This window comes from Pseudomonas sp. AC463 (assembly GCF_979253585.1).
In genome coordinates this window covers 1-57,671 of record NZ_CEEDDZ010000031.1, presented here as the reverse complement: position 1 = coordinate 57,671, position 57,671 = coordinate 1, and the positions used below count along the sequence as shown (strand labels likewise).

Here is a 57,671-nt window from a genome sequence, read left to right as displayed (position 1 = left end):
CAGCCCGAGCGAACGCATCAAGAAGTTGCGCTGATATGCGCTGTTCGATGGCGGGACTGTTGCTGGCGCTGCCATTGAGCGCCCTGGCGGCCGAGCCGGTTGCGCAGGCAGCCGTGGCTGCCGCACCGGTGGCCAGCAGTGGCCTCGGCGGGCAACTGACCCAGCTGGTGCTGGGGTTACTGCTGGTGGTCGGGCTGATTTTCGTACTGGCCTGGCTGCTGCGCCGTGTGCAGAGCGTCGGCCCGGGCAATGGGCAGGTGATCGAAATGATCGGCTCCCGCGCCCTCGGCCCGCGTGATCGGCTGGTGCTGGTGCAAGTCGGCGAGGAACAGATTCTGCTGGGCATCACCCCTGGCCGCATCACCCCGCTGCACGTGCTCAAGACCCCGGTGAATGTCGACCAGTCCAAACCGGCCACGCCGGAATTCGCCCAGCGCCTGATGGAGTTGCTGGGCAAGGATCAGAAGGATAAGAAGTAATGCGCGTTTTATTGACGCTCATGCTGTTGCTGGCCGCGCCGTTGGCATTTGGCGCCGACCCGTTGTCGATCCCGGCGATTACGCTGGGCACCAACGCCGCAGGTGCGCAGGAGTATTCGGTCAGCCTGCAGATCCTGCTGATCATGACCGCGCTGAGTTTTATCCCGGCGTTCGTGATGCTGATGACCAGCTTCACGCGGATCATCATCGTGTTCTCGATCCTGCGCCAGGCCCTGGGCCTGCAGCAGACGCCGTCGAACCAGATCCTCACCGGCATGGCCTTGTTTCTGACGCTGTTCATCATGGCGCCGGTATTCGACAAGGTGAACCAGCAAGCCCTGCAACCCTACCTGGCGGAAAAAATGACCGCCCAGGACGCGATCGACAAGGCCCAGGGCCCGATCAAGGACTTCATGCTGTCGCAGACCCGTTCCAGCGACCTGGAGCTGTTCATGCGTCTGTCCAAACGGACCGACATCGCCACCCCGGACCAGGCGCCGCTGACCATCCTGGTGCCGGCGTTTGTCACCTCCGAGTTGAAAACCGCGTTCCAGATCGGCTTCATGATCTTTATCCCGTTCCTGATCATCGACCTGGTGGTGGCGAGCGTGCTGATGGCCATGGGTATGATGATGCTGTCGCCGCTGATCATCTCGTTGCCGTTCAAGATCATGCTGTTTGTGCTGGTGGACGGTTGGGCGCTGATTATCGGCACGTTGGCCGGCAGTTTCGGAGGGGTTTGATTTGTTAGGTGAAGCAGCATGACCCCAGAAGTCGCCGTCGACCTGTTCCGTGAAGCGCTGTGGCTGACCACTATCATGGTCGCCGTGCTGGTGGTGCCGAGCCTGTTGGTCGGCCTGCTGGTGGCGATGTTCCAGGCCGCCACGCAGATCAACGAACAGACCCTGAGCTTCCTGCCACGCCTGCTGGTGATGCTGGTCACCCTGATCGTCGCCGGCCCGTGGCTGGTGCAGACCTTCATGGAATACATCCTGCAGCTGTACGGCAGTATTCCGCAGTTGATCGGCTGACCCGATGCAGTCTTTGCTGGCATTGACCGACACCCAGATCAGCACCTGGGTGGCCTCCTTCATCCTGCCGTTGTTCCGCGTCACGGCGATGTTGATGGCCATGCCGGTGTTCGGCACCACCCTGGTCCCGCGCCGGGTGCGCCTGTATTTCGCCGTCGCCATCACCGTGGTGCTGGTGCCGGGTTTGCCGCCGATGCCGCCGGTCAATGCCCTCGACCTCAGCGCCTTGATGCTGATCGCCGAACAGATCCTGATCGGCGCCATGCTCGGTTTCTCCCTGCAACTGTTCTTCCAGGCCTTTGTGGTCGCCGGGCAAATCATCTCGATTCAGATGGGCATGGGCTTCGCGTCCATGGTCGACCCCACCAACGGCGTATCGGCGGCGGTGATCGGGCAGTTCCTGACCATGCTGGTGACCTTGCTGTTCCTGGCCATGAATGGCCATCTCGTGGCGTTCGAGGTGCTCACCGAAAGCTTCACCACTTTGCCGGTGGGCTCGGGCCTGGTGGTCAATCATTTCTGGGAGTTGGTCGGGCGCCTCGGTTGGGTACTCGGCGCCTCGCTGCTGCTGGTGCTGCCGGCAATCACCGCGCTGCTGGTGGTCAACATCGCGTTTGGCGTGATGACCCGCGCGGCGCCGCAACTGAACATTTTCTCGATTGGTTTCCCGCTCACCCTGGTGTTGGGCATGGGGATTTTCTGGGTCGGCCTGGCTGACATTCTCAATCAGTATCAACCGCTGGCGACCGACGCCTTGCAGTTCTTACGTGATCTGGCACGGGCGCGTTGAGCCATGGCCGAGAGCGAGAGTGGTCAGGACAAAACAGAAGACCCCACGGAGAAACGTAAAAAGGACTCCAGGGAAAAGGGCGAGATTGCCCGCTCCAAAGAGCTGAACACGGTCGCCACCATGATGGCCGGTGCCGGCGGGCTGCTGATCTATGGCGGCGGTTTGGCCCTGGACCTGCTGGAGCTGATGAAACACAACTTCAGCTTGCCCCGCGACGTGCTGCTCAACCCTGACTCTATGGGCCAATACCTGCTGCACTCGGGCAAGATCGCGATCCTTGCGGTGCAGCCGATTCTGATCACCTTGCTGCTGGCCGCGCTGATCGGCCCGGTCGCCCTCGGCGGCTGGCTGTTCGCCGCGGGCAGCATGGCGCCCAAATTCAGCCGCATGAACCCGGCGGCCGGGCTCAAGCGCATGTTCTCCGCCAAGGCCCTGGTGGAGCTGCTCAAGGCGCTGGCCAAGTTCATCCTGATTCTGTTCGTGGCCTTGAGCGTGTTGTCGTCCGACATCGACGACCTGCTGCGCATCGCCCATGAACCGCTGGAGTCGGCGATCATTCACAGCGTGCAGGTGGTGGGCTGGAGCGCGCTGTGGATGGCCGCCGGGCTGATCATCATTGCCGCCGTGGATGCGCCGATCCAATTGTGGGAAAGCCACAAGAAACTGCTGATGACCAAGCAGGAAGTTCGCGACGAGCACAAGGACCAGGAAGGCCGCCCTGAGGTCAAGCAGCGCATTCGCCAACTGCAGCGGGAAATGTCCCAGCGCAAGATGATGGCCTCGGTGCCCGACGCCGACGTGGTCATCACCAACCCGACGCACTACGCCGTGGCCCTCAAGTACGACCCCGACAAAGGCGGCGCGCCGATGCTGCTGGCCAAGGGCAGCGACTTTACCGCGCTCAAGATCCGCGAAATCGCCGTGGCCAACGACATCCTGCTGCTGGAGTCGCCGGAGCTGGCGCGGTCGATCTTCTACTCCACCGACCTCGACCAGGAAATCCCCGCCGGGCTGTACCTGGCCGTGGCCCAGGTGCTGGCGTATGTCTATCAGATCCGCCAATACCGCGCCGGCAAGGGCAAGCGCCCGGACCCGCTCAAAGACCTGCCGATCCCGCCGGACTTGCGCCGCGATTCCTGACGCTCTACCACTCGTCGTCAACTCCCGTCTACCTGTCAACTCTGACAGTAGCCAGCTTCCCGTTCTCGCGGTTTTATAACCGCCAGTACTGCGTGCGCGCTGTTAAAGGATGCAGAAGGAGTAGCCATGGGCGTGGTGACGGGAACGGTCAAATCTTACGATCCGCAAACCGGCGAAGGTTTGATTGTGCTGGATGGCGGCGCGGAGGAAGTGTTGGTCGACCGGCGCGGTTCGGGCGAGGTGCAGCTTTCGGTGGGTTTGAAAGTGGCGCTGCAGATGATCCATCGGCCAGCGGGTGTTTACGCGTTATGCATCAGGCAGATATAGCGATATGTGGACGGAGAACGACAATGGCAACGGGTATTGTGAAGTGGTTTAACGCGGAAAAGGGCTTTGGGTTTATCACTCAGGACGAGGGTGGTGCGGATGTGTTCGTACACTTTTCGGCTATTCAGGGGGATGGATTCAAAACGCTCGAAGAAGGCAAAAGAGTCGAGTTTGAAGTGAAGCCAGGACAAAAAGGCCCACAGGCCGAGAACGTGCGACTTACGTGAAGGCTAACTGATTGTTCCCTGGCAGCACTGGACACATACAAATCCAAATGTGGGAGGGGGTTACAGCTGATAGAGCTCGGGCGTTTGTAGCGATCCAAGTGCGAAAGCAAAAGTTGGAAGGCTTCTTGCAATACCGCCTCCAGGACGCCTCTCGGCGTCAAAACTTTGCTTCAAGGAACACGAGGAATACCGCTGGTGGAACGTTCTCAAATGCTCAGCACGGCCCGTGGCACCCTGACTGACCTCTCGCGGGGCAATCTGGGTGTGCCGTTGTTGTTGCTGGTGATGCTGGCAATGATGATGTTGCCGATGCCGCCGTTCCTGTTGGACGTGTTCTTTACCTTCAACATTGCCCTGTCGGTGGTGGTGTTGCTGGTCTGCGTGTACGCCCTGCGGCCGCTGGATTTCGCGGTGTTCCCGACGATTTTGCTGGTGGCGACCCTGCTGCGCCTGGCGCTGAACGTGGCGTCGACCCGCGTGGTGATGCTGCACGGCCAGGACGGTCACGCCGCTGCCGGTAAGGTGATCCAGGCCTTCGGTGAGGTGGTGATCGGCGGTAACTACGTGGTCGGTATCGTGGTGTTCGCGATCTTGATGATCATCAACTTCGTGGTGGTGACCAAGGGCGCCGGGCGGATTTCCGAGGTGAGCGCGCGCTTTACCCTCGACGCCATGCCCGGCAAACAAATGGCCATCGACGCCGACCTCAACGCCGGCCTGATCGACCAGAATCAGGCCAAATCCCGCCGCCTGGAAGTGGCCCAGGAAGCCGAGTTCTACGGTTCCATGGACGGTGCCAGCAAATTTGTGCGCGGTGACGCCATCGCCGGCCTGCTGATTCTGTTTATCAACCTGATCGGCGGCATGGCCGTGGGGATCTTCCAGCACGGCATGACCTTCGGCGATGCGGGCAAGGTCTACGCCTTGCTGACCATCGGTGACGGTTTAGTGGCGCAATTGCCATCACTGTTGTTATCCACAGCTGCCGCGATCATGGTGACCCGTGCGTCGGGCTCCGAAGACATGGGCAAGCAGATCAGCCGCCAGATGTTCGCATCCCCCAAGGCCCTGGCCGTGGCGGCGGGCATCATGGCGATCATGGGCATCGTGCCGGGCATGCCGCACTTCTCGTTCCTGACCATGGCCGCACTCGCCGGCGGCGGCGCCTACCTGTTCTGGAAGAAGCAGAACCAGGTCAAAGTCATCGCCCAACAAGAGATCGCCCGCCAGCAGGAACTGCTGCCATCCCCGGCCCGCGCCCAGGAAACCAAGGAGTTGGGCTGGGATGACGTGACCCCGATCGACATGATCGGCCTGGAAGTCGGCTACCGCCTGATCCCGCTGGTAGACCGCAACCAGGGTGGCCAATTGCTCGCGCGGATCAAGGGCGTGCGCAAGAAGCTGTCCCAGGATTTGGGCTTCTTGATGCCCACCGTGCATATCCGCGACAACCTCGACCTGGCCCCGAGCGCCTACCGCTTGACGCTGATGGGCGTGATCCTGGCCGAAGCCGAGATCTACCCGGACCGCGAGCTGGCGATCAACCCGGGGCAGGTATTCGGCAGCCTCAACGGCATAACCGCCAAAGATCCGGCTTTTGGCCTGGACGCGGTGTGGATCGAAATCAGCCAGCGCAGCCAGGCGCAGTCGCTGGGTTACACCGTGGTAGACGCCAGCACCGTGGTCGCCACCCACCTCAACCAGATCCTGTACAAGCACTCCCACGAGCTCATTGGCCACGAGGAAGTCCAGCAATTGATGGGCTTGCTGGCCAAAGCGTCGCCTAAACTGGCGGAAGAACTGGTGCCGGGCGTGCTATCGCTGTCGCAGTTGCTCAAGGTGTTGCAGGCGCTGCTGGCCGAACAGGTGCCGGTACGCGACATTCGCAGCATTGCCGAGGCCATCGCCAACAATGCCGCCAAGAGTCAAGATACTGCCGCCCTGGTGGCTGCGGTGCGCGTCGGATTGTCGCGCGCAATCGTCCAAAGCATTGTAGGGCTTGACTCCGAGCTGCCTGTTATCACCTTGGAACCAAGGTTGGAACAAATATTGCTCAATAGTATTCAGAAGGCAGGACAAGGCCAGGAAGAGGGCGTTCTGCTGGAGCCAAGCATGGCTGAGAAGCTGCAGCGTTCGTTGATCGACGCCGCACAGCGCCAGGAGATGCAGGGCCAACCGGTGATTCTGCTGGTGGCGGGCCCCGTCCGGGCGATGTTGTCGCGGTTTGGACGCCTGGCAGTACCGAATTTGCACGTTTTGGCTTATCAGGAAATTCCTGACAATAAGCAAGTGACTATCGTCGCGACAGTAGGGCCGAACGGCTGAGGGTAGTGGGTTATGCAAGTTAAGCGTTTTTTCGCCGCCGATATGCGTCAGGCCATGAAACTGGTCCGTGATGAGCTGGGCGCCGACGCCGCGATTATCGGTAACCGTCGTATTGCCGGCGGTGTCGAGCTGACGGCTGCCCTGGATTACACCCCTCAGGCCCTGGCCCCGCGCGTGCCGAACATGGAGCTCGAAGACGAGCTGCGCAAGACCGCGTCGCGCATCGTCTCGGCCCAGGCTGAATTGAGCATGCGTGGCGACAGCGATGCCACCACCAACCGCCAGTTGTTTGCCGGCCTGCCGCTGACCGCCGCCGAGCCGCTGGTTGAGCCTACGTTCAAAGAGCCGCCGCGTCCTGCCGCGCCAGCCCCGGCTGCCGCAGTCGACCAGCGTGTGTTCGACTCGATGCGCTTTGAACTCAACGGCCTGCGCGAGCTGCTCGAAGTACAACTCGGCTCCTTGGCCTGGACCCAGCTGCAAGGCAGCAAGCCGCAGCAGGCCAACCTGTGGCGTCGCCTGCAACGTATCGGCCTGTCCGGCCCGTTGTCCCGCGACCTGCTGGCGCTGACCACCGAAATCGAAGAACCCCGCCAGGCCTGGCGCATGTTGCTGGCGCACTTGGCGCGCATGATCGTCACCCCGGAAGTCGAGCCGCTGGAAGAGGGCGGTGTGATCGCCATGGTCGGCCCTGCCGGCATGGGCAAGACCACCACCCTGGCCAAGCTGGCGGCGCGGTATGTGCTCAAGTACGGCGCGCACAACATTGCGCTGGTGAGCATGGACAGCTACCGCATCGGCGCCCAGGAGCAGCTCAAGACCCTGGGCCGCATCCTGAATGTGTCGGTGACCCACGTAGACCCGGGCCAGTCCCTGGCCAACGCCCTCGACCCGCTGCTGCGCAAACGCGTAGTGCTGATCGACACCGCCGGCCTGCAAGCCAGTGATCCGGCGTTGCGCATGCAGCTCGAAAGCCTGGCCGGACGTGGGATCAAATCGAAAAATTACCTGGTGCTTGCAACCACCAGCCAGAAACAGGTTCTTACCGCTGCGTACCACAGTTACAAACGCTGCGGCCTGGCCGGTTGCATCCTCACCAAGCTCGATGAAACCGCGAGCCTGGGCGAGGTGCTGAGCCTGGCCATCAGTCATGAATTGCCGGTCGCCTACCTGACCGACGGCCCGCGGATCCCGGATGATCTGCATCTGCCGCGCCGTCATCAGTTGGTCAGCCGTGCAGTCAGCGTGCAAATGCAAGAAGAGCCTAGCGAGGAAGCGATGGCCGATATGTTCGCCGACCTCTACCACAACCCGGCAAAGCGGGTGGGTTGAGGGCAGGATGAACACCGTGAAATGTATCTACATCGATGGTCTGCAAGCGATTCACGCGGCCAAGCCATGTAGCCTGCGTCTAAGCAAGACAAGGTAAAGAAATAAAATGGGCAGCATGCATCCCGTACAGGTGATCGCGGTGACCGGCGGCAAAGGTGGCGTCGGGAAAACTAACGTGTCAGTGAATTTGTCCCTGGCCCTGGCAGAGCTTGGCCGTCGCGTCATGCTGCTGGATGCTGACCTGGGGCTGGCGAACGTCGACGTTCTGCTGGGACTGACGCCCAAACATACCCTCGCCGATGTGATCGAGGGCCGCTGTGAGCTGCGCGACGTGCTGCTGCAGGGCCCCGGTGGCATCCGCATCGTGCCGGCCGCTTCCGGCACCCAGAGCATGGTGCATCTGAGCCCGGCGCAGCATGCCGGCCTGATCCAGGCGTTCAGCGATATCGGCGACAACCTCGACGTGCTGGTGATCGACACCGCCGCCGGGATCGGCGAGTCCGTGGTCAGCTTCGTGCGCGCTGCGCAGGAAGTGTTGCTGGTGGTGTGCGACGAACCCACCTCGATCACCGACGCCTACGCCCTGATCAAACTGCTCAACCGTGACTACGGCATGAACCGCTTCCGCGTGCTGGCCAATATGGCCCAGAGCCCGCAGGAAGGTCGCAACCTGTTCGCCAAGTTGACCAAGGTCACGGATCGCTTTCTCGATGTCGCCTTACAATACGTCGGCGCAGTGCCCTACGACGAGTGTGTGCGCAAGGCTGTGCAAAAGCAGCGTGCAGTCTACGAAGCGTTCCCTCGTTCCAAGTGCGCTCTGGCGTTCAAGGCTATTGCCCAGAAGGTCGATACCTGGCCGTTGCCCGCCAACCCGCGGGGGCATCTGGAGTTTTTCGTCGAGCGATTGGTGCATCAGACGAGCGCAGGACCCGTGCTATGACAGCGACTGGCTACAACGCGTACAAGAAGTCTGCCCGTGACAGCCAAGGCGAATTGATCGAGCGCTACGCGCCCCTGGTCAAGCGCATCGCCTATCACTTGCTGGCACGCCTGCCCGCCAGCGTCCAGGTCGAAGACCTGATCCAGGCGGGCATGATCGGCCTGCTCGAAGTGTCGACCAAGTACGACGCGAGCAAGGGTGCGAGTTTCGAGACGTATGCGGGTATCCGCATCCGTGGCGCGATGCTCGATGAAGTGCGTAAAGGTGACTGGGCGCCGCGTTCGGTACACCGCAATACGCGCATGGTCAGTGACGCAATTCGCGCAATTGAAGCAAAAACCGGTCGCGACGCTAAAGATCACGAAGTTGCGGCCGAACTCCAATTGAGTCTCGACGATTACTACGGGATTTTGAACGATACCTTGGGCAGCCGCCTGTTCAGTTTCGACGACCTGTTGCAGGACGGCGAACACGAAGGGCTGCACGAGGACGGCGCGAGCGCTCATATGGAGCCATCGCGCGACCTGGAAGATGAACGTTTCCAGGGCGCCTTGGCCGACGCGATTGCCAATTTGCCGGAGCGTGAGCGGCTGGTGTTGGCGCTGTACTACGACGAAGAGCTGAACCTCAAGGAAATCGGTGAGGTCCTGGGGGTCAGCGAATCGCGGGTCAGCCAGTTGCATAGCCAGTGCGCAGCCCGCTTGCGGGGGCGTTTGGGAGAGTGGCGAGCGCGCTGACAGGCAGTGTTGGGGAGCACTGCAAAGCGAGGCCGCGAGGGTGATAGACCTTCGCGGCTTCAATCCGTGGTGCTCCCGGCAGTCCTTTTTGTGTAATGCCTGTTGATTGAAATGGCGCGTCCAGGTGCTGGGCGCGTTTAAGACTGCTTGGAGGTCGAATTGGACAAGAACATGAAAATCCTCATCGTTGATGACTTCTCAACGATGCGGCGGATCATAAAAAACCTGTTGCGTGACCTTGGGTTCACTAACACGGTCGAGGCGGATGACGGCATTACGGCGATTCCGATCCTCAACAGCGGGAGCATCGACTTTCTGGTAACAGACTGGAACATGCCGGGCATGACCGGTATCGACCTGCTGCGCCACGTGCGCGCTGACGAAAAGCTGCGCAGCCTGCCTGTGCTGATGGTGACCGCCGAAGCCAAGCGTGAGCAGATCATCGAAGCCGCCCAAGCTGGGGTTAACGGCTACGTGGTCAAGCCATTCACTGCATTGGCCTTGAAAGAGAAGATCGAAAAAATCTTCGAACGCATCCACGGCTAATGCCATCGCGGGGGAGCTATGGAGCATAAAGAATCATCACAGGGAGACTTCGAGTCGACCCTGAAAAAGCATGCTCACCAGTTGGTCGAAAGCCTTGAAAAAGGCCAGTTCGGCGACGCGGTGCAGTTGATCCATGAGCTCAACCAGACCCGTGACCGCGGCCTGTATCAGGAAGTGGGCAAGCTCACACGCGAGCTGCACAGTGCGATCGTCAATTTCCAGATTGATCCGCATATGCCCCAGGCCGAGGAAATCTCGCAGATCACTGATGCCACCGAACGCCTGTCCTATGTGGTCAGGCTGACTGAGGCGGCGGCCAACCGCACTATGGACCTGGTGGAAAACGCCACGCCCCTGGTCAATGGCATGGCCACTGAAGCTCAGGCCCTGAGCCACGACTGGGGCCGCTTCATGCGCCGGGAAGTGGGGGCTGAAGAGTTCCGTGAGCTGGCGCGTCGGGTTGAAGGATTTTTGTCGCGCAGCGAGCAGGAAAACCGCACGGTTTCCAGCAACCTCAACGACATTCTGCTGGCGCAGGATTACCAGGACCTCACCGGTCAGGTGATCAAGCGTGTGACCCAATTGGTCACCGAAGTGGAAAGCAACTTGCTCAAATTAGTGCTTATGGCAGGCCAGGTAGACCGCTTTGCAGGCATCGAACATGACCGCGAAGCGATCCTCTCGGAAAAAGATCCACAAAAACATCTCGCCAAGGGTGAAGGTCCGCAGATTCATGCCGATAAACGTGAAGACGTTGTGTCAGGTCAGGATGACGTAGATGACCTGTTATCCAGTTTAGGCTTCTAAGGAGCACCCACATGAGCTTCGGCGCCGATGAAGAAATCCTTCAGGATTTCCTTGTAGAGGCCGGCGAAATTTTAGAGCAACTGTCCGAACAACTGGTCGAGCTGGAAAGCCGCCCGGATGATGCGAACCTGCTCAATGCAATTTTTCGCGGTTTTCACACTGTAAAAGGGGGCGCCGGCTTCCTCCAGCTCCATGAGCTGGTGGAGTGCTGCCACATCGCCGAGAACGTGTTCGACATCCTGCGCAAGGGTGAGCGTCACGTTGATTCGGAATTGATGGACGTGATTCTCGAAGCACTCGATGCGGTCAACGGCATGTTCAGCGAAGTGCGCGAACGTGCTCCGATCACCGCCGCCACCCCGGAACTGCTGGCCGCCCTGGCGCGCTATGCAGAGCCTGCCGACCTGTCGGCGGCGCCGGTGGTTGAAGCCGCGCCGGAACCCGAGCCGCAAGCGGATGTGACGGACAGCGAGTTCGAACAGCTGCTCAATTCGCTCAACGCGGTGAAAGCCGAAGCTGAGGCGCCTGCAGCCGTTACTGCGCCCGCAGCGCCGACCAGCGAAGACATCACCGACGCCGAGTTCGAATCCCTGCTCGACCAGTTGCACGGCAAAGGCCAGTTCGCGGCCGACGCCGTGGCACCGGTCGCTGCGGCCGAGGCGCCTGCCGCCCCGGCCAGCACCGACATTACCGACGACGAATTCGAAGCGTTGCTCGACCAACTGCATGGCAAAGGCACGTTTGCGGCCGACGCTCTGCCGGAAGTCTCTGCGGCCCCTGCGCCAGCTGCCAGTGCGGCACCGGCTGGCGATGGCTTGATCTCCGATCACGAGTTCGAAGCGCTGTTGGACGATTTGCACGGCAAGGGCAAGTTCACCGAAGTGGCCCCGGCCGCCGCTGCAGCTGTTGCCACAGCGGCCCCGGTTGCCGCCAAAGCCGCCGCTCCGGCCGCCAAGCCTGCGCCAGCCCCGGCTGCCGCCCCGGCTGCCGCCCCGGCTGCCGCCCCGGCTCCAGCGCGTGCCGCTGCGGCCCCGGTTGCCGAGAAGCCTGCCAGTGAAGCCGAAACCACCGTGCGGGTCGATACCGCGCGCCTGGACGACATCATGAACATGGTCGGCGAACTGGTACTGGTGCGTAACCGCCTGGTGCGCCTGGGCCTGACCAGCGGCGACGAGGCCATGCAGAAAGCCGTGTCGAACCTCGACGTGGTGACGGCCGACCTGCAAACCGCGGTGATGAAAACGCGCATGCAGCCGATCAAGAAAGTCTTCGGCCGCTTCCCGCGCCTGGTTCGTGACCTGGCGCGCCAGCTGAAGAAAGAGATCAACCTGGAACTGGTGGGTGAAGAAACCGACCTCGACAAAAACCTTGTCGAGGCCCTGGCCGACCCGCTGGTCCACTTGGTGCGCAACGCCGTCGACCACGGCGTGGAAATTCCGGAAGAACGCGAAGCCTCGGGCAAGTCCCGTGGCGGCAAGGTGATTCTGGCGGCCGAGCAAGAAGGCGACCACATCCTGCTGTCGATCACCGATGACGGCAAGGGCATGGACCCGACCATTTTGCGCAATATCGCGGTCAAGCGTGGCGTGATGGACAAGGACGCCGCCGACCGCCTGACCGACACAGAGTGCTACAACCTGATCTTCGCTCCGGGCTTCTCGACCAAGACCGAGATTTCCGACGTGTCCGGCCGTGGCGTGGGCATGGACGTGGTGAAAACCAAGATCAGCCAGCTCAACGGCTCGATCAATATTTACTCGACCAAGGGCCAGGGCTCCAAGATCGTCATCAAGGTGCCGTTGACCTTGGCGATCATGCCGACCCTGATGGTGATGCTGGGCAACCAGGCCTTCGCCTTCCCGCTGGTCAACGTCAACGAGATCTTCCACCTCGACCTGTCGCGCACCAACGTGGTGGACGGCCAGGAAGTGGTGATCGTGCGCGACAAGGCGTTGCCACTGTTCTACCTCAAGCGTTGGCTGGTGGCCTCGGCCAAGCATGAAGAGCAGCGCGAAGGCCATGTGGTGATTCTCTCCGTGGGCACCCAGCGCATCGGCTTTGTGGTCGATCAGCTGGTGGGTCAGGAAGAAGTGGTCATCAAGCCTTTGGGCAAAATGCTGCAGGGAACCCCGGGCATGTCGGGTGCGACCATCACCGGTGACGGTCGGATCGCGCTGATTCTCGATGTTCCGAGCATGCTCAAGCGTTACGCCGCTCGGCGTATTTGATTCTGGTGGGGCAGGGCGGTAATGCCCGCCCCGCCTAACGGAGTGTTTATGGCAGTCAAGGTCCTGGTGGTGGACGATTCGGGTTTCTTCCGCCGCCGCGTCTCGGAAATTCTTTCCGCCGATCCAACGATTCAGGTGATCGGCACGGCCACAAACGGCAAAGAGGCGATTGATCAGGCGATTGCGTTGAAACCCGACGTGATCACCATGGACTACGAAATGCCGATGATGGATGGCATCACGGCAGTTCGACACATCATGCAACGCTGCCCGACCCCGGTATTGATGTTCTCCTCGCTGACCCACGAAGGCGCCCGGGTGACCCTGGATGCGCTGGACGCCGGTGCGGTGGACTTCCTGCCGAAGAATTTCGAAGACATTTCGCGCAACCCCGAGAAGGTCAAGCAACTTCTGTGCGAGAAAGTCCACAGTATTTCCCGCAGCAACCGTCGCAGCCTGTTCAGCACGCCAGCCCCTGCGCCGGCGCCTGTTGCAGCGCCAGCCCCGGCACCTGCTTCGTCGTTCGGTCGCCCGGCCCCTGCGCCGGTTGCACGGCCAGCGGCGCCGCCGGTGCGTACGCCTGCTCCTGCGGCGGCGCATGCACATTCGCCGGCGCCCAAGCGCAAGGCCTACAAGCTGGTTGCCATCGGTACCTCCACCGGCGGCCCGGTGGCCCTGCAGCGTGTGTTGACGCAACTGCCGGCCAACTTCCCGGCGCCTATCGTGTTGATCCAGCACATGCCCGCCGCGTTCACCAAGGCCTTCGCCGAGCGCCTGGACAAGCTGTGCCGCATCAGCGTCAAGGAAGCCGAAGACGGTGACATCCTGCGCCCGGGTCTGGCGCTGCTGGCCCCGGGTGGCAAGCAGATGATGGTCGACGGGCGCGGCGCGATCAAAATCCTGCCGGGCGACGAACGCCTGAATTACAAGCCGTGTGTGGACATCACCTTCGGTTCGGCAGCCAAGTCCTACGGCGACAAAGTTCTGGCGGTGGTGCTCACCGGCATGGGCGCCGACGGCCGTGAAGGCGCGCGCCTGCTCAAGCAGGGCGGCAGCGCGATCTGGGCCCAGGACGAAGCCAGTTGCGTGATCTACGGCATGCCCATGGCCATCGTCAAGGCTGACCTGGCCGACGCCGTCTACAGCCTGGACGACATCGGCAAGCACCTGGTGGAGGCCTGCCTCTGATGGATGTATTGAGCCTGATCGGCATCATCATGGCGTTTGTCGCGATCATTGGCGGCAACTACCTCGAAGGCGGCCACCTCGGCGCCCTGGCCAACGGCCCGGCGGCGCTGATCGTGATCGGCGGCACCGTGGGCGCGGCGTTGTTGCAGTCACCAATGAGTTCGTTCAAGCGTGCGATGCAGATCCTGATCTGGATCATTTTCCCGCCGCGTGTGGACTTGCCCGGCGGCATCGACCGCGTGGTCAACTGGAGCCTCACCGCGCGCAAGGAAGGCCTGCTGGGCCTGGAAGGCGTGGCCGATGCCGAGCCCGACAGCTACGCGCGCAAAGGCCTGCAATTGCTGGTCGACGGCGCCGAGCCGGAAGCGATCCGCAGCATCCTCGAGGTGGATTTCTACACCCAGGAAAGCCGTGATATCAACGCCGCCAAAGTCTACGAGAGCATGGGCGGCTACGCGCCGACCATCGGCATCATCGGTGCGGTGATGGGTCTTATCCACGTGATGGGCAACCTCGCCGACCCTTCGCAACTGGGCAGCGGGATTGCCGTGGCGTTTGTCGCGACCATCTATGGCGTGGCCAGTGCCAACCTGGTGCTGTTGCCGGTGGCCAGCAAGCTCAAGTCGATTGCCATGCGCCAGTCGCGTTACCGCGAAATGCTGCTCGAAGGCATCCTGTCGATCGCCGAGGGCGAGAACCCGCGCTCCATCGAATTGAAGCTTCAGGGCTTCATGGATTGATGGGAGGTATTTTCTATGAGCCGTCGCCGTCGCGAGCCTGAAGAGCACGTCAACCACGAACGCTGGCTGGTGTCCTACGCGGACTTCATCACCTTGCTGTTCGCGTTTTTCGTGGTGATGTACTCCATCTCGTCGATCAACGAAGGCAAGTACAAGGTCATTTCCCAGGCGCTGATCGGTGTGTTCAACGACGCCGACCGCGCGCTCAAGCCGATTCCCATTGGCGAAGAACGGCCCAAGACCGTGACCCCGGCCAAGCCGCTGGTCAACGACAGCGATGAAACTGCCGCTGGCGTGGGTGGCACCAGCGACCCGTTGAAAAGCATCGCCGACGATATCAGCGCCGCGTTCGGCGACCTGATCAGCTCCAACCAGATGACTGTGCGCGGCAATGAGTTGTGGGTCGAGATCGAGCTGAACTCCAGCCTGCTGTTCGCCAGCGCCGATGCGATGCCCAGCGACCAGGCGTTCACCATCATCGACAAGGTGGCGGCGATCCTCAAGCCGTTCGAAAACCCGATTCACGTGGAAGGCTTTACCGACAATATTCCGATCAGCACCGCGCAGTACCCGACCAACTGGGAGCTGTCGTCGGCGCGGGCGGCGAGCATCGTGCGCATGCTTGCGATGCAGGATGTGAACCCCAGTCGCCTGGCCTCGGTGGGCTACGGCGAGTTCCAGCCGGTGGCCAATAACGCCACGGCGGAAGGCCGCGCGCGTAACCGGCGGGTGGTGTTGGTGGTCTCGCGCAACCTGGATGTGCGCCGCAGCCTGACCGGCACCGGCACCGCCAATGCAACACCGGACGCGGCCTTGAAGCGGGCTGGCACACAAACTGCACCGGCCCCTGCAAAGCCGCCGGTGCGTCAGAGTGCCGTCAATTCTCCGTCGCCGGCTCAATAACCTTATGCAATGTCTCGGTCGCGCCTGTGCCTGCCGGGAGGAACCAACCGAATGAGAGTCTGGGCAGTTGCCAATCAAAAAGGTGGGGTCGGCAAGACCACCACCTCCATCGCCTTAGCCGGTTTGCTGGCCGAGGCGGGCAAGCGTGTGGTCGTGGTGGACCTGGACCCCCATGGCTCCATGACCAGCTATTTCGGCTACGACCCCGACGCGCTGGAACACAGCAACTACGACCTGTTCCTGCACAAGGGCAACGTGCCGGCCGATCTGCCGGGCCAACTGCTGCTGCCCACCAGCAACGACAATATCTCCCTGCTGCCGTCCAGCACCGCCCTCGCCACCCTTGAGCGCCAGTCGCCGGGGCAGAGCGGCCTGGGCCTGGTGATCGCCAAGACCCTGGCGCAGCTATGGCAGGACTTCGACTACGCCATCATCGACAGCCCGCCGTTACTGGGCGTGCTGATGGTCAACGCCTTGGCGGCCAGCCAGCAATTGGTGATCCCGGTGCAGACCGAGCACTTGGCGGTCAAAGGCCTGGAGCGTATGGTCAGCACCTTGGCGATGATCAACCGCTCGCGCAAACAGGCGCTGCCGTACAGCATCGTGCCGACCTTGTTCGACCGGCGCACCCAGGCCTCGCTTGGCACCTTGCGGGTATTGCGCGATGCCTACCCGCAAAGCATCTGGAATGGCTATATCCCGGTGGACACGCGCCTGCGCGATGCCAGCCGAGCGGGCCTGGCGCCGTCGCAATTCGACGGTAAAAGCCGTGGCGTGATGGCCTACCGCGCGTTGCTCAAGCACCTGCTGTCCCAGCAGCTTGTCGCGCAGGTGGCGTGATGAACCGTCCTGTCGAATTCAAGACCCGGCCGCAACTGGCACTGGAATCCTACCTGGATGCCCTGCTGCAGGACGCGACCGCAGAAGAGCTGCCGGAACCGATTCTGGTGCTTGAGCCCGCTGTAGTCGCCGAAAGCACGCTGGACGAGTTCCAGTTGGCGGTGCTGGAAGAGCAGGCCCGCGATGCGCAGGTCGCGCCGGTGGTCGAGCGCGTGCCCGTGGTGGTGCCGATCGCGCCGGTGGTGGTTGCACCGGTGGTGGTCGAGCCCGTGGTACAAGTGCACCTGCCGCCGAGCATCACGCCGCCGCCGGTGACCGGCGACGACCGCCCGACCTGGGCGGCGGAGCCGTTCGAGTGCCTGTTGTTCGACGTCGCCGGGTTGACCCTGGCGGTGCCGCTGGTGTGCCTGGGGTCGATCTATTCCCTGGAAGGCCAGGAGCTGACGCCGCTGTTCGGGCAACCGGAGTGGTTCCTCGGCATCCTGCCCAGCCAGGCCGGCAACCTCAAGGTGCTGGACACCGCGCGCTGGGTGATGCCCGACCGCTACCGCGATGATTTCCGCCAGGGTTTGCAGTACGTAATCTCGGTGCAGGGCTACGAGTGGGGGCTGGCGGTGCATCAAGTCAGCCGCTCGTTGCGCCTGGACCCGAATGAAATCAAATGGCGCAGCCACCGGGGCCAACGGCCTTGGCTGGCGGGCACCGTGATCGAACACATGTGCGCGTTGCTCGACGTCGCCGAACTGGCCGAGTTGATCGCCAGTGGTGCAGTCAAGACGTTGCCGGTGAACAAACGCAGTTGATTGAACAATAAGGGTCGCGCGGTTGTGCGGCTCGGAACAGCACACACGCCGTGTCCAACGGCATTTGAAGGGGTCAGGGGTATGAACAAGTCAGCGTCCGCACAAGGTTTGGATGATCCGATCCTGCAATGGGTTACCTTCAAACTGGACAACGAGTCCTACGGCATTAACGTGATGCGCGTGCAGGAAGTGCTGCGCTACACCGAGATCGCTCCGGTTCCGGGTGCGCCAAGCTACGTGCTGGGCATCATCAACCTGCGCGGCAACGTGGTGACGGTGATCGACACCCGCCAGCGTTTCGGCCTGGTGCCAACCGAAGTCAATGACAACACCCGTATCGTCATCATCGAAGCCGACAAGCAAGTGGTCGGGATCATGGTCGACAGCGTGGCCGAAGTGGTCTACCTGCGCCAATCGGAAGTGGAAACCGCGCCGAACGTGGGCAACGAAGAATCCGCCAAGTTCATCCAGGGCGTGTGCAACAAGAACGGCGAACTGCTGATTCTGGTTGAGCTGGACAAGATGATGAGCGAAGAAGAATGGTCGGAACTGGAGAGCATCTGATTGTTCCTTGAGGCGGCGGTAATTGTCCTGGCCCTGTTATGGGCCGGGACATTGGCATTTCTGCTGCGCTATGTGCGCCAGCAGCGCGAGTTGGTCCTGCAACAGGCCGAGCGCGATGCGCTGCGGGATCGGCGGATTCTGGAGTTGCTCAAGCGGGTTGATCATTACCAGCAGAGCGCGGTGAAGGTCGGCGATGAGGTGCATGAACTGCGCGCGATTCTGGCGCCGTTGCCCGACAAGTTGGCGCAGATTGAACAGCGTGATCCGTCGAGCCTTTCGTTTGCGCAGGCTGCCAAGCTGGTGGGCATGGGCGCGACCGTGGACGAGCTGACGCAGTCGTGTGGGTTGACTCAGGCTGAGGCGCAGTTGATGAGTAAGCTGCACAAAGGCTGACGGCTTACCCTGATCAAAATGTGGGAGGGGGCTTGCCCCCGATGGCGGTGTTTCAGTATCAGATGGACTGACTGACACACTGCTATCGGGGGCAAGCCCCCTCCCACATTTGCATCTGCATTGTCCTGGGGATTATTTTCGCGCCTGACGACCTTTTGCCTCTTGCTTGTGGTCAACATCCATCAGGAACCCTTTCCACCAGGAGTAGCCCCACCATGACCACCCCCAAAGCCCTGTTGATCCTCCACGGCAAGCAAGCCCTAAACGAGGACGTGCGCGCCGCCGTGCAGGCCCGGCGTGAGCAGGGCGGGGAGTTGGCGGTGCGGGTCACCTGGGAGGGCGGCGACGCCCAGCGCCTGGTCAACGAGGCCCTGGACGGCGGTTACACCCACATCATCGCCGGTGGCGGCGACGGCACGTTGCGTGACGTCGCCGAAGCCATGGCCCTGGCCAAGACTGACGCCAGCCTGGTGCTGATGCCCCTGGGCACCGCGAATGACTTCGCCAAGGCCGCCGGTGTGCCGCTGGAGCCAGCCCAGGCGCTGGCGCTGCTGGACGTGCCGCCACGGGCCATCGACCTCGGCGTGGTCGGCGGGCAGATCTTCCTCAACATGGCAACCGGCGGCTTCGGCAGCCAGGTCACCGCCAATACGTCCGAAGACTTGAAGAAGGTGCTGGGCGGCGCCGCGTACCTGTTCACTGGCCTGACTCGCTTCAGCGAATTGAAGGCCGCCTACGCCGAGCTGGATGGCCCGGACTTCCACTGGAAGGGCGAACTGCTCGCGCTGGGCATTGGTAACGGTCGCCAGGCGGGGGGCGGGCATGTGCTGTGCCCCGGCGCGCTGGCCGATGATGGCTTGCTGGATATCAGCATTTTGCCGGCGCCCCAGGAGGTGGTCGGCACCCTGCGTGAGCTGATGAACAACGGCTGGGGACTGGACACCATGTTCGTGCGGGCGCGCCTGCCGTGGGTCAATATCAAGGTGGCGCAAGGGCTGTATATCAACCTTGACGGCGAGCCGCTGGAGGGCGACGACCTGCACTTCGAGGCCATGCCCAAAGCCCTGCGCGTGCACCTGCCGGTGGGTTCGCCCCTAGTCGTCCAGGCTGATGATTTGCTCGCGCACGGCAAATAGCACCAGGCCGGCCACGTCGAAAATCTGCAGGCGCTTCATGATCTGCGAGCGGTGCGCTTCCACGGTCTTGATGCTAAGGCCCAGGCCGTGGGCGATTTCCCGGGTGGACTTGCCCCGCACAATCAGGCGCAGGATCTCCAACTGGCGGGCCGTGAGGTTATGGCTGCCTCCTGCGGGTGTGGTGGCACCCTGGCCGCGCACCAGCGCCTGATTGATCACCGTGTGGGCGATCGCCGGGCTCAGGTAGCGCTCGTTATTGCGCAATGCCCGCAGCGCATGTTCCAGCTCGTTGGCGGTGGTGTCCTTGAGCAGGTAGCCATGGGCGCCGGACTCCAGCGCGCACATGATCAGCTCCGGGTCGGTGTGCATCGACAGGATCAGCACGCGGCTCTTGGGGTAGGCGCGCTTGAGCTGCTGCAAGGCATCCAGCCCGCCGGTGTGCTTCATCGACAGGTCCAGCAGCACGATGTCGGGCTGCAAGGCGCTGAACTGCTCCAGCAACTGCGCGCCATCGCTGGCTTCGCCGATCACGGTGTAGCCGGGAATATCCAGGACCAGCGCGCGTACGCCGGCCCGGATCAGTGCATGGTCATCCACCAGGAGTAATGTGCAGCTCACTCGAGAACCTTAGGGGAACTGGCCCGTTCGAGGGCGCGCGGCGCCCAGGGGAAAAGCGCGTCGATCCGTGTCCCTTTGCCTGGCTGGCTGCTGACGGATAATGAACCGCCAAGCTGATCTATCCGCTCGGACATGCCGGCCATGCCCCGTTGACCTTCCAGGCCGGGGTTGATGGCAGGCGAAAAGCCCTGGCCGTCGTCGCTGATGGTCAGCGACAGGCCTTCGGGCAGGCGTTGCAGGCGGACCAGCAAATTGCGCGCCTGGGCGTGGCGTAGCATGTTGGTCACGGCTTCCTGGGTAATGCGAAAGGCGGCCACGGCGGTTTCTTCGGGGATGCCGGTCAGCCGTTGCTGGCATTCCAGGCTCCAGTGCACCGGCGTGTTTTCCAGGGTCTTGAGCAGGTGCGCGCGCAGGCTGGCTTCCAGGCCCAGACTGGCCAACTGGCGCGGGTTGAGGATGGCGGAGACGTCGCGCACCTTGGCCAGGGTTTCATTGAGGGTGTTGCACAGCACCGTGCATTGGCTTTGCAGGTCTTCCGGCAGGCGGCGCTTGAGCCATTCGCTCTGCAGCTTGGCGGCGGTGAGCAACTGGCCGATGTCGTCGTGCAGGTCGCGGCTCAGGCGGTGGCGTTCGTTTTCCTGCACTTGCAGCAAGCGGTCGGCGAGTTCCTGGGGTTGGAACTTGATGGATTTGCGCGAACGCCACTGTCGCAGGCCAAGCAGCACCAGGGTCGCCAGGTTGAGCAGCAACACCGCCAGCGGCAAGGGCTCGGCGTTGGCATAGGCCCAAAGGCTCAGCAGCAGCGAACCCAGGCACAGGGCGAGGATCAAGCGGCGTGCATGGCTGCGGAACACGGACCTGGCGAGGAGTGACTTGAGGTTGGCGTACATAGCGGATGGAGCCAATGAGGGTTCGCTGCGGAAAGACCGGTCACGGCGGCTGACAGGGCTTTGTGTGGAATGCGTGGCCGAATCGTTTTTATACATGGTGAAGTTGAGTCACTTCGAGCGGGGCATAGTACCACCCCTGTAACCGTTGGTCGCCTGACACTTTGCCGGGTGCGGTCATTATCCAGGCAAATACCCTGGGATATCTCTCAGAGTTTGAACAGTGGGAAGTTGTATAACTAAAGTTGTTTTGTATCGTTATGTCCGTTAGTGGCTATCTGCTATATGTGCCTGTCGTTTTTAGATAACTCAGGTATTGAATGCGACCTGCTGTTGGCATCAAGACGCGTGATGCGCGCGTTGCTGCGGCTTGGTACTGAAGTCCTTCTGCGGAATCTGCAGGGTGACCGTGGCGATCAACGTGGTTTGTTCCGTTTCATCCAGCGCCAGTTGGCCGGTCTTGGCGTCGATAAGCTCCAACTGCCACGCCAGCAAGGTGAGGCAATCATGCAACGCGTCCAGGGCTTGATCATGCAGTTGCAAGGGGTTTTCGGCGTTGGCGATCAGGTATTGGATATGCCGCGAGAATTCGCTGATCGCCTGCAGGGCCAGGGCGTCGGCCTTCTCGGCGAGTTTGATCAGGCTGATTTTCATGCAGTCGATCGCGTCGCTGTCATTTCGAATCAGATGCAGATGACTGAGGCACTCTTCTGACTTGAGCAGCAGTTTTTCCGCTTCATTCAAGAAATCGGGAAGTGCAAGTTGCCATTCGTTACCGTCGTTCATCATGCAAGTCTCCACAACTTAAGGTCGGGTGATGAGATGTCGCACCGGGTGAATGGCTTAAAACTAGCGCTGAAATATGACTGAAATCTGTAGCTTGCTTCCGAAATTTCAGTAGGACGTTTATTTAAATGACGGCGACGGCTGTACGTTGCCCATGCGGTCAATTGCACACTTTCACTTGCCGTGACGTGAATGTCTGGAAGACCCGTGGGCCGAGGGCTTGGGATTGCAAACAAAAGCCTGACTCCATTCATGCATTGAGAATGGCGTCACATTAATGGCTATTAGATATTGCGAATATCAGGTTGGACCCGATTGCGCATAGGGGAATCCCTTACATGGTGGAACCTTGCGTCGATTTGAATGTCGCGCAACGTCGCTGTACCGCCATATGAACAGGCCTGCGCAGTAAAGCATGATGTCAGTGTGACATCAATGAATTTACATGGCATTTTACAGGGGTCAAGGTCTGGCGCTCGCCGCCGATAACTCGCTATAGAACTGCACATACCCTTCGCGCGACTTTCCGCGCAAATCAGGAGCTTTTAATGGCCGGCATTCTCGACACGGTAGATCAACGTACGCAACTGGTCGGTGAGAATCGCCTGGAGATCCTCATGTTTCGCCTTGCCGGGCGGCAGTTGTTCGCGATCAACGTGTTCAAGGTGCAGGAAGTCCTGCAACTGCCCAAGCTGACGTTGATGCCCCAGCGCCATCCGTTTGTGTGCGGTGTGGTCAACCTGCGTGGCCAGACCCTGCCGGTGATCGACCTGTCCCAGGCTATCGGCATGCGGCCACTGGTGCCGGGCCCCAACAGTACGATCATCGTCACCGAGTACAACCGGTCGGTACAGGCCTTCCTGGTGGGCGGCGTGGACCGCATCGTCAACATGAACTGGGAAGCCATCCTGCCGCCGCCGGCCAGTGCCGGGCGCCAGCATTACCTCACTGCCATCAGCAAGGTCGACGACCAACTGGTGGAAATCATCGACGTGGAAAAAGTGCTGGCCGAGATCGTGCCGTACAACGCCAAGGTCTCGCGCGACAAACTCGACGACCCGGTGCTGGAACGCGCCCGTGGCCGTGAAGTGCTGCTGGTGGACGACTCCAACGTGGCCTTGTCGCAGCTGCGCGACACCCTGGGCCAGTTGGGCGTGAAGATGCACATCGCCAGCGACGGCCTCAAGGCGTTGAACATGCTCAAGGGCTGGGCCGACAGCGGCCAGGTGATGACCGACAAGCTGCTGATGATTTTCACCGACGCCGAAATGCCCGAGATGGACGGCTACCGCCTCACCACCGAGATCCGCAACGATCCACGCCTGCGTGGGCTCTATGTGGTGCTGCACACCTCGCTGTCGGGCAGCTTCAACGACTCGATGGTGAAGAAGGTCGGCTGCGACAACTTCCTGTCCAAATTCCAGCCCGACAAGCTGGTGGACGTGGTTCGCCAGCGACTGATGCTGGACGAAGTGCCGGCTTGACCTTAGGGTGGCATCTTTGCTCCTCAGGAATGCAGGCCCATGCTTCGTCTCAGCGCGTTGTACCGTTACCCCTTGAAGTCCGGCAAGGCCGACGCCTTGCAGCAGATCGGCCTGGATAAACTCGGGCTGCAAGGGGATCGACGCTGGATGCTGGTCGACGAGGCCAGCGGGCGGTTCCTGACGCAACGCGCCGTGGCGAAGATGAGCCAGTTGTCGGCGTTGTGGAACAGCAGCGGCGGCCTGACCCTGAGTTCGCCTGGCTACACGCCGCTGGACGTGGCCCTGCCTGGCACCGCCGCCGAGTTGCGCGGCGTGACCATATGGCGCGACACCTTGCGCGTGCCGGATGCCGGCGACGAGGCCGCGGCCTGGGTCAGCGACTTTATCGGCAAGTCGACCCGGCTGGTGCAAATTCCCCTGGAACGTGCACGCACCACCGAAGCCGGCTACGGGCGCGACGATGACCAGGTGGCCTTTGCCGACGGTTACCCGCTGCTGCTGATCGGCCAGGCCTCCCTCGACGACCTCTCGCAGCGCATCGGCCGGCCGATGGAGATGCTGCGCTTTCGCCCCAACCTGGTGATCGAAGGCAGTGCGGCGTTTGCCGAAGACGGCTGGAAGCGCCTGCGCATCGGCGATGTAGAGTTTCGCGCGGTCAAGCCGTGCTCACGTTGCATCCTCACCACTATCGACCCACAGACCGGCGAGCGCAGCGCCGACCGCGAACCCTTCGCCACCCTTGAGACGTACCGCAAGACCGAAAACGGCGCGATTTTCGGCCAGAACCTGGTCAACGATGGCTTCGGAAGCCTGGAAGTCGGCATGCCGGTGACGATTCTCGAGTAATTCCTGCGCCCATAAAAAATGCCCGTCTCGCAGGAGACGGGCATTTTTTTGTTCGGCGTAACAATCAGCCGCGGTATTCACACAGGTAAGCGGTGTCCACGGCGACCTTGAGCTGGAACTTGCTGTTGGCTGGCACGTTGAACTGGGTGCCGGCGGCGAAGGTTTCCCAGTCGTTGGCATCCGGCAGTTTGACGGTCAGGGCGCCGGACACCACGTGCATGATTTCACGCTGGGCGGTGCCGAATTCGTATTCACCCGGGGCCATCACGCCGATGGTCGCAGGGCCTTCTGCGGTGCCGAAAGCGATCGACTTGACGGTGCCGTCGAAGTACTCGTTGACTTTAAACATGGGCGAATCCTCGGAAAAAGGGTCTGGAAAGGTCGGCCAGTATGCCCAAGGGCAGGGGAGCTGCCTAGACCGGCAAAATCAGCGGCAACAGGCGCGCCGTGTTGCGTGCATCCTCCAGCGCCCGATGTTGCTGGCCATGGAACTGCATCCCGGCCAATTGCAGGGCGCCATTGAGCCCCAGCGGCTTGTCCAGGCGCCGCGCCTTGGCGAAGCGCTGCTTGAGGTTCACATGGGGCGTCTGGGCTAGGGCGCTGGCCAGGCCATGGCGCTGCCATTCGAGTTCCAGCTGCGCGCGGTCGTAGTCGCCCCAGCTGGCCCAACCTTCCAGGCGCGGGTGGTGCTGGCCCAGCCAGCGCTCGAACAGCGGCCACACCTCGGTGATCGGCGCGGCCGTGTCGATATTCGCCTGGGTGATGTGGGTCAGCTTGCGACAAAAGGGCGTCAGCAGGGGCCGGCGCAGCGGCCGCACAAAGCGCTGGAAGTGGTCCAGCTCGCGGCCATCGCGGTTGACCAGGCTCGCGCCGATCTCGATGACTTCCATCTCCGTCACGGGCCAGCCGCCGTCATCCGTGGTGGCTTCAAGGTCAATAATCAGCCAATGAGGCATGGTGCAGGTTCCCGTACTCGTCCCTTCCTGATGGGGATAGAGCGTAGCGTGGCCCTGTAGTTCCGCCTAGGGCGTTATTCGATCTCCAGCAACACCTGGCGGTTACGCACCTGATCACCCGTCCCAACCTGCACGCGCTTGATCACGCCATCCATGCCGGCTTTCAGCGGATGCTCCATTTTCATGGCTTCGAGCACCAGCAGCAGTTGGCCTTTGGTCACGTTGTCGCCGGCGCTGACGCGCACGTCGACGATGGCACCGTCCATCGGTGCCTTGACTGTGCCGCTGCCGGCGTCGGCCTGGCGGCTGACGACTTGCTGGGTGCGGTTGAGCACGCGGATGCCGGGCAGCCACAGCTGGTCGCCGTCGAGGTGATAGGGGATGCGTCGGCGGATGCCGTCGAGCACCACAGTGGCGTGGCGGCCGTCGCTGGTGAGTAGCAGCGGCTCGGCGCTGACGGGGTGGATGTCGCCGTTGACCTCCAGACGATAGGTCCACGGCACGCTGGCGTTATTGCGCCAGCCTGCCAGGCCTTGGGGATGCTGGTCGGCGCTGTGTTGGTAAAACAGCGCGGCAGCCAGGCTGAGCTGTTCGGTTGATGGGCGTTGGGGCGGGATTTCGCTGAAGTGTTCGGCGATAAACCCGGTGCTGAAATCACCCTCGATAAAGTCGCGATGCTGCAGCAGGTCGGCCAGCAGCTGCTGATTGGTCGTGACCCCCAGCAATACCGTGTCCTGCACCGCGCGCAGCAATTTGCGCCGAGCTTCTTCGCGGGTGGCGCCGTGGGCGATGATCTTGGCTTGCATGGCGTCGTAGAACGGGCTGATGTTTTCGCCTTCGAGCAGCCCGTGGTCGGTGCGGATTCCAGGCGCCGGTTTCCAGCGCAGCACCTCACCGGTTTGCGGCAGGAAGCCCTGGGCCGGGTCTTCGGCGTACAGGCGCACTTCCATGGCGTGGCCGCTCAGGGTGACCTCTGCTTGCGTCAGCGGCAGCGGCTCGCCGCTGGCGATCTGCAGTTGCCAGGCCACCAGGTCGAGGCCGGTGATCATTTCGGTGACCGGGTGTTCGACTTGCAGGCGGGTGTTCATTTCCAGGAAGTAGAACTGGCCGTTGCGGTCGAGCAGGAATTCCACGGTGCCGGCGCCGACATAATTGACCGCCCGCCCGGCCTTGAGCGCGGCTTCACCCATGGCTTGGCGCAGTGCGGGCGTCATCACCGGGCAGGGCGCTTCTTCGATGATTTTCTGGTGACGGCGCTGGATCGAGCAGTCGCGCTCGCCGAGGTAGATGAGATTGCCTCGGCTGTCGCCGAACAGTTGGATTTCGACGTGGCGCGGGTCGATCAGGGCCTGTTCGAGGATCAGTTCGTCGCTGCCGAAGGCGTTTTTGGCTTCCGAACGTGCGGTGTGGAGGTTGTCCAGCAGGGCCTCGGCCGTGTGCACCAGGCGCATGCCGCGGCCGCCGCCACCGGCGCTGGCCTTGATCATCAAGGGGTAGCCGATGCGGTTGGCCTCTTGTTGCAGGGTGGCGTCGTCCTGGGCGCTGCCCTGGTAGCCGGCGATGCACGGGACGCCGGCGTCGAGCATGGCGAGTTTGGACAGGCGTTTGCTGCCCATCAGTTCGATGGCCTGGGGGCTCGGGCCGATGAAGGTGATGCCGGCGTTGAGGCAGGCTTGGGCGAAGTCGGGGTTTTCGGAGAGGAAGCCGTAGCCGGGGTGGATGGCGTCGGCGCCGGTTTTTTTGGCGGCGTTGAGGATGGCTTCGGTGTTCAGGTAGGACTGGTTTACCGGGGCGGGGCCGATGTTGATGGCTTCGTCGGCCATTTGCACGTGCAGGGCGTGGGTGTCGACGTCGCTGTGGATGGCGACAGTGCGATAGCCCAGGGAGTGAGCGGTGCGTTGGATGCGGCAGGCGATTTCGCCGCGGTTGGCGATCAGGATCTTGGTTAGCTGCGGCATGTTCTTGTGCTCCGTGTACATATCCGTTTCTGCGGTAACGGCTGCTTATGGTTCCGCTCTTACAGCGACTAACCCGGCGTCCTGGTAGCCGACCGGTATCTCAGGGTTGAACTCAGGCAAAAATGTGGGAGGGGGCTTGCCCCCGATGAGGGAGTGTCAGTTGATAAATCTGTGACTGATCCACTGCTATCGGGGGCAAGCCCCCTCCCACATTTTGATCTCCATACAGTCCCGATGCATCTCACTCTGCTCATCTGGCCCAACCGGGCTTGCGCTTCTGCACAAATGCCTGAGTCCCCTCAATCCCCTCTACCCCCGTCACTGCCTCGGCAAACCAAAGCGCCCCGCGATCCAACACATCGCCCAGCGGCTCCTCCACGCTGGCCAACAACAACGCCTTGGTTCGCCCATTCGCCCCCGGCGCGCAACGCAACACCTGTCCCAACACCTCATCCAAGCGCTGCGCCAACGCCTGGGCATCACCCTCGGCAAAATGCACCACGCCCAAGCGCTGCGCCTCCACCCCATCAAACCGCGCCGCCGTCAGCGCCAGCCGGCGGGCTTGCGTGAGGCCGATGCGCTTGACCACAAACGGCGCAATCTGCGCCGGCAACAACCCCAGGCTGGTCTCCGGCAAACCGAACTGCGCCTGGTGATCGGCAATCGCAATATCACTCACGCACGCCAGGCCAAACCCACCGCCCAGCACCGCGCCTTGCAGCACCACGATCACCACTTGCGGCACTGCTTGCACGGCTTGCAGCAAGGTGCCGAACGCGCGGTTCAAGGCCTGCAATTGGTTGCCCGCGCTGACCAGATCCTTCACATCGGCGCCGGCGCAAAAGTGCCCGCCTGCGCCGCTGATCACTACGGCGCGCATCTGGCTGTCCAGCTGCGCCAGCACCGCGCGCAGTTCGTTGACCATTTCCAGGCTCATCGCATTGCGGCATTCCGGCCGGTTGAGGGTGATGTGCAGCACGCCGTTATGCGGTTCCAGCAGCAGGGTCTTCATGGTTTTTTCCCAGGCAAGGTGCCCATCAGTTTGCAGATGATGCCCAGCATGATTTCGTCGGCGCCGCCGCCAATCGACACCAGGCGCACGTCGCGATAGGCCCGGGCCACCGGGTTGTCCCACATGAAGCCCATGCCGCCCCAGTATTGCAGGCAGCTGTCGCTGACTTCACGGCCCAGGCGCCCGGCCTTGAGTTTGGCCATGGACGCCAGGCGGGTGACGTCCTGGCCTTTGATGTATTGCTCGGTGGCCTGGTACACCAGCGCGCGCAGGCATTCGATTTCGGTGGAGAGCTCGGCGAGGCGGAAGTGGATGACCTGGTTGTCGATCAGTGCCTTGCCGAAAGTCTGGCGTTCCTTGCAGTACGCGATGGTGCTGTCGATGCACTGCTCGAGGCCCTTGATCATATTGGCCGCGCCAAACAGGCGTTCTTCCTGGAACTGCAGCATCTGCATCATGAACCCCGCGCCTTCGTGGCCGATGCGGTTGCGCTGGGGGATGCGCACGTCGTCAAAGAACACCTGGGCAGTCTCGGAGCTGTGCATGCCGAGTTTTTCCAGGGGCGGGCTGACGCTGATCCCGGGCGTGTTCATCGGCAGCATGATCAGCGACTTGTTGATATGCGGCTTGTCGTCGGAGGTGTTGGCCAGCAGGCAGATAAAGTCCGCGCTGGGCGAGTTGGTGATCCACATTTTGCTGCCGTTGATCACGTAGTCGTCGCCGTCCTTGCGCGCATGGGTCTTGAGCCCGGCAACGTCGGAGCCGGCACCGGTTTCCGAGACGCCGATGCAGCCGACCTGCTCGCCGCTGATGGCCGGGCGCAAAAACTCATCGCGCAGTTCATCGGAGCCAAAGCGGGCGAGGGCGGGGGTGCACATGTCGGTCTGCACGCCGATGGACATGGGGATGCCGCCGCAATGGATGGTGCCGAATTCTTCGGCGGCGACGATCGAGTAGCTGTAGTCCAGGCCCATGCCGCCGAATTTTTCCGGCTTGGAAATGCCCAGCAGGCCGAGGTCGCCGGCCTTGCGGAAAATCTCGTGGATGGGAAAGCGTCCGGCTTTTTCCCATTCGTCCACATGGGGGTTGATCTCGCGGTCGACGAAGGCACGCACGCTGCGGCGCAGTTCCTGGTGTTCCTGGGTGAAGATCATTTTTATTGTTCTCCTTAAAAGCGCGCTACGCCGAAGGTATTGGGCTGCAACTCACGCACTTGCGCCTCGTGACAGATATCCAGCAGAAACCCCAACAGCGTGCGGGTATCCCGTGGATCAATCAGCCCGTCATCCCACAGATTCGCGCTGCCATACAGCGCAGTGGATTGGCTGTCGAGTTTCTGCGTGGTGACCTGTTCCAGCATGTCCAGCACCTTGGGGTCGGGCACCAAACCGTCCTTCAACTGCTTGGCCTCGGTGACGATGCGCAGCACCTTGCCCGCCTGCGCGCCGCCCATCACCGCCGTGCGGCTGTTGGGCCAGGCGAAGATAAAGCGCGGGTCGAGGCCGCGCCCGCACATCGCATAGTTGCCGGCGCCGTAGGAGCCGCCGACCACCACCGTAAGTTTAGGCACCCGCGCATTCGCCACCGCCTGGATCATCTTCGCACCGTGCTTGATCACCCCTTGCTGCTCCGCCTCGGTGCCGACCATGAAGCCGGTGGTGTTGTGCAAAAACAGCAGCGGCGTGCGGCTCTGGTCACACAGCTGGATAAACTGCGCGGCCTTGCTCGCGCCCTTGGGCGTGATCGGGCCGTTGTTGCCGATCACGCCGACGGCGCGGCCCTGGATGTGCAGGTGGCCGCAGACGGTGTGGGGATCGAACTCGCCCTTGAACTCAAGGAACTGCGAAGCGTCGGCCAGGCGTGCGAGGATTTCGCGCACGTCGTAGGGCTTTTTTGGGTCATCGGGGATCAGCCCCAGCAGCTCGTCGATGGGGTACAGCGGCTCTGCGTAGGCGCGTTTTGGCGCTGGCGGCAGGCGGTCGTCCCACGGCAGCAGGCCGACAATCTCACGCACGATGCGCACGCCGTCGGCATCGTTTTCCGCCAGGTATTCAGCAGTACCGGCGGTTTGCGCGTGCATCTCGGCGCCGCCCAATTCCTCATCGGTGGCCACTTCGCCGGTGGCGGCCTTGAGCAGCGGCGGCCCGGCCAGAAACAGCTTGGCCTTGCCGCGCACCACCACCACGTAGTCCGACAGCCCCGGCTGATATGCCCCGCCCGCCGTGGCCGAGCCATGCACCACGGTGATCTGCGGCAAGCCCATGGCCGACATGCGCGCCTGGTTGGCAAAACTGCGCGCGCCTTCGACGAAAATCTCGGCGGCATAGTTGAGGTTGGCGCCGCCGCTTTCGGCCAGGGTCACCACCGGCAGTTTGTTGTCCATGGCGATCTGTTGCAGGCGCAGGGATTTTTTCAGCCCGGTGGGCGAAATCGTGCCGCCCTTGATCGCGCTGTTATTGGCCACCACCAGCATGCGCACGCCGCTGACGTAGCCGATGCCGGCGATCAAGCCGCCTCCGGCGGCACTGCCGTCCTTGTCGTCATGCAGCTTGTAGCCGGCCAGGCTGGCCAGCTCCAGGAACGGCGCGCCGGGGTCCAGCAGCAAGTTGAGGCGTTCGCGCGGCAGCAACTGGCCGCGCTTGTCGAACTTGGGCCTGGCTTCCTCGGCCTTGGCGAGCAGGGCCTGTTCCAGTTGGCGCAGGTGTTGGATGCCGGTCAGCATGGCGTCGCGGTTCTGTGCGAACTGCGGGCTGTGGGCGTCGATCAGGCTGTCGAGGGTCGGCATGGCTTACTTGTCCTCCTTGAGCACGTCGGGCAGGTAGGCGCGGTGGAAGCCATTGAAGGGTTCACTCGGCGACTGCGCCTTGTGCAGCGGCCAGGCACGGCTGCCCAGGCTGGCGGCGCCGTCGATGCGCAAGGTGCTGCCGCTGATGAACGCGGCGGCGGGGCTGAGCAGGAACACGATGGCCGCGCTGACTTCCGATTCGGTGCCGATGCGCTTGAGTGGCACATGCTCGCGCAAAGTCGGGATCACCGCCTTGAACGCGCCTTCGTAGGTGTCCATGCCGCTGGACGCGATCCAGCCTGGCGCCACGGCATTCACTCGCACCCCGGCGTAACCCCACTCGAACGCGGCGGTCTTGGTGAAATTGTCCATGCCGGCGCGCGCGGCACCGGAGTGGCCCATGCCGGGCATGCCGCCCCACATGTCGGCGAGCATGTTGACGATGGCGCCGCCGTGCTTGCTCATGGATTGGTTGAACACTTCCCGCGCCACCAGGAAGCCGCCGACCAGGTTGGTGCGCAGCACGGTTTCAAAGCCTTTCTGATTGATCGACGCGAGCGGCGACGGGTATTGGCCACCGGCGTTATTGACTAGCCCATGAATCGGCCCGTGCGCGTGAATGAGCTGCGTCACCAGCGCCTTCACCGCCTCTTCATCGCGAATATCACAGGCCTGCCAATGGGCGATGCCGCCGTCTTCGGCAATTTCCGCCGCGACCTTTTGCAGCTTTTCCGGCTTGCGCCCCACCAGGATCACCCGCGCGCCGAGGGCCGCCAGCTCATGCGCAGTGCAACGGCCAATGCCGCTGCCACCGCCGGTGACGATCACGGTGTGCCCCTGGAACAGGTCGGCTTTGAAGATCGAGTCGAAGGCCACTGCGACAATCCTTTAAGTGAGTGAGTCGGCGATGTGTTGCGGCACGGCAATCGGGATTTCCAGCAGTTGCTGGGCGAAGGCCTTGCCCTGCGGGTCGATGCGCAGGCTGGCGATGCCGCCGCCGCCCAGGGCGTTTTCCAGCAGGAAGTTGAGGCTGTGGCTGCCGGGCAGGTACCAGCGCTCGACGCGGCCGTGCACGGGGTCGAGCACGTGGCTCATCCAGTCGACAATCACCTCCGGGGTCAGCGCTTCGGCGATCCACGCCAGGTACTCGGGCTGGCGAGCGATCACGCCGATGTTGCTGTGGTTGCCCTTGTCGCCGGAGCGCGCCACGGCGAGTTTCACCAGCGGCACACTGGCGTCGGCGCGGCCTTGGGGTTTGGGTGGATCAATCGGTGCGGCGGGCAGGGTGGGCGCGTCGTTGCTTGGCAGCTGGCAAGGGTGTTGCTGGCCCTGAAAGTCGATCAGCGGCGTGCAGGCGGTTTTGTCGATCAGGAATGAAAACAGTCGAATCAGCGGATACACCGTGGGCCGCCCGCCGACAATGCCGGTCAGCCCCGGTGCCATGCCGGTAGCCGCCTGGGCGATCTCGCGGGCGAACAGCACCAGTGCCTGCTTGCTCGGATGGCGCACCGCCAGTTTTACCACCACCTCGCGGCAATCCTGGCGCCGGGCGTGGGCGCCGTAGGTGGCCTCGCTGCCGAGCAGTTCGATATTCACCTCGGTGTAAGGCGCCCAGCCGCGCTGGCTGAACAGTTCCGAGGTCTTGTTGATGATCGCCTGGCTGACCCGCTCGGCCTTGGCCACTGCGTCGATCCCGGCGATCAGGCAACTGGCGGTGCAGCGGAAACCGTCGGGGTAAGTCGCACTTACCTTGTACTGGCCGGTGGGCGGCGAGCCCTTGGCCCCGTGCAGGCGCACCGTATTTTTGCCCTGTTGCTGCACTTTGACCTGGCTGAAATCGCAAATCACATCGGGCAGCAGGTACGCGCGCGGGTCGCCGATTTCGTACAGCAGCTGCTCGGCCACGCTGAGTTCGCTGACCAGCCCGCCGGTGCCGTCGACTTTGCTGACGGTGAACTGGCCGTCGGCGCTGACTTCGACGATGGGGAAACCGATGTGCTCGTAGTCCGGCACCTCGCGCCAATCGGTGAAGTTGCCGCCGGTGCACTGCGCGCCGCATTCAATGATATGCCCGGCCAACGCGGCCTGGGCCAGGCGGTCGTAGTCTTGCCAGGCCCAGTCGAATTCATGCACCAGTGCGGCGCTGACCACCGCGCTGTCGACCACGCGGCCGGTGATCACGATGTCGGCGCCCAGCCCAAGTGCCTGCACGATGCCCGGCGCGCCGAGGTAAGCGTTGGCCGACACGCACATCGGCGACAGGGGCGCGCCGTTGAACATATCGCTGATGCCGTGCAGTTTTTTCAACTGGGGTTGCAGGTCATCGCCCAGCAGCACGGCGATTTTCAGCGGCAATTGGGCCTTGTCGCAGGCCGCTTGCAGCGCGGCGGCGCAGGCCTGGGGGTGGATGCCGCCGGCGTTACTGATCACGCGGATGCCCTGGCGCTGGATCTCGGCCAGCAGCGGCGTGAGCACCTCGACAAAATCCGTGGCGTAGCCGGCCTGGGGGTCTTTCATTCGCGCACCGGCGAGGATCGACATCGTGACTTCCGCCAGGTAGTCGAACACCAGGTAATCCAGCGCGCCGCCGTGCACCAATTGGGCAGCAGCGGTGCAGGTGTCGCCCCAGAAGGCGCTGGCGCAGCCGATACGAACCGTCTTGCTCATGAGAAATCCTTCCTCGAATGGCTGGTGCCGAGACTACCAAGCAAGCGCTTGGTTTGTAAACTGCCGAAACAAGTTTTGCCCAAGCGCTTGCTTGGTTGGCTGCCACGGCCTAAATTGCCGGCCAAGACGATTGTAGAAGTAGAGGAGAGCAGCATGGACGAGCACCAAGCCCAGCAGGTGATGCGCAGCATGGTCGACGCCGGCCAATTGACCGACCCCGACAGTGCGCGGGGCAAGCTGCTGCAGACCGCGGCTCACCTGTTTCGCAACAAGGGCTTCGAGCGCACCACTGTGCGCGACCTGGCCGGCGCCGTGGGCATCCAGTCCGGCAGCATCTTCCATCACTTCAAGAGTAAGGATGAGATCCTGCGCGCGGTGATGGAGGAAACCATCCACTACAACACCGCGATGATGCGCGCCGCGCTGGCCCAGGCGACGAGCGTGCGCGAGCGTGTACTGGCGCTGATTCGCTGCGAATTGCAGTCGATCATGGGCGGCACCGGCGAGGCCATGGCGGTGCTGGTGTACGAATGGCGTTCGTTGTCGGAAGAAGGCCAGGCCCAGGTACTGGCGCTGCGCGACGTGTATGAGGCCATCTGGCTGCAGGTGCTGGGCGAAGCCAAGGCCGCCGGCTACATCAAGGGTGACGTGTTTATCACCCGGCGCTTCCTCACCGGGGCCTTGTCGTGGACCACCACCTGGTTCCGCGCCGAGGGGGGCAGCCTCACGCTCGAACAATTGGCCGAAGAAGCCCTATTGATGGTTCTGAAAGCCGATTGAGGCGCAAGCTATTAATTTGCCGGTGGAAAGTTGTCTCGCCAGACAAAAACGCCTAGCTTATCGCCATCAGAGAATTCAACGGTGTGTGCCTTGATGTTTTCGCCTTGGCGGCTGGCTGCAGGACTTACTTTTTGGGCGCTGGGCACCGCGTGGCTGGCGCCGGCTTCGGCTGCGCAACTGGTGCGCATTGGCGCGGCGCATTTCCCGCCCTACACCGTACGCCCCGAGCAGGGCGCCGACACCGGCTTGTTGCCGCAACTGGTCGAGGCCCTGAACGCGGCGCAAAGCGATTACCAGTTTGTGTTGGTGCCTACTTCGATTCCACGGCGCTTTCGTGATTTCGAGCAGGGCCGCGTCGACATGGCCATCTTCGAAAACCCCGACTGGGGCTGGCAGAAAATCCCCCACACCAGTGTCGACATGGGCCTGGAAGACGCGGAAATCTTCGTCGCCGAGCGCCAGCCCGGTCGCGGCCAGGACTACTTCGCCGACCTCGCCGGCAAACGTCTGGCGGTGTTCAGCGGTTATCACTACGCCTTTGCCAACTTCAACCCCGACCCCAAGTACATGGCCGAGCACTTCAACGCCACGTTGACCTACTCCCATGACAGCAACCTGCTGATGGTAGTGCGCGGGCGCGCCGATATCGCGCTGGTGACCCGTTCGTACCTGAGTGATTTCATGGTGCGCAATGCGGACATGGCCGGGGATTTCCTGGTCTCGGAGCGTATCGACCAGGTCTATCACCACTACGCGCTGCTGCGGCCCAAGGCGCCGATCACGGGCGAGGCGTTTGCCGCGCTGCTCAAGGGCCTGCGTGACAATGGCCAGATGCTGAAAATTTTCGAGCCCTACCGCATCGATGTGATGCCGACGCCCTGAGGGCTAAATTTCCTGCCTGTGCTCACGTCATTTCATCAACGGTTGATGATCTTTGTGAGCGCCCCCGATGCCCCATCCTGCAGACCTTTGCGATCTTTCCCACGGCCAAGTACTGCGGCGTTTCGATGCGCGGCTGGCGGCGATGGTGCATTACTTTTATCTGGATAAGCCTTGCTACGTGGGAGCCGCAGGCTCGGCACAGAATCGTTGCCCCCATTGCCACCAAGCATTCGACTTCGCCCACAAGCGTGCGGCATTGCTGATTCTTGCACCGCCCCTCCCACATTTTTGAACAGGATTGTCTTCAGACCCGGCGCGCAAACGTATCGCTATGACTGCCCGACACCTTGCGGCAATGCACCAGTGCGTCGCGGATCATGAAGTTCACCAGGGTCGGCGATACACCCAGTTCCTTGGCGATGTCCTTCTGCGGCACGCCATGCAGGCGGTACATCTCGAACGCGTAGCGGGTGCGCTGGGGCAGCTCCGTCAGGGCGTCGGCGATGTTTTCCAGGGTGTTGAAGTTGATGTGCGAGGTTTCCGGTGAAGCGCCGTGAATGACCACATTCAAGCCTTCCTCTTCCGTCCCGGAGTATTTCAGCTCCAGGGCCTGCTTGCGGTAGTGATCGATCGCCAGGTTGCGCACGATCTGGAACAGATAACTCAGTTGGGCCTTGAACGATGACGTGATCGTGGGGGCCGATTGCAGGCGAAAGTAGGCGTCCTGCACTACGTCTTCGGCACGCGAGCGGCACCCGGTAATACGTGCCGCGATCTTCACCAGAATCAGTCGATTGTCGACGAACGCCTGAAGAAGTGGTGAGTCGCACCTGCCTGTGGATACTTGTTCCGTCATGGAAATCACCTTGTCGCAAAAGAGGTTAGGGGAGGGCGTCCTTGCTGAGGCCTCCTACACATCGGGCAACAAATTATGCTTAATGATAATGATTGTCAAATGAGAAGGCGAACTAATCTTATGCTTTCTTGTTAGGTGTGAACCACGTCTCGCTCGTCCCCGGCGACTAATTATTTGTCGCGGCCGTCCGTTCTTCTGGGTGACAGGTCCGTTAGTAAAACGGCCAAGGATCAGCACCCGCAGGAGGGCGAAATGGGTTTTTATCGTGCACACAGCGTGTTTCAGTTTGGAGTCGTCGCTCGATGAGTACGCCGACTCGACTGCGCCTGTTCTGCCTGCCCTATTCGGGCGCCAGCGCCATGGTTTACGCGCGTTGGCGCCGGGCCCTACCGGACTGGTTGCAGGTGTGCCCGCTGGAATTGCCCGGCCGTGGCATGCGCATGGACGAGCCCCTGCAACGTGATATCAAGGCCTTGGCGGCGCAGCTCGCGGATGAAATCAGCCGCGACCTGGGTGGCCCCTACGCCCTGTTCGGTCACAGTCTCGGCGGCCTGCTGGCCTTCGAACTGGCCCATGCGTTGCAAGCGCGCAACGTGCCCGCACCACTGGCGCTGTTCGCCTCCGGTACGGCTGGGCCGGCGCGCCGCGATGTGAGCGAGTACGCCATCGAAAAAACTGACGGGCAACTGATCGCCCGCCTGCGCGAGCTGCAAGGCACCGCCGAAGAAGCCCTGGCCAACCCCGAATTGATGCAGTTGATGCTGCCGATCCTGCGCGCCGACTTCCTGCTGTGCGGCAGTTTCACCTACGGCGAGCGCGCGCCGCTGGGTTTGCCGATCCACGTGTTCGGCGGCAAGCAGGACAGCGTGCGCGCCGACCAACTGCTGGATTGGCAACTCGACGCCGCCAGCGGTTTTTCCCTGGACATGTTCGACGGTCACCACTTCTTCATCGTGCAGCACGAAAGCGCCGTACTGCGCTGCCTGCGCCGCTACGCCGACGAACACCTGGCCCGCTGGCGCAATGGCGCGGCGCGGCAACTGGCCGCCGGCTGACAGCTCCCCTAATTCCCGAATTTCCCGTAAGCCGATTTCAGGCAGGAACCCCATGATGGACGCCTTCGAACTTCCCCGCACCCTGGTCCAGTCCCTACAACGTCGCGCTGCGCAGACCCCGGACCAGGTGGCCCTGCGCTTCCTCGCCGAGTCGGCCGAGCACAACGTGGTGCTCAGCTACCGTGACCTCGACCAGCGCGCCCGCAGCATCGCCGCCGCCTTGCAGGCCAACGCAACGCTGGGTGATCGCGCGGTGCTGTTGTTCCCCAGTGGTCCGGATTACGTCGCGGCGTTTTTTGGTTGCCTGTACGCCGGGGTCATCGCGGTGCCGGCCTACCCGCCGGAGTCCACCAAGCGTCACCATCAGGAGCGCTTGCTGTCGATCATCAGCGACGCCGAGCCGCGCCTGCTGCTGACCATCGCCAGCCTCGCCGACGGCCTGGCGCAAATCGAAAACGCGCCGCCGGTGTTGAGCGTCGATACGCTGGAACACACGGGCGATTGGATCGCCCCCGACCTGCAGGCCGACGACATCGCCTTCCTGCAATACACCTCCGGCTCCACCGCGCTGCCCAAGGGCGTGCAGGTCAGCCACGGCAACCTGGTGGCCAACGAAGTGCTGATCCGTCGCGGCTTCGGCATCGACCTCAACCCTGACGACGTGATCGTCAGCTGGCTGCCGCTGTACCACGACATGGGCCTGATCGGCGGCCTGCTGCAACCGATCTTCAGTGGCGTGCCGTGCGTGTTGATGTCGCCGGCGTACTTCCTCGGTCGGCCATTGCGCTGGCTGGAAGCGATCAGCGAATACGGCGGCACCATCAGCGGCGGCCCGGATTTCGCCTATCGCCTGTGCAGTGAGCGGGTCAGTGAGTCGGCCCTCGAGCGCCTGGACTTGAGCCGGTGGCGCGTGGCCTATTCGGGTTCCGAACCGATCCGCCTCGACACCCTGGAACGCTTCGCCGAAAAGTTCGCGGCCTGCGGTTTCAGCTCGAACAATTTCTTCGCCTCCTACGGACTGGCCGAGGCGACCCTGTTTGTCGCCGGTGGCCGCCGTGGCCATGGCATCCCCGCGCTGCGCGTGGACGAACAGGCCCTGGCCGCCAACCGCGCCGAAGCCGGGCAGGGCAGTGCGATCATGAGTTGCGGCACCAGTCAGCCCGACCACGCGGTGCTGATCGCCGACCCGCAGACCTTGAGCGAACTGGCCGACAACCAGATCGGCGAACTCTGGGCCACCGGCCCGAGCATCGCCCACGGCTACTGGCGCAATCCCGAAGCCACGGCCAAGACCTTCGTGCAACACGCCGGCCGCACCTGGTTGCGCACTGGCGACCTGGGCTTTATTCGCGACGGCGAGGTGTACATCACCGGCCGCCTTAAAGACCTGCTGATCGTGCGCGGCCACAATTTGTACCCCCAGGACATCGAACAGACCATCGAGCGCGAAGTGGAAGTGGTGCGCAAGGGCCGGGTCGCGGCGTTTGCAGTGAATGACCAGGGCCTGGAAGGCATCGGAATTGCGGCGGAAATCAGCCGCAGCGTGCAGAAAATCCTGCCGCCCGAAGCGCTGATCAAAGCCATCCGCCAAGCCGTGGCCGAGGCCTGTCAAGAGGCACCGAGCGTGGTGGTGTTGCTCAACCCTGGCGCGTTGCCGAAGACTTCCAGCGGCAAGGTGCAGCGTGCAGCGTGCGCGATTCGCCACGCCGATGGCAGCCTCGATAGCTATGCGCAGTTCCCCGACCTGCAAGCGCAGGCGAGCGACGTGGCACTGGAGTCCGAGCTGCAACAGCAGATTGCCGCGATCTGGTGTGAGCAACTGCAAGTGGAATCCGTCGCTGGCGACGATCACTTTTTCCTGCTCGGCGGCAACTCGATCAGCGCCACCCAAGTGGTTGCGCGCCTGCGCGAAACCCTGGGCCTGGAGCTGAACCTGCGCCTGCTGTTCGAAGCGCCGACCCTGGCCGGCTTTGCTGCGAATGTCGCGCAATTGCAGCAGGACGGCGGCGTTGCCCAAGGCGTGATCCACGGCCTGTCGCGCGAGGATGAACTGCCGCAATCCCTGGCACAGAATCGCCTGTGGATCACCTGGCAACTGGACCCGCACAGCAGCGCCTACACCATCCCCGGCGCCTTGCGCCTGCGCGGCGAGCTGAGCGAAGACGCGGTGCGCGCCAGCTTCGAGCAATTGATCCAGCGCCACGAAGCCCTGCGCACGCGCTTTTATGAGCGCGACGGCCAGGCCTTCCAGCGTATTGATGCAACCACGGATTTCAACCTGCAAGTCATCGACCTCAGCGACCTGCCCGCTGCCGAGCGCGACGCCCGCGCGCAACAGATCCGCGAGGACGAAGCGCGCACCCAGTTCGACCTGGAAAACGGCCCGCTGCTGTGGGTGACCCTGGTGCGCCTGGACGATGAAGATCACCAGTTGCTGGTGACCCTGCACCACATCATCGCCGATGGCTGGTCGCTGAATATCCTGATCGACGAGTTCTCGCGCCTCTACGCTGCCGCGTCCCAAGGCCAGGCCCTGGCACTGCCACCGCTGGCCTTGCAATACGCCGACTACGGCAGCTGGCAGCGCCAATGGCTGGCCGAGGGCGAAGGCCAACGCCAGCTGGCGTACTGGAAAACGCAGTTGGGCGAGGAGCATCCAAGCCTGAACCTGGCCACCGACCACCCGCGCTCGGCGCAACGCAGCCACAGCGCGTCGCGCCATAGCGTGCGCTTGAACGCCAGCCTCAGCGAAGCTATCCGCCAGACTGCCCAGGCGCATGCATCCACGCCGTTCATGCTGTTGCTCGCGGCGTTCCAGACCTTGCTCTACCGCTACAGCGGCCAGCGCGATATCCGTATCGGCGTGCCGAATGCCAACCGCCCGCGCCAGGAAACCCAAGGCCTGGTCGGCTTCTTTATCAACACCCTGGTGTTGCGCGCCGAGCTGGACGCGCGCCTGCCGTTCGACGAACTGCTGGCCTCAACCCGCGAGCAAACCTTAGGCGCCCAGGCCCACCAGGACCTGCCGTTCGAGCAACTGCTGGAAGCCTTCCCGCAGGCGCGTGAACAGGGCCTGTTCCAGGTCATGTTCAACCACCAGCAACGCGACCTGAGTGCGCTGCGCCGTCTGCCGGGCATGCTCGCCGATGAGCTGCCGTGGCACAGCCGCGAAGCCAAGTTCGACCTTCAACTGCACAGCGAAGAAGACCGCAACGGGCGCCTGAGCCTGTCGTTCGACTACGCCGACGAGCTGTTCGACGGCGCAACCATCCAGCGCCTGGCCGAGCACTTCATCCACCTGCTGAGCGCCGTGTGCGAGCAACCGCAACACGCCATCGGCGACCTCAGGCTGATGCCGCAAGACGAACAGCAAGCGTGGAACACCGCGTCGTGCGCACCCGCCCAGCAATGGCTGCCCGAACTGCTCAACCTGCACACCTCGGACAACACCGCGCTGGTCTGGCAGGGCGGCAGCCTGACCTTCGCCCAACTGCACACCCAGGCCAACCGCCTGGCCCATTACCTGCGCGACAAAGGCGTCGGCCCGGACGTGTGCGTGGCCATCGCCGCCGAGCGTTCGCCGCAGCTGCTGATCGGCCTGCTGGCGATCATCAAGGCCGGCGGCGCCTATGTACCGCTGGACCCGGACTACCCCGCCGAGCGCCTGGCCTACATGCTCAAGGACAGCGGCGTGCACCTGCTGCTGACCCAGACCGCCTTGCTGGACCACGTGCCAAGCGCCGAAGGCGTGTGCGTGATTGCCATGGACAGCCTGCATCTGGACAGCTGGCCGACCCAGGCGCCGGGCCTGCACTTGAATGGCGACAACCTCGCCTACGTGATCTACACCTCCGGCTCCACCGGCCAGCCCAAAGGCGTGGGCAATACCCATGCGGCCCTGGCCGAGCGCTTGCAGTGGATGCAGGCCACTTATCAACTGAACGACACCGACGTGCTGATGCAAAAGGCGCCGATCAGTTTTGACGTGTCGGTGTGGGAATGCTTCTGGCCGCTCATTACCGGTTGCCGCCTGGTGCTGGCCGGCCCCGGCGAACATCGTGACCCGCACCGCATCGCGCAGTTGGTGCAGGAGCACGGCGTAACCACGCTGCACTTTGTACCGCCGCTGTTGCAGCTGTTTATCGATGAGCCGCTGGTGGCCGAATGCACCAGCCTGCGCCGCCTGTTCTCTGGCGGTGAAGCCTTGCCCGCCGAGTTGCGTAACCGCGTGTTGGCGCAGCTGCCGGCGGTGCACTTGCACAACCGGTATGGCCCGACCGAAACCGCGATCAACGTGACCCACTGGCATTGCACCGCCGAAGATGGCGAACGCTCGCCGATCGGCCGGCCGCTGGGCAATGTGATCTGCCGCGTGCTGGATGAGCAGCTCAATCCTGTGCCGCTGGGGGTGCCGGGCGAACTGTGCATCGGTGGTATCGGCCTGGCCCGCGGTTACCTCGGGCGTGCCGGGTTGACGGCCGAACGTTTTGTCGCCGATCACCAGGGCACACGCCTGTATCGCACCGGCGATCGTGCGCGCTGGAGCCGCGATGGCGTGCTCGAATACCTCGGCCGCCTCGACCAGCAGATCAAGCTGCGCGGCTTTCGCGTGGAACCCGAAGAAATTGAAGCGCGGTTGCTGGCGCTGGATGGCATCGCCCAGGCCGTGGTTGTGGTGCGTGATGCGCAGTTGATCGGTTACTACACCGCCCACACCGCGCTGGATGAACAGGACGTCAAAGCCGCGCTGGCCGCCGAGTTGCCCGAGTACATGGTGCCCGCGCTGTTGATGCGCCTGGACGCCATGCCCCTGAGCCCCAGCGGCAAACTCGACCGCCGCGCCTTGCCGGAACCGGTGTGGCAAACCCGTGAACATGTTGAACCTGAATCGCCCCTGCAACAGCAGATCGCGGCGATCTGGCGCGAGGTGCTGGGCCTGCCCCGTATCGGCCTGCACGATGACTTTTTCGCCCTCGGCGGCCACTCGTTGCTGGCCACGCAAATCATCTCGCGCACCCGCCAGGCCTGCGACGTCGAGCTGCCGTTGCGCACCTTGTTTGAAGCCAGTGAGTTGGGCGCGTTTGCCGAGCAAGTGGGGCTGATCCAGGCGTCGGGCCAGCGCAACCAGCAAACCGCGATTGCCAAGGTCGACCGCAGCCAACCGGTGCCGCTGTCGTATTCCCAGCAGCGCATGTGGTTCCTGTGGCAGATGGAGCCGGACAGCCCGGCCTACAACGTCGGCGGCATGGCGCGCCTGCGTGGTGTGCTGGATGTGGGGCGTTTCGAGGCGGCGTTGCAGGCCTTGATCATGCGTCACGAAACCCTGCGCACCACCTTCCCGAGTGTCGACGGCGTGGCCTGTCAGAAGGTCTCGGCACAGACCGGCCTGCGCATGGACTGGCAGGACATTTCGGCGCTGAACGAAACCGAGCGCCAGCAACGCTTGCAGCAACTGGCCGATCACGAAGCCCACACCCCGTTCAACCTGGAAACCGGGCCGTTGCTGCGCGCCTGCCTGGTCAAGGCCGGCGAGCAGGAACACTACCTGGTACTGACCCTGCACCACATCGTCACCGAAGGCTGGGCCATGGACATTTTTGCCCGTGAACTCAGCGCGCTCTACGAGGCCTTTATCGACGAACGCCTGTCGCCATTGGCGCCGTTGCCGGTGCAATACCTGGATTACAGCGTGTGGCAGCGCCAGTGGCTGGAAGGCGGCGAACGCCAGCGCCAACTGGACTACTGGACCGCGCAGCTGGGCAACGAACACCCGCTGCTTGAGCTGCCCGGCGACCGCCCTCGACCACCGGTGCAAAGCCACCAGGGCGAGCTGTACCGCTTCGATCTGAGCGATGACCTGGCCGCCCGCGTGCGAGCGTTTAATGCCGAGCGGGGCCTGACCCTGTTCATGACCATGACCGCCACCCTCGCGGTGTTGCTCTACCGCTACAGCGGCCAGACCGACCTGCGCATCGGCGCGCCGGTGGCCAACCGCATCCGCCCGGAAAGCGAAGGGCTGATCGGCGCGTTCCTCAACACCCAGGTGCTGCGTTGCCAGCTCAATGGGCAGATGAATGTGGCGCAGTTGTTCGAGCAAGTGCGCCATACCGTGATCGAGGGCCAGTCCCACCAGGACCTGCCGTTCGATCATTTGGTGGAAGCCCTGCAACCGCCGCGCAGCGCGGCCTACAACCCGCTGTTCCAGGTGATGTGCAACGTGCAGCGCTGGGAGTTCCAGCAAAGCCGCCAACTGGCCGGCATGACCGTCGAGTACCTGGCCAACGATGCCCGCGCGACCAAGTTCGATCTCAACCTGGAAGTCACCGACCTCGACCATCGCCTGGGTTGCTGCCTGACCTACAGCACCGACCTGTTCGACGAACCACGCATCGCGCGCATGGCCGAACATTGGCGCAACCTGCTCGAAGCGTTGATCGCCAACCCGCAGCAGCGCCTCAGCGAATTGCCGTTGCTCACGGCTACCGAGCAACGCGCACTGCAGGACAGCCTGGGTGTAGAGGCCGGTGAGCATCGCCTCGACCAGTGCATCCATCAGCTGTTCAGCCAGCAGGCGCTCAAGCGTGGCGACGCACCGGCGCTGACCTTTGCCGGTGAAACACTCACCTACGCCGAACTCGACGCCCGCGCCAACCGCCTGGCCTGGATGCTGCGCGAGCGTGGCGTCGGTCCGCAGGTGCGGGTGGGCCTGGCATTGCCGCGTTCGCTGGAGATGGTCATCGGCCTGCTGGCGATCCTCAAGGCCGGCGGCGCCTATGTGCCGCTGGACCCGGAATACCCGCTGGACCGCCTGCACTACATGATCGAAGACAGCGGCATCGGCCTGCTGCTCAGTGACGCGGCGATGTTTGAAGCCCTCGGCGAATTGCCGGCGACGGTGGCGTGCTGGTGCCTGGAAGATGACTCACCGATGCTGGATAGCTACCCGGCCGGCGAGTTGCCGTTTATCAGCCTGGCGCAGCATCAGGCCTACCTGATCTACACCTCCGGCTCCACCGGCAAACCCAAAGGCGTGGTGGTGTCCCACGGTGAAATCGCCATGCATTGCCAGGCGGTGATCGAGCGTTTCGGCATGCGCGCGGACGACTGCGAGCTGCACTTTTATTCGATCAACTTCGACGCCGCCACCGAGCGTTTGCTGGTGCCGTTGCTCAGCGGTGCGCAGGTGGTATTGCGCGCCCAGGGCCAGTGGGACGCCGAGGAAATCTGCGGGCTGATCCGCACCCATCGCATCAATATCCTCGGCTTTACCCCCAGCTACGGCAGCCAGTTGGCGCAATGGCTGGCGACCCAACAGCAGACCCTGCCGGTGCGCATGTGCATCACCGGCGGTGAAGCGCTGACCGGCGAACATTTGCAGCGCATCCGCGCGGCGTTCACGCCCGAGGTGTTTTTCAACGCCTACGGCCCGACTGAAACCGTGGTGATGCCGCTGGCCAGCCTGGCGCCGCAGCACCTGGAGGAGGGCGCCGGCAGCGTGCCGATCGGCAGCATCATCGGCGCCCGTGTGGCCTATATTCTCGACGCCGACCTGGCCCTGGTGCCGCAAGGCGCGACGGGTGAACTGTACGTCGGCGGCGCTGGCCTGGCCCAGGGTTACCATGCGCGGCCGGGCATGACCGCCGAGCGCTTTGTCGCCGATCCCTTTGCCACAAACGGCGGGCGCCTGTACCGCACCGGCGACCTGGTGCGCCAACGCGCCGATGGTCTGGTGGAGTACCTGGGCCGCATCGACCATCAAGTGAAGATTCGTGGTTTCCGCATCGAGCTGGGGGAAATCGAAACCCGCCTGCTGGAGCATGCAGCTGTGCGTGAGGCGGTGGTGCTGGCGCTGGATTCGCCCAGCGGCAAACAGCTGGTGGCGTACCTGGTCAGCGATGCCGAGCACGGCACATTGCGTGACGCGCTGAAGGCGCATCTCAAGGCACAACTGCCGGACTATATGGTGCCTGCGCACCTGATCGTACTCGACAGTATGCCGCTGACCGCCAACGGCAAACTCGACCGCCGCGCCTTGCCGCAACCCGACCCCGAGGCCAATCGCCAACAGTACGTGGCGCCGCGCAATGAGCTGGAGCAGACCCTCGCGGCGATCTGGTGCGCGGTGCTCAACGTGCAACAGGTCGGCCTTGACGATAACTTCTTTGAACTGGGCGGCGACTCGATCCTGTCGATCCAGGTGGTCAGCCGGGCACGCCAGGCGGGGATTCATTTCAGCCCGCGGGACCTGTTCCAGCACCAGACCGTGCAAACCCTGGCCGCCGTCGCCACGCGCTCCGAGCAAGTCACGGCGGAGCAGGGCGTGCTCACCGGCAGCTCGGGGCTCACGCCGATCCAGTATTGGTTCTTCGACACCGACATCCCGAACCGCAAGCACTGGAACCAGGCCTTGGTGCTCAAACCCTTGCAACTGCTGGAACCCCACCGCCTGGAGCAAGCACTGCTGGCGGTACTGGAGCACCACGACGCCCTGCGCCTGAGCTTCACCCGGCGCGATGCGCAATGGCATGCCGAGCACTTGGCCGTGCCCCAAGGCGGGGTGCTGATGCAGGCGCAGGTGCGCGACATGCAACAGTGCACCGCCTTGTTCACCGACACCCAGCGCAGCCTCGATCTGCAACACGGTCCGCTGCTGCGTGCCTTGCTGGTAGACGGCCCGCAGGGCCAGCAGCGCCTGCTGATCGCGATCCATCACCTGGTGGTGGACGGCGTGTCGTGGCGCGTGTTGCTTGAAGACCTGCAAAGCGTTTATCGCCAGCTCAGCGACGGCCAGTCCGTCAGCCTGCCGGCCAAGACCAGCGCCTTGCGTGATTGGGCTGCGCGCTTGCAGGCGTATGCCGGCAGCGAATCGCTGCGCGAAGAGTTGAGCGTTTGGCAAGACCAACTGGCCGGCCCGGCGGTTGAGTTGCCGGTGGATCGCGCTCAGGGTTCGCTGCGCAACCGCGATGCCGACACCGTCAGCGTGCGCCTGGATGCCGAACACACCCGCCAGTTGCTGCAACAGGCGCCAAGCGCCTACCGCACCCAGGTCAACGACCTGCTGCTGACCGCCCTGGCCCGGGTGTTGTGCCGCTTGAGCGGGCATGCCTCGGCGCTGATCCAGCTGGAAGGGCATGGCCGCGAAACCCTGTTCGATGACCTTGACCTGACCCGCAGCGTCGGCTGGTTTACCAGTGCTTATCCATTGCGTCTGACCCCGCAAGCCAGCCAGGGCGACTCGATCAAGGCGATCAAGGAGCAACTGCGCGGCGTGCCGCACAAAGGTCTCGGTTATGGCGTGCTGCGCTACCTGGCCGATGACCTGTGCAAGCACACCATGGCCGCACTGCCGACGGCGGCGATCACCTTCAACTACCTCGGCCAGTTCGACCAGAGCTTCGGCACCGATGCGCTGTTCCATCCGCTGGATGAGTCCGCCGGCCTGGCCCATGACCCGGACGCGCCGCTGCCCAACGAACTGAGTGTGGACAGCCAGGTGTACGGCGGTGAACTGGTGCTGCGCTGGACCTTCAGCCGCGAACGCCACGACCAGCAAACCATCCAGGATCTTGCGAACGCCTACCTGGCCGAGCTGCACAGCCTGGTCGCGCATTGCCTGCAGGACGACGCGGGCGGCCTGACGCCGTCCGATTTCCCCCTGGCGCGCCTGACCCAGCCACAGCTGGACAGCCTGCCGGTGCCGGCCAGCGCCATCGAAGATGTGTACCCGCTGACCCCGATGCAGGAAGGCCTGTTGCTGCACACCCTGCTGGAGCCGGGCACCGGCCTCTACTACATGCAGGACCGCTACCGCATCAACAGCGCCCTCGACCCCGAGCGTTTCGCCCAGGCCTGGCAGGCGGTGATCGCCCGTCACGAAGCCTTGCGCGCCTCGTTCTGCTGGAACGTCGGCGAAGACATGCTGCAAGTGATTCATAAACCGGGCAGCACGCCGATTGAGTACCTGGACTGGAGTAACGACGACGAGGCCGAGCAAGAGCCGCGCCTGCAAGCGCTGCTCAAGGCCGAGCGCGAAGCCGGTTTCGATCTGCTTAACCAGGCGCCGTTCCACCTGCGCCTGATCCGCGTGGGCGAGGCGCGCTACTGGTTCATGATGAGCAACCACCACATCCTTATCGATGCCTGGTGCCGTTCGCTGCTGATGAATGATTTCTTCGAGATCTACATGGCCCTGGGCGAGGGCGTTGAGGCGCAACTGGCCACGCCGCCGCGTTATCGCGACTACATCGCCTGGCTGCAACGCCAGAACCTCAACGAGGCGCGCCAGTGGTGGCAGCAGAACCTGCAAGGGTTCGAGCGCACCACGCCGATCCCGAGCGACCGGCCGTTCCTGCGCGAACACGCCGGGCACAGCGGCGGCATGGTGGTGGGCGACTGCTACACCCGTCTCGACGCCCGCGACGGGGCGCAACTGCGTGAACTGGCCCAGGCCCATCAGCTGACCGTCAACACCTTCGCCCAGGCCGCATGGGCCCTGGTGCTGCGGCGCTTGAGCGGCGAGCGTGACGTGCTGTTCGGCGTCACCGTGGCCGGGCGCCCGGTGGAGATGCCGGAGATGCAACGCACCGTCGGCCTGTTTATCAACAGCATCGCGCTGCGGGTAAAACTGCCCGAGGACGACCAGCCTTGCAGCGTGCGCCAGTGGCTGAGCGGCCTGCTCGACAGCAATATGCAATTGCGCGAGTACGAATACCTGCCGCTGGTGACCATTCAGGAACACAGCGAGTTGCCCAAGGGCCAGCCGCTGTTCGACAGCCTGTTCGTGTTCGAAAACGCCCCGGTGGAAACCTCAGTGCTCGACCGCGCGCAAAGCCTGAATGCCACCTCGGACTCCGGCCGCACCCACACCAACTTCCCGCTGACCGCCGTGTGCTACCCGGGCGATGACCTGGGGCTGCACCTGTCCTACGACCAGCGTTACTTCGACGAAACCACCGTGCAAGGCATGCTTGGCGAGTTCAAGCGCCTGCTGCTGGCGCTGGTGCAGGGCTTCCATGGCGACATGGCCGACCTGCCGCTGATCGGCGAACAGGAGCGCGAATTCCTGGTTGAAGGCTGCAACCAGAGCGAGCACACCTACCCGCTGGAGCGCAGCTATATCGAGTTGTTCGAAGCGCAGGTGAGCGCGCATCCGCAGCGCATCGCCGCCAGTTGCCTGGATGAACAATGGAGCTACGACGAGCTGAACCGGCGCAGTAACGGCCTGGGCCATGCGCTGATCGCAGCCGGTGTGGGCCTGGACCAGCCGGTGGCGCTGCTGGGCGAGCGTAACCTCGACCTGCTCGGCATGATCATCGGCAGCTTCAAGGCCGGCGCCGGTTACCTGCCGCTGGACCCGGGCCTGCCGAGTCAGCGCCTGAGCCGCATCATCGACCTGAGCCGCACGCCGTTGCTGGTGTGCACCGAGGCGTGCCGCGAGCAGGCGATTGCCCTGCTGGACGGCACCGACTGCCAGTTGCTGGTCTGGGAAGAAGTGCCGAGCCGTGGGGAAAACCCGGGTGTCTACAGCGGCCCGGACAACCTCGCCTACGTGATCTACACCTCGGGCTCCACCGGCCTGCCCAAAGGCGTGATGGTGGAACAGCGCGGCATGCTCAATAACCAGTTGAGCAAGGTGCCGTACCTGGACCTGAGCGCGGCGGATGTGATCGCCCAGACCGCGTCGCAAAGCTTCGATATTTCTGTGTGGCAATTCCTCGCCGCGCCACTGTTCGGCGCGCGGGTGGATATTGTGCCGAACACCCTTGCCCATGATCCGCAGGGGCTGCTGGAGCATGTCCAGGCCCAGGGCATCAGCGTGCTGGAAAGCGTGCCGTCGCTGATCCAGGGCATGCTGGCCCAGGAGCGTATCAGCCTCGACGGCCTGCGCTGGATGCTGCCGACCGGTGAAGCGATGCCGCCGGAGCTGGCGCATCAGTGGTTGCAGCGTTACCCGCAGATTGGCCTGGTGAACGCCTATGGCCCGGCGGAATGCTCGGATGACGTGGCGTTCTTCCGCGTCGACCTGGCGTCGACCCGTGGTACTTACCTGCCGATTGGTACGCCGACCGACAACAACCGTTTGTACTTGCTCGATGGTGCGCTGGAGCTGGTGCCGCAAGGCGCCGTCGGTGAGTTGTGCGTGGCCGGTACGGGTGTGGGCCGCGGTTACGTCAGCGACCCGTTGCGTACAGCCGGAGTGTTCGTGCCCAACCCGTTCGGCGCAGCGGGCGAGCGTCTGTACCGTACCGGCGACTTGGCGCGCCGGCGCAGCGACGGCGTGTTGGAGTACGTCGGGCGTATCGATCATCAGGTGAAGATTCGCGGCTACCGCATCGAGTTGGGTGAAATCGAAGCGCGCTTGCACGAGCAACCCGAAGTGCGTGATGCGGCCGTGGGTGTGCAGGAAGGTGTGAACGGCAAGCATCTGGTGGGCTACCTGGTGGCGGCGGACGAAACACTCAGCCCAAGTGATCGCCTGGACCGCATCAAGCAACGCCTGCGCGCTGAGCTGCCGGAATACATGGTGCCGCTGCACTGGTTATGGCTGGATCGCCTGCCGCTCAACGCCAACGGCAAACTCGACCGCAAGGCCCTGCCGGAATTGGAGATCGGCCAGTTGCACAGCCAGGACTACCTGGCGCCGCGCAACGCACTGGAACACACCCTGGCCACGATCTGGGCCGAAGTGCTGAAAGTCGACAAGGTGGGCGTGCAGGACAACTTCTTCGAGCTGGGCGGGCATTCATTGCTGGCCACGCAGATTGCCTCGCGTGTGCAGAAAACCCTGCAACGTGATGTACCGCTGCGGGCGATGTTCGAATGCAGCACGGTGGCGGAGTTGGCCGAGTACATCGACGGGCTGGCAGCCAATGACATCAGCGCGGAGAAGGTGGACCGCTTGAGTGATCTGATGGCAGAGCTGGAGGGGCTTTGAGGGCGCTGTAACCATTGGTCGGGAAGCCGGATTTTTGGCACAAACCTGTCAACTTTGACAGTAGCCAGGTCCTGCCGCCCGGGCATTGAATAACTCCAGTGTTGTGGCTGATTTCTATCTACCTTGCACCGGAGACTTTACCGTGGCCAAAACGACCTCTTCGAGCGGTTCCGTATCACCTGACGTCAACCCCGGGGAGCTGGACCACCCCGGGGTCACCCGCACGGTTACCGTCAGACGTACCGTTACCCGGGTGTGTGAGGTGATCACTGACCTGAACTTCAACGTCCCTGCGCAGTTGCCCACGCCGAAAGTGCGTGAGGCAAAGAGCGGCGTCCTGGATTTGCGTACCTTTGCGGGAGACGCCACGGTCATTGTAAAAAAATGGGCGTTCATGGAAGCCCGGCACAACGTTTGGCTGGATTGCAAGGGCACCCTCAAGGACGGGTCTGCCTACACATTCGCCTTGATTGCGAATAAATCGCTTACCGCTACCGACGTGAAAAATGGCCTGTCGCGAGCAATTTCCCGTAAGGAACTGGAGAAATTCCCCGACCACGCCACGTTGACCTTTGAACTCAAGACCCGTGTGGATGCGTGCGGTGAAAACGGCCCGCTGGTTGTGTGCCCCGCGTTGAAGGTGACGCTGCGCAAACCTTATCGCGACCTGACCGACTTCAACGACCAGACGTTGGGCCGCTGGACCATTGGCTCGGGGGCGCCTGATCCGCGGGATATCACGATTGTATCCTTGGCCAAAGGCCCCGATGGTAAAGCCGGTTATTCGGCAAGGGATTACTCCTTCTCGCAGAGAAACGCAGGGCCGATTCTGCAGCGGGTATTCGATGACCTCTACAGCGGCGACACCTATCGATTTTCCGTCAAGGTCCGGCGCGATGGCGATCTCTACGAGACGCCAAAGTTGACGCTGCGTCAGGACTCGGTGGATAAAACGCCGGTGCTGAACGTCGTGGGGGTTGACTGGCATACCCTGAGCTTCACCTTTGTGGCGGGCGCGGCCCCGGTCCTGCTGGACCTCTGCAGCCATGAAACATCAGGGAATGGTAACGATTGGTACATGGATGATTTCCTGGTGGAAAGCGTTTGACCCGACCCCTGAATAAAAACGCCCGCGTTCAGGCGGGCGTTCTTGTTCGAGCGTAAAAGGGCGGGTTACTTCGGCCCCAGGATCTTCACCAGCTTCTCCGGCGACGGCGCGCCTTGCTGTTGCTGCAAGCCGCCCTTGTCGTCCAGATAGAAAATCGCCGGCGTCGCCGACAACTCCAGCTCATCCATCAGCTTCATATTGGCGTCGAGCTTGGCCTCGATATCGGCCGGGATCTTGTCCAGCGCCTGCAACTTGCTGGCCTTGCCGGCGGCTTCGTGTTCTTCCAGGGCTTTTTGCGGGTCTTTGGCGGCGAACAGCGCGGCGGACTTGCCCGGGCTGTCTTCGCGGATGATTCCCACCATGATGTGGCGCAGTTGCACCTTGCCGGCCTTCACCCACGGCCGCGCCTGTTCCCAGAACATGTTGCAGTACGGGCAGTTGGGGTCACTGAACAGGTAGACAGTACGCGGCGCGTTTTTATCGCCGTCCTGGATCCAGCTGCTGTTTTCCATCTTGGCCCAGACTTGCTTGGCCATCGGCGCGTACACCAGTTTTTCCAGGGGCGCGCTGCTCAGGTCGTTGCCTTGGGCGTCGTACAGGTTGCCGGCGAGTACGCTTTTGCCGTCGGCGGTCAGGTACAGGGCCATGCCACGGTTCTGGTATTGGGCGGCATAGCCGGTGAGGCCGCTGGGGGCGTCGAATTTGCCGAGGATCTTGGCACCCTTGGCCTCGATCTGCTTGATCGGTGCCGGCCAGTCTTCGGCCTGGGCCAGGGTAGCCGCGAGCGTCAGCGGCAGCAGGGTCAGCAGGTGGCGGAGGCTTGGCATGTCGGTTTCCTTGCAGGGGCGGTGTCGAAGGGTTCCATGGCGCGCGCCAGGCTTGCTTGGGACAGTTCGCCCAGGTGGCTGTTGATCAGGCGCCCGTCGGCTTGGTAGAACAGTGTGGTCGGCAGGGCCATGGAGCCTACGGCCTGGCCGAGGCGGCCACTGGCGTCGAACAGTACGTTATCGAGGGTCAGGCCCTGGGTGGCCAGGAAGGTGCTGACGCTTTGCATGCTTTCAGCCTGGTTGACGAACAGGAAGGTCACGTCGGGCCGTTGGTGCTGCGCGCGCTCCAGCACCGGCATTTCGCGCCGGCACGGTGGGCACCAGGTGGCCCAGAGGTTGATCACCAGCGGGCCGCCCTTGTAGTCGGCCAATTGCACCATCTCGCCATTGGCGTTGCGCAAGCTGATGTCCGGCAATTGTGAGCCCTTGTCGTACAGGCTCAGGGACACGCTGGTCAGGCCCCAGAACACCAGCCCGGTGATCACCCCGGCACTCAGTGGTTTGCGCAGGGCAGGGCGGCGCCAGCCGTAGGCCAGCGCGCCGAGCACCAGCGCGATCACGCCGGGCCAGGCGAGGAAGCCGCCGTCACGCAGGTCGACCATCTGCAGCGGGTCGTGGCTGTACTCGTTCCAATACATCAATACAAAGCTGATGCGCGCCACCAGCATGCCGAGCAGGAACAGGCTGAACAGCACCGATTCCGGGTTCTCACCGCCACGCTTGGCCACCCGCCAACCCACCAGGGTGGCGAGAATCAGCGCGCTGATCAGCAGGATGTGATTCAGGGCGATGGCGAACGTGCCGATGGTCAGGGTCAGCATCAGAGGGCTTCTCGGGTCTGATTCCAGCGTTGCAGGAAGGCCTCGGCATCCACCTCGCCGGTGATGCGTTGGGCGCGGCGTTCTTCACCGTTGGGGCCGATCCAGATAAACGTGGGTGGCCCGGGAATCTGGTAGCGTTCCAGCAGTTCACGGCTGGCAACATTGTCTGCCGTCACGTCGACCCGCAGCAGGCGCACGCCGTTCAGGGCGGCCATGACCTCGGGTTTGCCGAACACGGCTTTTTCCATGATCTTGCAGGACCGGCACCAATCGGCGTAGTAGTCCAGCAGTACCCATTGGCCCTGGGCCCTGGCTTCGTCGAGTTGACCTTGCAGGGCTGCCGGCGTGTTCACGTTAGTGAAGGCTTCGTGGGCGCTGGGTGCGCCTGCGCTGCGGGCACCGCTGTAGACTTTCAGCGGCTGCCACACGTCATCGCTGCCGCCCGCCGCGCCGATCACCAATGCGCCACCCCAGAGGCCCAGCAGCAGGGAGCCGGCGCCAACCAGCATGGCCGCACGACCGGTGTCGCGGGCCACCCGCCAGCCGCAGTAGCCGACCAATACCGCCAACGCGCCCCAGGCGCCGACCCACAGGGCATCGCCGAGCAGGGGTTGGATCAACACCAGTGCAGTGCCCAGGAACAGGAAACCGAAGACGCCCTTGAGCAGGTTCATCCAGGTGCCGGACTTGGGCAACACGCTGTTACCGACGGTCACCAGCAGCAGCAGCGGCACGCCAATGCCGATGCCCAGGGCAAACAAGGCGAGGCCACCGAAGAGCACATCACCGGTCTGGGCGATGTACAGCAGCAGGCCGGCCAGTGGTGCGGTCATGCACGGGCCCACCAGCAGGCCGGACAGCGCGCCGAGGACCCCGGCCCCCACCAGGCTGCCACCGCTTTGCTGGCGGCTGAGGTTATCCAGACGGTCGCGCAGGAACGCCGGCAGTTGTAGCTCGAAGAAGCCGAACATCGGCAATGACAGCAGGATAAACAGCGCGGCGAAAGAACCGAGAATCCAGGGTTGCTGCAGCCACGCCTGCAAGTTGCCACCCAGCAAGGCAGCCGCCACGCCCAACGCGGCGTACACCAGCGCCATACTCACCACATAGCTGCCGGCGAGGGCAAAGCCTCGGCGTGGGCTTGCGCCGCTGCCGACCACCAGGCCGGCGAGAATGGGTAGCATGGGCAATGAGCAGGGCAGGAAGGCCAGCAACAGGCCCAGGCCGAACATGGCCAACAGGCTCCAGAACAGGTTGCTTTCGCCGAGGAATTTCGCGAGTTGCTGGTCGTCGGCCGCTCCGGCGGCGGCAGCGGTTGGCGTGGGGGCGACGGATGGCCCGCCCAGGTCCACGGTGATCGACTGCGGCGGGTAGCACAGGCCTGCATCGGCGCAGCCCTGCCAGCCCAGCTTGACCTGGCCGGTGGTGCCGGCGGGGATCTTCACTTCCAGGCCCTGGCGATACACCTCCTGGTCGCCGAAGAACTCGTCGCTATGGGCCTCGCCCTTGGGCAGCGGCGGTTTTTCGGCGAGACCGTCGAACTTCATGCGTTGCTGGTACAGGTAATAACCGTCGGCAATCTGCCAATACAACTGGGTTTCGCCGGATTCCAGGCGCTCGGAGGTAAAGGTGAAGGCTTTACCTACCGGGAGGAAATCGGGTTTGGTCTCAAAAGGGTTGCCAGGCGCGGCCTGGGCCAATCCCGCGAACATTACCAGTAGAAAGGTAAACAGATGCCGCATGGTCAAGCCTTAGTTCGATGCAAGTAGGCACACAATGTGTGGCGATGATTAACCGATGATTAACCAGGCGCTATTCTAAAGTGAAGGGGAGGCCCGAGCGCGCCTCTTTTCACGGCATAATCTGCGCTTAATCCGCGCCACCTTTAATCCCCCCATCTTTCATGAAGGGTTCACCATGCACGTACTGGTCTGTGAAGACGACGAACTGATCGCCAGCGGCATCGTAGCCGGTCTTGGCGCACAGGGCTTTACCGTCGAGCGCGTGGCCACGGCCGCTGCCGCCCGGGCGATGCTCAAGGCGGCCACGTTCGACATCATGGTGCTCGACCTTGGCTTGCCCGATGAGGACGGTCTCAAGTTGTTACAGCAGCAGCGCAGCCAGGGCCTGGAAATTCCGGTGCTGATCCTGACCGCACGCGATTCGGTAACCAACCGCGTCGACGGCCTGCAAGCCGGTGCCGACGATTACCTGCTCAAGCCGTTCGACCTGCGTGAACTCGCCGCGCGCCTGCAAACCCTGCTGCGCCGGGTGGCGGGGCGCCGCGTGAACCTGATCGAACATGGCCGCCTGGCCTACGACCCGAGCAGTCGCGAAACCTTCCTTGGCGGCGAGCCGGTCGACCTCTCGCGACGTGAGCAGGCGCTGTTGCAGGCCTTGCTGCATAACAAGGGTCGCGTGTTGTCCAGCGAGCAGCTCAAGGACAGCGTCTACGGCTTCAACGATGAACTGGAAAGCAACGCGCTCAACGTGCATATCCACCACCTGCGGCGCAAATTGGGCAACGGCATCGTCGAAACCGTGCGCGGCCTGGGCTATCGCCTGGGCACGGCGGACGCTGGCCCGGATGCTGGAGAAAACGCTTCGTGAAAAGCCTGCGCCTGCGCCTGACGTTCAAGCTGGGCGCCGCTTTTGTGTTGATCTGGGCCCTGGCGGCGGCCTGGATGCTCAACGACCTGCGCAAGCAGATGATGTTTTCCCTCGACCAGCGCCTGGTGGCGTCCGCGCGCATGGTGGCCGGGCTGACCGAGCAGATGCCGGGCCTGGCCAGCGTGAGTGGCGGCACGCAATTGCGCACCGACTCACTGAACGTGCCCGGCGGCATGGCCTGCCAGGTCAGCTCGCTACGCGGTGAAATCCTGGCGCGCAGCCACACCACCCCGGAAGAGGGGCTGGAGTCGCGCAAGAGCGGCTTTCGCGACCAGATGATCGACGGCGTGGGCTGGCGCAGTTTCACCCTGTCCCGTGGCGACCTGCTGATTACCACCGCCGACCGCCAGGTGGAGCGCGAGGCGTTGAACCTGTCGATCCTGTTGGCGGCCTCGGTACCGGTGGGCGTGGCCCTGCTGGGCTGCCTGTGGCTGCTGTGGCTGGGCATCGGCCAGAGCCTGCTGCCGCTCAACCGCATGCGTGACGCGCTGATGCGCCGCAGTGCCGACTCCCTCGAACCGTTGCAGATTCACCCGCTGCCCAGTGAACTCAAGCCGCTGCTCGACACCCAGAACCAATTGCTGCAGCGCATCGCCAAGACCATCGAGCGCGAACGCCGCCTCACCGGCGACGCCGCCCATGAACTGCGCAGCCCGCTGACGGCGATCAAGACCCACCTGCAAGTCGCACGCATGACCGAAGGCGCGGCGCGCGACCAGTCCCTGGCCCATGCCGAAGAGGGTGCCGACCGCCTGCACCGGACCCTGGAGCAGTTGCTGTTGTTGGCGCGGGTGGAAGGCAGCCTGTCGTTCGACGACGGCCTGCAATCGAGCGCCGAACAGGTCGCGCGGCTGGCGATCCAGGATGCAAATGCCGGCGATAACCAGCGCATCGACCTGATCCTCGCCGACAACCTCAGTGAAACTCCGGTGGAGATGCCGGTGGCCTTGGCCGTCGCGGCCTTGCGCAACCTGCTGGATAACGCGCTGCGCCACACCCCGGGTGATACCCGCGTGGAGCTGAGCGTATTCACCGCCGCCGACACCGTGGTGTTTCGCGTGCGTGACCACGGCAAGCAGATTTCTGCTGAAGACCTGCAATACCTCACCCAGCGCTTCTGGCGCAATGGCAGCAGCGAAGGCTGTGGCCTGGGGCTGGCGATCGTGCAGGCGATTGTGCAGCGCTGTTCCTGTTCGCTGAAATTCGACAGCCAGGCCGATGGCCTGCGTGTCGAACTGGGGATGCCGCTGCGGCGCTGAGCGTTTTTTTCATGTGCCAAATAGTTACCGCCCGCCTGGGGTTTATCCCTTCAGGATGGCGGTAATTTTTTTGTGCTTGAACGGGCTGAATGACTCGGCCTGTATTGAAAAGGACGGTTCTGATGTTGGTCATTGATACGAGTTTTCCTGCGCGGGATTTCAACGAGCGTAACGGCGAGCCGGTGCGCCAGGTGGTCCTGCATTACACCGCAGCGCCTTTCGCGTCCTCCCTGCGGACCCTGACGCAGAACGGCGTCAGCGCGCATTACCTGCTGCCTGATCCCGATGAACCTGGTTACCGCGCCGCCGGATATGACGAATTGCGTGTGTTTCGCCTGGTGAATGAGGACCAGCGCGCGTGGCATGCGGGGGCGAGCCATTGGGGCGGGCGGGATAACCTTAACAGTCGGGCGATTGGTATCGAGATCGTCAATCAGGCGCGGGATGACGCGGGTGTGTTTACCTTTCCTGCGTATGGGCAGGCGCAGGTGGAGGGGTTGATTGCGTTGGTTCGCGACGTTCTTGGGCGTTATCCGCTGATCGGGCCGGCAGACATTCTTGGGCATTCGGATGTGGCTTACTGGCGCAAGAGTGATCCTGGGCCTCGGTTGCCTTGGCGCGCTTTGCATGAGGCTGGGGTGGGGGCGTGGTTTGATGAGCCGACGCTGGCGATGTACCAGCGGCGGTTTTGTGTCGGGTTGCCGCCTGAGGTGGAGGTGGAGCGGGCGTTTCAGCGGTACGGGTATAAACCGGCGCAGAATCGTCGGGCGTTTGAGCTTAGGACTCGGGCGTTTCAGATGCACTTTCGGGCGCGGGATTATGGTGGGGTTTTGGATGCAGAGACGTGTGCGATTTTGTATGCGTTGAATGAGGGGTATCGGGGGGTGCGAGGGGGTTGAGTACATATCCGTTATTTGGGTAACGGCCGCCTATGGTTCCGCTCTTACAGCGGGTCACTTTTGGAAGGACCCAAAAGTAACCAAAAGGTCCTCGCCCCACCACTCGGT

The 57,671-nt window shown here is 63.0% G+C and carries 48 protein-coding genes (1 of these 48 running past the window's edge); 33 read left to right on the top strand and 15 right to left on the bottom strand.

What is annotated here, in order from left to right; translation table 11 throughout:
* From fliN to yegS, 23 genes are all read left to right on the top strand, one after another.
* Positions 1 to 34 carry the 3' portion of a flagellar motor switch protein FliN gene (fliN, locus tag AC0IYH_RS27630; protein ID WP_116626205.1) on the top strand. 434 nt of this gene lie to the left of the window's left edge, so 34 of the gene's 468 nt are visible here — the last part of the coding sequence; its start codon lies off the left edge, out of view; the stop codon is at positions 32 to 34.
* Position 35: 1 nt separating this feature from the next.
* On the top strand, positions 36 to 479 hold the full coding sequence (fliO, locus tag AC0IYH_RS27625; protein ID WP_116626206.1) for a flagellar biosynthetic protein FliO: 444 nt from the start codon (positions 36 to 38) through the stop codon (positions 477 to 479).
* Positions 479 to 1,222, top strand: a complete 744-nt coding sequence (gene fliP / locus AC0IYH_RS27620) for a flagellar type III secretion system pore protein FliP (protein ID WP_016976565.1) — start codon at positions 479 to 481, stop codon at positions 1,220 to 1,222. Before fliO ends, fliP begins: the two co-directional genes overlap by 1 nt.
* An 18-nt stretch (positions 1,223 to 1,240) precedes the next feature.
* Entirely contained in the window at positions 1,241 to 1,510 is a 270-nt protein-coding gene (gene fliQ / locus AC0IYH_RS27615) for a flagellar biosynthesis protein FliQ (protein WP_116626207.1), read from the top strand.
* 4 nt (positions 1,511 to 1,514) lie between these two features.
* Positions 1,515 to 2,300, top strand: a complete 786-nt coding sequence (fliR, locus tag AC0IYH_RS27610) for a flagellar biosynthetic protein FliR (protein ID WP_116626208.1) — start codon at positions 1,515 to 1,517, stop codon at positions 2,298 to 2,300.
* Positions 2,301 to 2,303: 3 nt separating this feature from the next.
* Positions 2,304 to 3,440, top strand: coding sequence for a flagellar biosynthesis protein FlhB (gene flhB, locus AC0IYH_RS27605; protein ID WP_116626209.1), 1,137 nt, complete (start codon positions 2,304 to 2,306; stop codon positions 3,438 to 3,440).
* A 126-nt stretch (positions 3,441 to 3,566) separates the two neighbouring features.
* A complete protein-coding gene (locus tag AC0IYH_RS27600; protein ID WP_116626210.1) occupies positions 3,567 to 3,767 on the top strand; it encodes a cold-shock protein in 201 nt (66 codons plus the stop codon).
* Positions 3,768 to 3,790: 23 nt separating this feature from the next.
* Entirely contained in the window at positions 3,791 to 3,994 is a 204-nt protein-coding gene (locus tag AC0IYH_RS27595) for a cold-shock protein (RefSeq protein ID WP_116626211.1), read from the top strand.
* A gap of 210 nt (positions 3,995 to 4,204) precedes the next feature.
* A complete protein-coding gene (gene flhA, locus AC0IYH_RS27590) occupies positions 4,205 to 6,319 on the top strand; it encodes a flagellar biosynthesis protein FlhA (RefSeq protein ID WP_471837214.1) in 2,115 nt (704 codons plus the stop codon).
* 12 nt (positions 6,320 to 6,331) lie between these two features.
* Positions 6,332 to 7,648, top strand: a complete 1,317-nt coding sequence (flhF, locus tag AC0IYH_RS27585; RefSeq protein ID WP_122772968.1) for a flagellar biosynthesis protein FlhF — start codon at positions 6,332 to 6,334, stop codon at positions 7,646 to 7,648.
* A 106-nt stretch (positions 7,649 to 7,754) separates the two neighbouring features.
* A complete protein-coding gene (gene fleN / locus AC0IYH_RS27580) occupies positions 7,755 to 8,588 on the top strand; it encodes a flagellar synthesis regulator FleN (RefSeq protein WP_003192912.1) in 834 nt (277 codons plus the stop codon).
* The gene (fliA, locus tag AC0IYH_RS27575) at positions 8,585 to 9,325 is read left to right on the top strand and encodes an RNA polymerase sigma factor FliA (protein WP_016976604.1); all 741 of its coding nucleotides are present in this window, start codon (positions 8,585 to 8,587) and stop codon (positions 9,323 to 9,325) included. Before fleN ends, fliA begins: the two co-directional genes overlap by 4 nt.
* Before the next feature lie 171 nt (positions 9,326 to 9,496).
* Positions 9,497 to 9,871 (top strand): chemotaxis response regulator CheY, encoded by a 375-nt coding sequence (locus AC0IYH_RS27570; protein ID WP_015885173.1) that lies wholly within the window; start codon positions 9,497 to 9,499, stop codon positions 9,869 to 9,871.
* An 18-nt stretch (positions 9,872 to 9,889) separates the two neighbouring features.
* The gene (locus AC0IYH_RS27565; RefSeq protein WP_116626214.1) at positions 9,890 to 10,678 is read left to right on the top strand and encodes a protein phosphatase CheZ; all 789 of its coding nucleotides are present in this window, start codon (positions 9,890 to 9,892) and stop codon (positions 10,676 to 10,678) included.
* Positions 10,679 to 10,689: 11 nt separating this feature from the next.
* Positions 10,690 to 12,906, top strand: coding sequence for a chemotaxis protein CheA (locus AC0IYH_RS27560; RefSeq protein ID WP_471837205.1), 2,217 nt, complete (start codon positions 10,690 to 10,692; stop codon positions 12,904 to 12,906).
* Positions 12,907 to 12,954: 48 nt separating this feature from the next.
* Positions 12,955 to 14,094: a protein-glutamate methylesterase/protein-glutamine glutaminase gene (locus tag AC0IYH_RS27555; RefSeq protein ID WP_116626216.1), complete on the top strand. Its 1,140-nt coding sequence runs from the start codon at positions 12,955 to 12,957 to the stop codon at positions 14,092 to 14,094.
* Positions 14,094 to 14,834, top strand: a complete 741-nt coding sequence (locus AC0IYH_RS27550; protein WP_033900785.1) for a flagellar motor protein — start codon at positions 14,094 to 14,096, stop codon at positions 14,832 to 14,834. Before AC0IYH_RS27555 ends, AC0IYH_RS27550 begins: the two co-directional genes overlap by 1 nt.
* Before the next feature lie 15 nt (positions 14,835 to 14,849).
* On the top strand, positions 14,850 to 15,737 hold the full coding sequence (gene motD / locus AC0IYH_RS27545) for a flagellar motor protein MotD (protein WP_116626217.1): 888 nt from the start codon (positions 14,850 to 14,852) through the stop codon (positions 15,735 to 15,737).
* A gap of 51 nt (positions 15,738 to 15,788) precedes the next feature.
* Positions 15,789 to 16,577, top strand: coding sequence for a ParA family protein (locus tag AC0IYH_RS27540; RefSeq protein WP_116626218.1), 789 nt, complete (start codon positions 15,789 to 15,791; stop codon positions 16,575 to 16,577).
* Positions 16,577 to 17,380 carry a CheW domain-containing protein gene (locus AC0IYH_RS27535; RefSeq protein ID WP_116626219.1) on the top strand — a complete coding sequence of 268 codons (804 nt, stop codon included), beginning with the start codon at positions 16,577 to 16,579 and terminating at the stop codon, positions 17,378 to 17,380. Before AC0IYH_RS27540 ends, AC0IYH_RS27535 begins: the two co-directional genes overlap by 1 nt.
* Before the next feature lie 81 nt (positions 17,381 to 17,461).
* On the top strand, positions 17,462 to 17,944 hold the full coding sequence (locus AC0IYH_RS27530; RefSeq protein WP_010564003.1) for a chemotaxis protein CheW: 483 nt from the start codon (positions 17,462 to 17,464) through the stop codon (positions 17,942 to 17,944).
* Positions 17,945 to 18,337 (top strand): DUF2802 domain-containing protein, encoded by a 393-nt coding sequence (locus AC0IYH_RS27525; RefSeq protein ID WP_116626220.1) that lies wholly within the window; start codon positions 17,945 to 17,947, stop codon positions 18,335 to 18,337. It abuts the gene before it with no gap.
* A gap of 215 nt (positions 18,338 to 18,552) precedes the next feature.
* Complete coding sequence (gene yegS / locus AC0IYH_RS27520) at positions 18,553 to 19,473, top strand: lipid kinase YegS (protein WP_122772964.1); 921 nt, start codon at positions 18,553 to 18,555, stop codon at positions 19,471 to 19,473.
* Here the strand turns inward: yegS and AC0IYH_RS27515 are convergent.
* From AC0IYH_RS27515 to AC0IYH_RS27505, 3 genes are all read right to left on the bottom strand, one after another.
* Positions 19,432 to 20,091, bottom strand: a complete 660-nt coding sequence (locus AC0IYH_RS27515; protein ID WP_116626222.1) for a response regulator transcription factor — start codon at positions 20,089 to 20,091, stop codon at positions 19,432 to 19,434. The two genes, yegS and AC0IYH_RS27515, sit on opposite strands and share 42 nt — an antisense overlap.
* A complete protein-coding gene (locus tag AC0IYH_RS27510; RefSeq protein WP_471837212.1) occupies positions 20,088 to 20,981 on the bottom strand; it encodes a sensor histidine kinase in 894 nt (297 codons plus the stop codon). Before AC0IYH_RS27510 ends, AC0IYH_RS27515 begins: the two co-directional genes overlap by 4 nt.
* Positions 20,982 to 21,317: 336 nt before the next feature.
* Positions 21,318 to 21,767 (bottom strand): hypothetical protein, encoded by a 450-nt coding sequence (locus AC0IYH_RS27505; protein ID WP_177411942.1) that lies wholly within the window; start codon positions 21,765 to 21,767, stop codon positions 21,318 to 21,320.
* Between the two features lie 545 nt (positions 21,768 to 22,312).
* On the opposite strand from AC0IYH_RS27505, the gene AC0IYH_RS27500 reads away from it, so the two are divergent.
* Entirely contained in the window at positions 22,313 to 23,248 is a 936-nt protein-coding gene (locus tag AC0IYH_RS27500; RefSeq protein WP_116626224.1) for a chemotaxis protein CheV, read from the top strand.
* Between the two features lie 39 nt (positions 23,249 to 23,287).
* Positions 23,288 to 24,094: an MOSC domain-containing protein gene (locus tag AC0IYH_RS27495; protein ID WP_471837201.1), complete on the top strand. Its 807-nt coding sequence runs from the start codon at positions 23,288 to 23,290 to the stop codon at positions 24,092 to 24,094.
* A 64-nt stretch (positions 24,095 to 24,158) separates the two neighbouring features.
* Here AC0IYH_RS27495 and ppnP read toward each other — a convergent pair whose 3' ends face one another.
* From ppnP to AC0IYH_RS27455, 8 genes are all read right to left on the bottom strand, one after another.
* Positions 24,159 to 24,443: a pyrimidine/purine nucleoside phosphorylase gene (ppnP, locus tag AC0IYH_RS27490; RefSeq protein ID WP_101272304.1), complete on the bottom strand. Its 285-nt coding sequence runs from the start codon at positions 24,441 to 24,443 to the stop codon at positions 24,159 to 24,161.
* Between the two features lie 64 nt (positions 24,444 to 24,507).
* Positions 24,508 to 25,050, bottom strand: a complete 543-nt coding sequence (locus AC0IYH_RS27485) for a 3'-5' exonuclease (protein WP_471837199.1) — start codon at positions 25,048 to 25,050, stop codon at positions 24,508 to 24,510.
* A gap of 74 nt (positions 25,051 to 25,124) precedes the next feature.
* A complete protein-coding gene (locus tag AC0IYH_RS27480; protein WP_471837198.1) occupies positions 25,125 to 27,008 on the bottom strand; it encodes an acetyl/propionyl/methylcrotonyl-CoA carboxylase subunit alpha in 1,884 nt (627 codons plus the stop codon).
* A gap of 250 nt (positions 27,009 to 27,258) precedes the next feature.
* Positions 27,259 to 28,020, bottom strand: a complete 762-nt coding sequence (locus tag AC0IYH_RS27475; RefSeq protein WP_116626228.1) for an enoyl-CoA hydratase-related protein — start codon at positions 28,018 to 28,020, stop codon at positions 27,259 to 27,261.
* Positions 28,017 to 29,174: a citronellyl-CoA dehydrogenase gene (gene atuD / locus AC0IYH_RS27470; protein WP_116626229.1), complete on the bottom strand. Its 1,158-nt coding sequence runs from the start codon at positions 29,172 to 29,174 to the stop codon at positions 28,017 to 28,019. The genes AC0IYH_RS27475 and atuD overlap by 4 nt, the downstream gene beginning before the upstream one ends.
* 14 nt (positions 29,175 to 29,188) lie before the next feature.
* Positions 29,189 to 30,805 (bottom strand): acyl-CoA carboxylase subunit beta, encoded by a 1,617-nt coding sequence (locus tag AC0IYH_RS27465; protein ID WP_471837196.1) that lies wholly within the window; start codon positions 30,803 to 30,805, stop codon positions 29,189 to 29,191.
* A gap of 3 nt (positions 30,806 to 30,808) precedes the next feature.
* Complete coding sequence (locus tag AC0IYH_RS27460; protein WP_471837195.1) at positions 30,809 to 31,681, bottom strand: SDR family oxidoreductase; 873 nt, start codon at positions 31,679 to 31,681, stop codon at positions 30,809 to 30,811.
* A gap of 12 nt (positions 31,682 to 31,693) precedes the next feature.
* Positions 31,694 to 33,472, bottom strand: a complete 1,779-nt coding sequence (locus AC0IYH_RS27455; RefSeq protein ID WP_471837194.1) for an acyclic terpene utilization AtuA family protein — start codon at positions 33,470 to 33,472, stop codon at positions 31,694 to 31,696.
* Between the two features lie 153 nt (positions 33,473 to 33,625).
* On the opposite strand from AC0IYH_RS27455, the gene AC0IYH_RS27450 reads away from it, so the two are divergent.
* A complete protein-coding gene (locus tag AC0IYH_RS27450; RefSeq protein WP_122772957.1) occupies positions 33,626 to 34,252 on the top strand; it encodes a TetR/AcrR family transcriptional regulator in 627 nt (208 codons plus the stop codon).
* Between the two features lie 93 nt (positions 34,253 to 34,345).
* Positions 34,346 to 35,134: a type 2 periplasmic-binding domain-containing protein gene (locus tag AC0IYH_RS27445; RefSeq protein WP_122772956.1), complete on the top strand. Its 789-nt coding sequence runs from the start codon at positions 34,346 to 34,348 to the stop codon at positions 35,132 to 35,134.
* Positions 35,135 to 35,438: 304 nt separating this feature from the next.
* Here the strand turns inward: AC0IYH_RS27445 and AC0IYH_RS27440 are convergent, their stop codons facing one another.
* The gene (locus AC0IYH_RS27440; RefSeq protein WP_005789991.1) at positions 35,439 to 35,990 is read right to left on the bottom strand and encodes an RNA polymerase factor sigma-70; all 552 of its coding nucleotides are present in this window, start codon (positions 35,988 to 35,990) and stop codon (positions 35,439 to 35,441) included.
* 302 nt (positions 35,991 to 36,292) lie between these two features.
* Between AC0IYH_RS27440 and AC0IYH_RS27435 the strand changes: the two genes are divergently transcribed.
* From AC0IYH_RS27435 to AC0IYH_RS27425, 3 genes are all read left to right on the top strand, one after another.
* Complete coding sequence (locus tag AC0IYH_RS27435; protein WP_471837192.1) at positions 36,293 to 37,045, top strand: thioesterase II family protein; 753 nt, start codon at positions 36,293 to 36,295, stop codon at positions 37,043 to 37,045.
* A 52-nt stretch (positions 37,046 to 37,097) separates the two neighbouring features.
* Positions 37,098 to 49,979: a non-ribosomal peptide synthetase gene (locus tag AC0IYH_RS27430; RefSeq protein ID WP_471837191.1), complete on the top strand. Its 12,882-nt coding sequence runs from the start codon at positions 37,098 to 37,100 to the stop codon at positions 49,977 to 49,979.
* Between the two features lie 142 nt (positions 49,980 to 50,121).
* Complete coding sequence (locus AC0IYH_RS27425; protein WP_471837189.1) at positions 50,122 to 51,087, top strand: carbohydrate binding domain-containing protein; 966 nt, start codon at positions 50,122 to 50,124, stop codon at positions 51,085 to 51,087.
* Between the two features lie 65 nt (positions 51,088 to 51,152).
* On the opposite strand, the gene dsbG is transcribed toward AC0IYH_RS27425, so the two are convergent.
* The 3 genes from dsbG to dsbD are packed head-to-tail and all read right to left on the bottom strand — an operon-like array spanning position 51,153 to position 54,477.
* On the bottom strand, positions 51,153 to 51,914 hold the full coding sequence (gene dsbG, locus AC0IYH_RS27420; protein ID WP_116626238.1) for a thiol:disulfide interchange protein DsbG: 762 nt from the start codon (positions 51,912 to 51,914) through the stop codon (positions 51,153 to 51,155).
* Entirely contained in the window at positions 51,890 to 52,735 is an 846-nt protein-coding gene (locus tag AC0IYH_RS27415; protein ID WP_471837188.1) for a prolipoprotein diacylglyceryl transferase family protein, read from the bottom strand. Before AC0IYH_RS27415 ends, dsbG begins: the two co-directional genes overlap by 25 nt.
* Entirely contained in the window at positions 52,735 to 54,477 is a 1,743-nt protein-coding gene (gene dsbD / locus AC0IYH_RS27410) for a protein-disulfide reductase DsbD (protein WP_471837186.1), read from the bottom strand. Before dsbD ends, AC0IYH_RS27415 begins: the two co-directional genes overlap by 1 nt.
* Positions 54,478 to 54,652: 175 nt before the next feature.
* Between dsbD and AC0IYH_RS27405 the strand changes: the two genes are divergently transcribed.
* The 3 genes from AC0IYH_RS27405 (at position 54,653) to AC0IYH_RS27395 (ending at position 57,563) form a co-directional block, all read left to right on the top strand.
* Complete coding sequence (locus AC0IYH_RS27405; protein WP_116626241.1) at positions 54,653 to 55,345, top strand: response regulator transcription factor; 693 nt, start codon at positions 54,653 to 54,655, stop codon at positions 55,343 to 55,345.
* Positions 55,342 to 56,664, top strand: a complete 1,323-nt coding sequence (locus AC0IYH_RS27400; protein ID WP_471837184.1) for an ATP-binding protein — start codon at positions 55,342 to 55,344, stop codon at positions 56,662 to 56,664. The genes AC0IYH_RS27405 and AC0IYH_RS27400 overlap by 4 nt, the downstream gene beginning before the upstream one ends.
* Before the next feature lie 122 nt (positions 56,665 to 56,786).
* Complete coding sequence (locus AC0IYH_RS27395) at positions 56,787 to 57,563, top strand: N-acetylmuramoyl-L-alanine amidase (protein WP_471837182.1); 777 nt, start codon at positions 56,787 to 56,789, stop codon at positions 57,561 to 57,563.
* Positions 57,564 to 57,671 lie beyond the last annotated feature (108 nt).

Excerpts from the sequence above, each read along its gene's own strand:
- fliO (WP_116626206.1), top strand. The coding sequence starts at position 36 with ATGCGCTGTTCGATGGCGGGACTGTTGCTGGCGCTGCCATTGAGCGCC.
- fliP (WP_016976565.1), top strand. The coding sequence starts at position 479 with ATGCGCGTTTTATTGACGCTCATGCTGTTGCTGGCCGCGCCGTTGGCA.
- fliQ (WP_116626207.1), top strand. The coding sequence starts at position 1,241 with ATGACCCCAGAAGTCGCCGTCGACCTGTTCCGTGAAGCGCTGTGGCTG.
- fliR (WP_116626208.1), top strand. The coding sequence starts at position 1,515 with ATGCAGTCTTTGCTGGCATTGACCGACACCCAGATCAGCACCTGGGTG.
- flhB (WP_116626209.1), top strand. The coding sequence starts at position 2,304 with ATGGCCGAGAGCGAGAGTGGTCAGGACAAAACAGAAGACCCCACGGAG.
- AC0IYH_RS27600 (WP_116626210.1), top strand. The coding sequence starts at position 3,567 with ATGGGCGTGGTGACGGGAACGGTCAAATCTTACGATCCGCAAACCGGC.
- AC0IYH_RS27595 (WP_116626211.1), top strand. The coding sequence starts at position 3,791 with ATGGCAACGGGTATTGTGAAGTGGTTTAACGCGGAAAAGGGCTTTGGG.
- flhA (WP_471837214.1), top strand. The coding sequence starts at position 4,205 with ATGCTCAGCACGGCCCGTGGCACCCTGACTGACCTCTCGCGGGGCAAT.
- flhF (WP_122772968.1), top strand. The coding sequence starts at position 6,332 with ATGCAAGTTAAGCGTTTTTTCGCCGCCGATATGCGTCAGGCCATGAAA.
- fleN (WP_003192912.1), top strand. The coding sequence starts at position 7,755 with ATGGGCAGCATGCATCCCGTACAGGTGATCGCGGTGACCGGCGGCAAA.
- fliA (WP_016976604.1), top strand. The coding sequence starts at position 8,585 with ATGACAGCGACTGGCTACAACGCGTACAAGAAGTCTGCCCGTGACAGC.
- AC0IYH_RS27570 (WP_015885173.1), top strand. The coding sequence starts at position 9,497 with ATGAAAATCCTCATCGTTGATGACTTCTCAACGATGCGGCGGATCATA.
- AC0IYH_RS27565 (WP_116626214.1), top strand. The coding sequence starts at position 9,890 with ATGGAGCATAAAGAATCATCACAGGGAGACTTCGAGTCGACCCTGAAA.
- AC0IYH_RS27560 (WP_471837205.1), top strand. The coding sequence starts at position 10,690 with ATGAGCTTCGGCGCCGATGAAGAAATCCTTCAGGATTTCCTTGTAGAG.
- AC0IYH_RS27555 (WP_116626216.1), top strand. The coding sequence starts at position 12,955 with ATGGCAGTCAAGGTCCTGGTGGTGGACGATTCGGGTTTCTTCCGCCGC.
- AC0IYH_RS27550 (WP_033900785.1), top strand. The coding sequence starts at position 14,094 with ATGGATGTATTGAGCCTGATCGGCATCATCATGGCGTTTGTCGCGATC.
- motD (WP_116626217.1), top strand. The coding sequence starts at position 14,850 with ATGAGCCGTCGCCGTCGCGAGCCTGAAGAGCACGTCAACCACGAACGC.
- AC0IYH_RS27540 (WP_116626218.1), top strand. The coding sequence starts at position 15,789 with ATGAGAGTCTGGGCAGTTGCCAATCAAAAAGGTGGGGTCGGCAAGACC.
- AC0IYH_RS27535 (WP_116626219.1), top strand. The coding sequence starts at position 16,577 with ATGAACCGTCCTGTCGAATTCAAGACCCGGCCGCAACTGGCACTGGAA.
- AC0IYH_RS27530 (WP_010564003.1), top strand. The coding sequence starts at position 17,462 with ATGAACAAGTCAGCGTCCGCACAAGGTTTGGATGATCCGATCCTGCAA.
- yegS (WP_122772964.1), top strand. The coding sequence starts at position 18,553 with ATGACCACCCCCAAAGCCCTGTTGATCCTCCACGGCAAGCAAGCCCTA.
- AC0IYH_RS27510 (WP_471837212.1), bottom strand. The coding sequence starts at position 20,981 with ATGTACGCCAACCTCAAGTCACTCCTCGCCAGGTCCGTGTTCCGCAGC.
- AC0IYH_RS27505 (WP_177411942.1), bottom strand. The coding sequence starts at position 21,767 with ATGATGAACGACGGTAACGAATGGCAACTTGCACTTCCCGATTTCTTG.
- AC0IYH_RS27500 (WP_116626224.1), top strand. The coding sequence starts at position 22,313 with ATGGCCGGCATTCTCGACACGGTAGATCAACGTACGCAACTGGTCGGT.
- AC0IYH_RS27495 (WP_471837201.1), top strand. The coding sequence starts at position 23,288 with ATGCTTCGTCTCAGCGCGTTGTACCGTTACCCCTTGAAGTCCGGCAAG.
- ppnP (WP_101272304.1), bottom strand. The coding sequence starts at position 24,443 with ATGTTTAAAGTCAACGAGTACTTCGACGGCACCGTCAAGTCGATCGCT.
- AC0IYH_RS27485 (WP_471837199.1), bottom strand. The coding sequence starts at position 25,050 with ATGCCTCATTGGCTGATTATTGACCTTGAAGCCACCACGGATGACGGC.
- AC0IYH_RS27480 (WP_471837198.1), bottom strand. The coding sequence starts at position 27,008 with ATGCCGCAGCTAACCAAGATCCTGATCGCCAACCGCGGCGAAATCGCC.
- AC0IYH_RS27475 (WP_116626228.1), bottom strand. The coding sequence starts at position 28,020 with ATGAAGACCCTGCTGCTGGAACCGCATAACGGCGTGCTGCACATCACC.
- atuD (WP_116626229.1), bottom strand. The coding sequence starts at position 29,174 with ATGATCTTCACCCAGGAACACCAGGAACTGCGCCGCAGCGTGCGTGCC.
- AC0IYH_RS27465 (WP_471837196.1), bottom strand. The coding sequence starts at position 30,805 with ATGCCGACCCTCGACAGCCTGATCGACGCCCACAGCCCGCAGTTCGCA.
- AC0IYH_RS27455 (WP_471837194.1), bottom strand. The coding sequence starts at position 33,472 with ATGAGCAAGACGGTTCGTATCGGCTGCGCCAGCGCCTTCTGGGGCGAC.
- AC0IYH_RS27450 (WP_122772957.1), top strand. The coding sequence starts at position 33,626 with ATGGACGAGCACCAAGCCCAGCAGGTGATGCGCAGCATGGTCGACGCC.
- AC0IYH_RS27445 (WP_122772956.1), top strand. The coding sequence starts at position 34,346 with ATGTTTTCGCCTTGGCGGCTGGCTGCAGGACTTACTTTTTGGGCGCTG.
- AC0IYH_RS27440 (WP_005789991.1), bottom strand. The coding sequence starts at position 35,990 with ATGACGGAACAAGTATCCACAGGCAGGTGCGACTCACCACTTCTTCAG.
- AC0IYH_RS27435 (WP_471837192.1), top strand. The coding sequence starts at position 36,293 with ATGAGTACGCCGACTCGACTGCGCCTGTTCTGCCTGCCCTATTCGGGC.
- AC0IYH_RS27430 (WP_471837191.1), top strand. The coding sequence starts at position 37,098 with ATGATGGACGCCTTCGAACTTCCCCGCACCCTGGTCCAGTCCCTACAA.
- dsbG (WP_116626238.1), bottom strand. The coding sequence starts at position 51,914 with ATGCCAAGCCTCCGCCACCTGCTGACCCTGCTGCCGCTGACGCTCGCG.
- AC0IYH_RS27415 (WP_471837188.1), bottom strand. The coding sequence starts at position 52,735 with ATGCTGACCCTGACCATCGGCACGTTCGCCATCGCCCTGAATCACATC.
- dsbD (WP_471837186.1), bottom strand. The coding sequence starts at position 54,477 with ATGCGGCATCTGTTTACCTTTCTACTGGTAATGTTCGCGGGATTGGCC.
- AC0IYH_RS27405 (WP_116626241.1), top strand. The coding sequence starts at position 54,653 with ATGCACGTACTGGTCTGTGAAGACGACGAACTGATCGCCAGCGGCATC.
- AC0IYH_RS27395 (WP_471837182.1), top strand. The coding sequence starts at position 56,787 with ATGTTGGTCATTGATACGAGTTTTCCTGCGCGGGATTTCAACGAGCGT.